General features: G+C 73.3%; 48 protein-coding genes (1 of these 48 running past the window's edge). 29 read left to right on the top strand and 19 right to left on the bottom strand.

Annotation, left to right across the window (positions count from 1 at the left end):
• Positions 1-1,813, top strand: the 3' portion of a protein-coding gene (locus tag ACIRRU_RS23060; protein WP_403683439.1) for an ATP-binding protein. Its footprint begins 1,127 nt before the window's first position; only the last 1,813 of its 2,940 coding nucleotides appear in the window; the start codon falls outside the window, past its left edge; its stop codon occupies positions 1,811-1,813.
• 96 nt (positions 1,814-1,909) lie between these two features.
• On the opposite strand, the gene ACIRRU_RS23055 is transcribed toward ACIRRU_RS23060, so the two are convergent.
• On the bottom strand, positions 1,910-2,821 hold the full coding sequence (locus tag ACIRRU_RS23055) for a polysaccharide deacetylase family protein (protein WP_403683437.1): 912 nt from the start codon (positions 2,819-2,821) through the stop codon (positions 1,910-1,912).
• Between the two features lie 141 nt (positions 2,822-2,962).
• Here ACIRRU_RS23055 and ACIRRU_RS23050 point away from each other — a divergent pair, with 141 nt between their 5' ends.
• Positions 2,963-3,316: an STAS domain-containing protein gene (locus ACIRRU_RS23050; protein ID WP_403683436.1), complete on the top strand. Its 354-nt coding sequence runs from the start codon at positions 2,963-2,965 to the stop codon at positions 3,314-3,316.
• Between the two features lie 133 nt (positions 3,317-3,449).
• On the opposite strand, the gene ACIRRU_RS23045 is transcribed toward ACIRRU_RS23050, so the two are convergent.
• The 3 genes from ACIRRU_RS23045 to zapE form a co-directional block, all read right to left on the bottom strand.
• Complete coding sequence (locus tag ACIRRU_RS23045) at positions 3,450-4,823, bottom strand: alkaline phosphatase PhoX (RefSeq protein ID WP_403683434.1); 1,374 nt, start codon at positions 4,821-4,823, stop codon at positions 3,450-3,452.
• A gap of 252 nt (positions 4,824-5,075) precedes the next feature.
• Positions 5,076-5,501, bottom strand: coding sequence for an OsmC family protein (locus ACIRRU_RS23040; protein WP_403683432.1), 426 nt, complete (start codon positions 5,499-5,501; stop codon positions 5,076-5,078).
• Positions 5,502-5,593: 92 nt separating this feature from the next.
• Entirely contained in the window at positions 5,594-6,688 is a 1,095-nt protein-coding gene (zapE, locus tag ACIRRU_RS23035) for a cell division protein ZapE (RefSeq protein ID WP_403683431.1), read from the bottom strand.
• Between the two features lie 37 nt (positions 6,689-6,725).
• Here zapE and ACIRRU_RS23030 point away from each other — a divergent pair, with 37 nt between their 5' ends.
• The 3 genes from ACIRRU_RS23030 to murC all read left to right on the top strand — a co-directional run bounded on the left by ACIRRU_RS23030 (position 6,726) and on the right by murC (position 9,690).
• On the top strand, positions 6,726-7,598 hold the full coding sequence (locus ACIRRU_RS23030; protein ID WP_403683429.1) for a pyrimidine reductase family protein: 873 nt from the start codon (positions 6,726-6,728) through the stop codon (positions 7,596-7,598).
• A 162-nt stretch (positions 7,599-7,760) separates the two neighbouring features.
• Positions 7,761-8,213, top strand: a complete 453-nt coding sequence (locus ACIRRU_RS23025) for an indole-3-glycerol phosphate synthase (protein ID WP_403683475.1) — start codon at positions 7,761-7,763, stop codon at positions 8,211-8,213.
• 76 nt (positions 8,214-8,289) lie between these two features.
• The gene (gene murC, locus ACIRRU_RS23020; protein ID WP_403683428.1) at positions 8,290-9,690 is read left to right on the top strand and encodes a UDP-N-acetylmuramate--L-alanine ligase; all 1,401 of its coding nucleotides are present in this window, start codon (positions 8,290-8,292) and stop codon (positions 9,688-9,690) included.
• Positions 9,691-9,772: 82 nt separating this feature from the next.
• Here murC and ACIRRU_RS23015 read toward each other — a convergent pair whose 3' ends face one another.
• Positions 9,773-10,069 carry a hypothetical protein gene (locus ACIRRU_RS23015; protein WP_403683427.1) on the bottom strand — a complete coding sequence of 99 codons (297 nt, stop codon included), beginning with the start codon at positions 10,067-10,069 and terminating at the stop codon, positions 9,773-9,775.
• A 121-nt stretch (positions 10,070-10,190) separates the two neighbouring features.
• Between ACIRRU_RS23015 and ACIRRU_RS23010 the strand changes: the two genes are divergently transcribed.
• Both ACIRRU_RS23010 and ACIRRU_RS23005 read left to right on the top strand, forming a co-directional pair.
• Entirely contained in the window at positions 10,191-10,364 is a 174-nt protein-coding gene (locus ACIRRU_RS23010; RefSeq protein ID WP_363201401.1) for a hypothetical protein, read from the top strand.
• Positions 10,365-10,487: 123 nt separating this feature from the next.
• The gene (locus tag ACIRRU_RS23005) at positions 10,488-10,838 is read left to right on the top strand and encodes a PRC-barrel domain-containing protein (RefSeq protein WP_403683426.1); all 351 of its coding nucleotides are present in this window, start codon (positions 10,488-10,490) and stop codon (positions 10,836-10,838) included.
• A 208-nt stretch (positions 10,839-11,046) separates the two neighbouring features.
• Here ACIRRU_RS23005 and ACIRRU_RS23000 read toward each other — a convergent pair whose 3' ends face one another.
• Positions 11,047-11,721 carry an AIM24 family protein gene (locus ACIRRU_RS23000; protein ID WP_403683424.1) on the bottom strand — a complete coding sequence of 225 codons (675 nt, stop codon included), beginning with the start codon at positions 11,719-11,721 and terminating at the stop codon, positions 11,047-11,049.
• Positions 11,722-12,063: 342 nt separating this feature from the next.
• A complete protein-coding gene (locus tag ACIRRU_RS22995; RefSeq protein WP_403683422.1) occupies positions 12,064-12,396 on the bottom strand; it encodes an SCO4225 family membrane protein in 333 nt (110 codons plus the stop codon).
• A 319-nt stretch (positions 12,397-12,715) separates the two neighbouring features.
• Between ACIRRU_RS22995 and msrB the strand changes: the two genes are divergently transcribed.
• Positions 12,716-13,123 carry a peptide-methionine (R)-S-oxide reductase MsrB gene (gene msrB / locus ACIRRU_RS22990; protein ID WP_403683420.1) on the top strand — a complete coding sequence of 136 codons (408 nt, stop codon included), beginning with the start codon at positions 12,716-12,718 and terminating at the stop codon, positions 13,121-13,123.
• 216 nt (positions 13,124-13,339) lie between these two features.
• On the opposite strand, the gene ACIRRU_RS22985 is transcribed toward msrB, so the two are convergent.
• Together ACIRRU_RS22985 and ACIRRU_RS22980 are read right to left on the bottom strand one after the other, a co-directional pair.
• Positions 13,340-13,990 (bottom strand): SIMPL domain-containing protein, encoded by a 651-nt coding sequence (locus ACIRRU_RS22985; RefSeq protein WP_403683418.1) that lies wholly within the window; start codon positions 13,988-13,990, stop codon positions 13,340-13,342.
• 58 nt (positions 13,991-14,048) lie between these two features.
• Complete coding sequence (locus ACIRRU_RS22980) at positions 14,049-14,510, bottom strand: hypothetical protein (RefSeq protein ID WP_363201408.1); 462 nt, start codon at positions 14,508-14,510, stop codon at positions 14,049-14,051.
• Positions 14,511-14,739: 229 nt separating this feature from the next.
• Here ACIRRU_RS22980 and ACIRRU_RS22975 point away from each other — a divergent pair, with 229 nt between their 5' ends.
• Entirely contained in the window at positions 14,740-14,961 is a 222-nt protein-coding gene (locus tag ACIRRU_RS22975) for a hypothetical protein (RefSeq protein ID WP_403683416.1), read from the top strand.
• 7 nt (positions 14,962-14,968) lie between these two features.
• On the opposite strand, the gene ACIRRU_RS22970 is transcribed toward ACIRRU_RS22975, so the two are convergent.
• Positions 14,969-15,214 (bottom strand): DUF397 domain-containing protein, encoded by a 246-nt coding sequence (locus tag ACIRRU_RS22970; RefSeq protein WP_403683415.1) that lies wholly within the window; start codon positions 15,212-15,214, stop codon positions 14,969-14,971.
• Entirely contained in the window at positions 15,211-16,089 is an 879-nt protein-coding gene (locus tag ACIRRU_RS22965; RefSeq protein WP_403683413.1) for a Scr1 family TA system antitoxin-like transcriptional regulator, read from the bottom strand. The genes ACIRRU_RS22970 and ACIRRU_RS22965 overlap by 4 nt, the downstream gene beginning before the upstream one ends.
• Positions 16,090-16,242: 153 nt before the next feature.
• Here ACIRRU_RS22965 and ACIRRU_RS22960 point away from each other — a divergent pair, with 153 nt between their 5' ends.
• Positions 16,243-16,704: an ATP-binding protein gene (locus ACIRRU_RS22960; RefSeq protein ID WP_403683412.1), complete on the top strand. Its 462-nt coding sequence runs from the start codon at positions 16,243-16,245 to the stop codon at positions 16,702-16,704.
• Between the two features lie 253 nt (positions 16,705-16,957).
• Here ACIRRU_RS22960 and ACIRRU_RS22955 read toward each other — a convergent pair whose 3' ends face one another.
• Positions 16,958-17,356 (bottom strand): hypothetical protein, encoded by a 399-nt coding sequence (locus ACIRRU_RS22955; protein WP_403683410.1) that lies wholly within the window; start codon positions 17,354-17,356, stop codon positions 16,958-16,960.
• A gap of 9 nt (positions 17,357-17,365) precedes the next feature.
• A complete protein-coding gene (locus tag ACIRRU_RS22950; protein ID WP_403683473.1) occupies positions 17,366-20,881 on the bottom strand; it encodes an ALF repeat-containing protein in 3,516 nt (1,171 codons plus the stop codon).
• A gap of 525 nt (positions 20,882-21,406) precedes the next feature.
• Here ACIRRU_RS22950 and ACIRRU_RS22945 point away from each other — a divergent pair.
• Positions 21,407-21,931 carry a hypothetical protein gene (locus tag ACIRRU_RS22945; protein WP_403683409.1) on the top strand — a complete coding sequence of 175 codons (525 nt, stop codon included), beginning with the start codon at positions 21,407-21,409 and terminating at the stop codon, positions 21,929-21,931.
• Between the two features lie 89 nt (positions 21,932-22,020).
• On the opposite strand, the gene ACIRRU_RS22940 is transcribed toward ACIRRU_RS22945, so the two are convergent.
• Positions 22,021-24,576 carry a GTPase-associated protein 1-related protein gene (locus ACIRRU_RS22940; RefSeq protein ID WP_403683407.1) on the bottom strand — a complete coding sequence of 852 codons (2,556 nt, stop codon included), beginning with the start codon at positions 24,574-24,576 and terminating at the stop codon, positions 22,021-22,023.
• 637 nt (positions 24,577-25,213) lie between these two features.
• Between ACIRRU_RS22940 and ACIRRU_RS22935 the strand changes: the two genes are divergently transcribed.
• From ACIRRU_RS22935 to ACIRRU_RS22910, 6 genes are all read left to right on the top strand, one after another.
• Complete coding sequence (locus ACIRRU_RS22935) at positions 25,214-26,011, top strand: hypothetical protein (protein ID WP_403683406.1); 798 nt, start codon at positions 25,214-25,216, stop codon at positions 26,009-26,011.
• 9 nt (positions 26,012-26,020) lie between these two features.
• Positions 26,021-28,309, top strand: coding sequence for a bifunctional serine/threonine-protein kinase/ABC transporter substrate-binding protein (locus ACIRRU_RS22930; RefSeq protein WP_403683404.1), 2,289 nt, complete (start codon positions 26,021-26,023; stop codon positions 28,307-28,309).
• Position 28,310: 1 nt separating this feature from the next.
• Entirely contained in the window at positions 28,311-30,812 is a 2,502-nt protein-coding gene (locus ACIRRU_RS22925; RefSeq protein ID WP_403683403.1) for an ABC transporter substrate-binding protein, read from the top strand.
• A gap of 343 nt (positions 30,813-31,155) precedes the next feature.
• On the top strand, positions 31,156-32,184 hold the full coding sequence (gene tdh, locus ACIRRU_RS22920; RefSeq protein WP_363201418.1) for an L-threonine 3-dehydrogenase: 1,029 nt from the start codon (positions 31,156-31,158) through the stop codon (positions 32,182-32,184).
• 38 nt (positions 32,185-32,222) lie between these two features.
• Positions 32,223-33,425, top strand: coding sequence for a glycine C-acetyltransferase (locus tag ACIRRU_RS22915; protein ID WP_403683401.1), 1,203 nt, complete (start codon positions 32,223-32,225; stop codon positions 33,423-33,425).
• A 47-nt stretch (positions 33,426-33,472) separates the two neighbouring features.
• Complete coding sequence (locus tag ACIRRU_RS22910) at positions 33,473-34,396, top strand: LysR family transcriptional regulator (RefSeq protein ID WP_403683399.1); 924 nt, start codon at positions 33,473-33,475, stop codon at positions 34,394-34,396.
• A gap of 120 nt (positions 34,397-34,516) precedes the next feature.
• Here ACIRRU_RS22910 and ACIRRU_RS22905 read toward each other — a convergent pair whose 3' ends face one another.
• On the bottom strand, positions 34,517-34,909 hold the full coding sequence (locus ACIRRU_RS22905; RefSeq protein WP_403683398.1) for a VOC family protein: 393 nt from the start codon (positions 34,907-34,909) through the stop codon (positions 34,517-34,519).
• Positions 34,910-35,009: 100 nt separating this feature from the next.
• Between ACIRRU_RS22905 and ACIRRU_RS22900 the strand changes: the two genes are divergently transcribed.
• Together ACIRRU_RS22900 and ACIRRU_RS22895 are read left to right on the top strand one after the other, a co-directional pair.
• Positions 35,010-35,678, top strand: a complete 669-nt coding sequence (locus ACIRRU_RS22900) for a nucleoside/nucleotide kinase family protein (RefSeq protein ID WP_403683396.1) — start codon at positions 35,010-35,012, stop codon at positions 35,676-35,678.
• Between the two features lie 145 nt (positions 35,679-35,823).
• The gene (locus ACIRRU_RS22895; RefSeq protein ID WP_403683395.1) at positions 35,824-36,972 is read left to right on the top strand and encodes a M24 family metallopeptidase; all 1,149 of its coding nucleotides are present in this window, start codon (positions 35,824-35,826) and stop codon (positions 36,970-36,972) included.
• 63 nt (positions 36,973-37,035) lie between these two features.
• On the opposite strand, the gene treZ is transcribed toward ACIRRU_RS22895, so the two are convergent.
• Positions 37,036-38,796: a malto-oligosyltrehalose trehalohydrolase gene (treZ, locus tag ACIRRU_RS22890; RefSeq protein WP_403683393.1), complete on the bottom strand. Its 1,761-nt coding sequence runs from the start codon at positions 38,794-38,796 to the stop codon at positions 37,036-37,038.
• Between the two features lie 222 nt (positions 38,797-39,018).
• Here treZ and ACIRRU_RS22885 point away from each other — a divergent pair, with 222 nt between their 5' ends.
• The 4 genes from ACIRRU_RS22885 (at position 39,019) to ACIRRU_RS22870 (ending at position 43,405) form a co-directional block, all read left to right on the top strand.
• The gene (locus ACIRRU_RS22885; RefSeq protein ID WP_403683392.1) at positions 39,019-40,437 is read left to right on the top strand and encodes a GH1 family beta-glucosidase; all 1,419 of its coding nucleotides are present in this window, start codon (positions 39,019-39,021) and stop codon (positions 40,435-40,437) included.
• Positions 40,438-40,451: 14 nt separating this feature from the next.
• A complete protein-coding gene (locus tag ACIRRU_RS22880) occupies positions 40,452-41,582 on the top strand; it encodes an alpha-L-fucosidase (RefSeq protein ID WP_403683390.1) in 1,131 nt (376 codons plus the stop codon).
• A 106-nt stretch (positions 41,583-41,688) separates the two neighbouring features.
• The gene (locus ACIRRU_RS22875; RefSeq protein ID WP_403683388.1) at positions 41,689-42,258 is read left to right on the top strand and encodes a DUF1707 and FHA domain-containing protein; all 570 of its coding nucleotides are present in this window, start codon (positions 41,689-41,691) and stop codon (positions 42,256-42,258) included.
• Positions 42,259-42,385: 127 nt separating this feature from the next.
• Positions 42,386-43,405 carry a cytochrome P450 gene (locus ACIRRU_RS22870; RefSeq protein WP_403683386.1) on the top strand — a complete coding sequence of 340 codons (1,020 nt, stop codon included), beginning with the start codon at positions 42,386-42,388 and terminating at the stop codon, positions 43,403-43,405.
• A gap of 98 nt (positions 43,406-43,503) precedes the next feature.
• Here ACIRRU_RS22870 and treY read toward each other — a convergent pair whose 3' ends face one another.
• Together treY and glgX are read right to left on the bottom strand one after the other, a co-directional pair.
• A complete protein-coding gene (treY, locus tag ACIRRU_RS22865; RefSeq protein ID WP_403683384.1) occupies positions 43,504-45,882 on the bottom strand; it encodes a malto-oligosyltrehalose synthase in 2,379 nt (792 codons plus the stop codon).
• A 66-nt stretch (positions 45,883-45,948) separates the two neighbouring features.
• Positions 45,949-48,078 (bottom strand): glycogen debranching protein GlgX, encoded by a 2,130-nt coding sequence (gene glgX, locus ACIRRU_RS22860; RefSeq protein ID WP_403683383.1) that lies wholly within the window; start codon positions 48,076-48,078, stop codon positions 45,949-45,951.
• Positions 48,079-48,466: 388 nt separating this feature from the next.
• Between glgX and ACIRRU_RS22855 the strand changes: the two genes are divergently transcribed.
• Both ACIRRU_RS22855 and ACIRRU_RS22850 read left to right on the top strand, forming a co-directional pair.
• Positions 48,467-49,702, top strand: a complete 1,236-nt coding sequence (locus ACIRRU_RS22855; protein ID WP_403683381.1) for an SAV2148 family HEPN domain-containing protein — start codon at positions 48,467-48,469, stop codon at positions 49,700-49,702.
• 95 nt (positions 49,703-49,797) lie between these two features.
• Entirely contained in the window at positions 49,798-50,511 is a 714-nt protein-coding gene (locus ACIRRU_RS22850) for a 3'-5' exonuclease (RefSeq protein ID WP_403683379.1), read from the top strand.
• Positions 50,512-50,602: 91 nt separating this feature from the next.
• Here the strand turns inward: ACIRRU_RS22850 and ACIRRU_RS22845 are convergent, their stop codons facing one another.
• Positions 50,603-51,469 (bottom strand): phosphotransferase enzyme family protein, encoded by an 867-nt coding sequence (locus tag ACIRRU_RS22845; protein WP_403683377.1) that lies wholly within the window; start codon positions 51,467-51,469, stop codon positions 50,603-50,605.
• A 152-nt stretch (positions 51,470-51,621) separates the two neighbouring features.
• On the opposite strand from ACIRRU_RS22845, the gene ACIRRU_RS22840 reads away from it, so the two are divergent.
• The 4 genes from ACIRRU_RS22840 (at position 51,622) to mgt (ending at position 55,962) form a co-directional block, all read left to right on the top strand.
• The gene (locus ACIRRU_RS22840; protein ID WP_403683471.1) at positions 51,622-52,545 is read left to right on the top strand and encodes a carbohydrate ABC transporter permease; all 924 of its coding nucleotides are present in this window, start codon (positions 51,622-51,624) and stop codon (positions 52,543-52,545) included.
• Positions 52,542-53,381: a carbohydrate ABC transporter permease gene (locus ACIRRU_RS22835; RefSeq protein ID WP_403683375.1), complete on the top strand. Its 840-nt coding sequence runs from the start codon at positions 52,542-52,544 to the stop codon at positions 53,379-53,381. Before ACIRRU_RS22840 ends, ACIRRU_RS22835 begins: the two co-directional genes overlap by 4 nt.
• Positions 53,381-54,679 carry an ABC transporter substrate-binding protein gene (locus ACIRRU_RS22830; protein ID WP_403683374.1) on the top strand — a complete coding sequence of 433 codons (1,299 nt, stop codon included), beginning with the start codon at positions 53,381-53,383 and terminating at the stop codon, positions 54,677-54,679. Before ACIRRU_RS22835 ends, ACIRRU_RS22830 begins: the two co-directional genes overlap by 1 nt.
• 77 nt (positions 54,680-54,756) lie before the next feature.
• Entirely contained in the window at positions 54,757-55,962 is a 1,206-nt protein-coding gene (mgt, locus tag ACIRRU_RS22825) for a macrolide-inactivating glycosyltransferase (RefSeq protein WP_403683372.1), read from the top strand.
• Positions 55,963-56,368: the final 406 nt, after the last annotated feature.

Here is a 56,368-nt window from a genome sequence, read left to right as displayed (position 1 = left end):
GGCCCGCCGGGCCGCGTACGAGGCGATCGCCGAACCGGAGCGGCCCGTACTGCACCTGCGTGCGGCCCGCGCCCTGGCCCGGTGCACGAGCCCCCTCCCGCTGGCGGGGATGGCCGGGCACTACCGGCGCGCCGGGCGCGGCGCGGAGGCGGCGCGGTGTCTGGAGGCCGCCGCGGACCGGGCGGTCAAGGGCGGCGACGCGGGTATGGGCGCGGCCCACTGTCTCGACGCCCTGCGCTGCGGCCCCTCGCCCGCCGCCCGCGACCGGATCGCGCTGAAACTGGCCCGCGTCGCCCCGAACGCCCGGCCCGGTCCGGAGGTGCCCGCAGCCCTGCGGCAGGTGCTCGACCAGCACTCGCTCGGCCCCGGACCGAGCGGGGAGATCCGGCTGCTCCTGGGCCTGCTGCTGCGCAACCAGTCCGGCTCCGGGCTGGAGGCGCTGGAGGAGATGGCGCGCGCGGTTCCCGACCTCCTCAGCGTCTCCACCGGACAGGCCGCCCGCGCGCTGGCGATCACCGCGATCCCCTCGCTCAAGGGCTGGCCGGTGGCCGAGCACCGGCGTCTGCTGGCCGAGGCCGAGCGGCTGCTGCCGCAGGTCGAGGAGGAGGACCTGCGCTCGGCCGTGCTGGCCAACCGCGCCACCGCGCTGGCCCTGATGGGCGACCCCTCGGCGTGGGAGGCGGTGGCCGACCTGCCCGCTGCCCTCACCGGTGAGGAGGCGGCCCGGGTGCACGCCAACCTCGCGGGCGCCGCCGTCTCCCTCGGCCACCGCGACCGTGCCCGCGCCTTCCAGGCCCGCGCCTGGCAGGCCGTGCGGACCCACCACGCCCCGTACCTCGAAGCGTTCGTCGAGACCACGGACGTCGTCGCCGCGTTCACGGGGGGCCGGTGGAAGGGGCTCCTGGAGCGGGCCGAGCAGGCCGAGGCGCAGTACCGGAACGTGCCCGACTTCCACGCGGAGGCCCTGCTCGTCTGCGGGCTGCTGCGCCTGCACACCAAAGGGCAGACGGATGTGGCGCGCCGCCTCCTGGAGCAGGCCGTCCACACCACCGCCCTGGACACCGGCGTCGTGCTGACCTCCGCCGCGGCGGCCATGGCCCGGGTCCACCTGGCGGCCGACCGGCCCGCGCAGGCCGTCCAAGCGGTGACGGGGGCGCTGCACCACGTCCGCCGTACCGGCGCGTGGGTCTGGGCCACCGCCCTCGCGCCCCCGGCCGTCGACGCCCTGATCCGGGACGGCCGCCCCGGCGAGGCGCACCGCCTCGTCGCGGAGCTGGCCGAGGGCATCGCCGACCGGGACGCCCCGGCCGCCCGCGCCGCCCTGCTCACCTCCCGGGCCCTGCTCGCCGCGCCGGACGGCCCGCCGGCCGAGGACGGAACCCCCGGCGCGCTGTACGCGGCCGCCGTGGCCGCCTGGACGCGGCTGGAGCGGCCCCACGAAGCGGCGTACGTACGTGAGGCGTGGGGGCTGCGCCTGCTGACCGCCGGGGAGGCGGGCGGGCGCACGGTGGTGCACGAGGCGATCGCGGCCTACCAGGACCTCGGCGCCGTATGGGATGTGCTGCGGTGCCAGCGCGGGCTGCGGGAGCACGGCCAGGTCACCGTCCGCAGGCCCGGCGCACTGGGGTACGGCGACCACCTCTCGCCCCGGGAGAGGGCGGTGGCCCGGCTGGCCTCGCGGGGCCTGTCGAACCGCGAGATCGCGCGCGAACTGGTCCTCTCGCACCGGACGGTCGAGCACCACGTGGCCCGTGCCCTGCGGAAACTGGGCGTGTCCTCCCGTACGGAGATCGGCGCGCTGCTCGAACGCTGATCCCGACGGTGACGCGCCCCCCCGGACGGCCCCCCCCGGGACGCCCCCCCCGGACGCCCCCCCGGACGCCTCCTCTGGACGTCATCTCCGGGGGAATCAGCCCTTCATCAGCTCCGACACCTTCACGAAGCGGTAGCCGCGCTCCCGCAGCTCCGGCACGATCCGCCGTACCGCCGCCTCCGTGGCCGGGGCCGCGCTGCGGGTGCAGTGCATCACCACGAGCGAGCCCGGACGCACCCCGGCCAGGACCTGTTCGGCCACCGCGTCCGCGTCCGTGGCGAAGGCGTCGCCGCTCACCACGTCCCACTGCACCGCCGTCACCCCGGCCGGGGCCAGCGCGCGCAGCGCGGCGTTGTCGTAACAGCCGCCGGGGAAGCGGAAGTACGGCACCACGTTCCGGACCCCCGCCTTCCGGAACGCCGCGAACGCGCGCTCCACATCGCGGGTCATCGCGGCCTTCTCCACCACCGGCAGCCCGTAGCAGGGGGCGCTGAAGGCATGGTGGCTGTAGGAGTGGTTGGCGGTCTCGAAGAGCCGGTCCGTACCGATGGCCTTCGCCTGGGCCGGATACTCCTCGGCCCAGCGCCCGGTCATGAAGACGGTCGAGGGCACCTTCAGCTGCCGTAGCAGGGCGACCAGTCCCGGGTTGTCGAAGCGTTCGCCCGCCGCCGCCCGGGGGCCCTGATCGGCCGTCATGTCCGCGTCGAAGGTGAGCGCCACGACCTTCTCCGTCGACCCCCCGCCCGCCCCGCCCCCGGTCGGCCGCCGCTCGAAGACCGGCGTGCGGCCCGCCGGGCCCGGGGCCATGGTGGGCGGCTTCTCCGGCGCGGCGGCCGGGGTGGACGGCGCGGACGGGATGGAGGAGATCGACGGTGTGGCCGCAGCCGGGGGAGAGGCGGCGGGAAGTGTCCGTGACTCCGAGGAACCCCCGCACCCGGCCAGGGCCACGCCCCCGAGGAGAGCGCCCGCCACCCCCAGCGCGGCTACTTTCTGTGATGATCTGATCATTCACGGAACATAGCGGACACACCGAACGCGGGTGCCGTCGGCACGTCTGCCGTGCCCCCGAAGGCGTGGAAGAGCGGCCGGGTGCCGTAGCGAGGGACCATGGGAGGACAGCGGAGCCCCCGGACCCCGGAGGAAAGCATCATGTCTGCCGACGAACCCCGCCCCACCCCGTCGACCGGCCCGAGCCCGGCCATGGCGGTCGTCGCCGCCGACGGCCGGGCGGCCGCACTGGTCCTCGCCGGGGACATCGGGGCCGGGGCCCTGCGAGACCTGGAGGAGTTCCTCGACGACCCGCGACTGGGCCGGGCCGCCGCCTGGGACCTGGACCTGAGCGGGGTCACCCGCCTCGACCTCGCCTGCGGTTACGCCCTGCTGCGGGCCGTCACCCTGCGGCCGGAGCCGGTCGCCCTCACGGTCCACGGCGCCCGGCGCTCCGTGCAGCGCACGCTGCGCAGCGCCGGGCTCGACGCGGTAGCCGACATCGGCGGCCGCTGACGCTCGGCCGCTGACGCCCGGCCGAGCGTCAGCGGCCGCCGTACGGTGACGCGCGACGAGCCGCCGTCATCCCCGCCGGACCGCGCGCCCCGGACCGCCCTCCCCGGATCTCCCGCCGGGGCCACGGCTCACGTCAGCACCACGGCCCCGTCACCGCGAACGTCGTCCCCGGCGTGTAGCAGTTCACGTACATCGTCGAACCGTCCGGCGAGAAGGTGACCCCCGCGAACTCGCCCCACTCCGGCTCCTCCGGTGTCCCGGTGTTCTGCCGTCCGCGCGCCATCGGGTACACCTCGCCCCGCCGGGTCACCCCCAGCACGTGCTGCGCGCCGCCGCCGTCCTCGCAGACCATCAGCCCGCCGTCGGCGGCCAGGCAGATGTTGTCGGGGGACTCGCCGGGCAGCTGGATGTCGGTGTCCGGGCCGAAGACCACGACCAGGGTCAGCCGCCGCTTCCCCGGTTCGTAGCGCCAGACCTGCCCGTAGTGGTCGGCCGCCGAACCCTCGTCGCGGTGGGCGAAGCTGGAGACGAAGTAGACCGACGAGCCACCCCAGTAACAGCCCTCCAGCTTCTGCGCGTGCGTGATCCCCTTCGGCCCGAAGTCCTGGAGGCGGACCGGTGTCTCCTTCGCCAGCGGATCGGGGACCGGCACCCACTCCACCCGGTCGAAACGGGCCCCCGTCTCCTGGACGACCGACAGGTCCGGCACGCCCGGCACCCGCATCGCCTCCAGCGCACCGCCGGCCCGCAGCGAACCGGTGCCGCCGAGCGGCTTCTCGGGGAGGAAGCGGTAGAAGAGCCCGAACGGCTTGTCGAAGGCGTCCTCCGTCTCGTAGACGATCCCCGACTTCGGGTCCACCGCGATCGCCTCGTGCTGGAAGCGGCCCATCGCGGTCAGCGGGACGGCCCCGGTGCGGCGCGGATCGGCGCCGTCCACCTCGAAGATGAAGCCGTGGTCCTTGGTGTAGCCGTTGGTCCCGGCCTTGTCCTCGGTCTCCTCGCAGGTCAGCCAGGTACGCCACGGAGTTGGGCCGCCCGCGCAGTTCACCGCCGTACCGGCGATGGCGACGCGCTCGCCGAGCACCTTGTTGCGGCCGTCCAGCTCGATGGCCGTACAGCCGCCCTTGCCCTCCGGGTCGTACGTCAGCCCCGGGACCGGCGGTACGGGGATCGCGGCAGCGGGCCGGTTCTCGTGATTGCGGACGAGGTGGACCCGGCCGTTCCGGCCCCGGAACGCGGCCATCCCGTCGTGGTTGCTGGGGACCCGTCCCTCTCCGGAGCGCAGCGGATCGCCCTCCCGGGACAGCACCCGGTAGCGGAATCCTTTCGGCAGATCGAGCAGGCCGTCCGGATCCGGGACGAGGGGGCCGTAGCCGCTGTGCCCGCGGGCGGCGGCGCTGCCCGCGAAGAGTTCACCGAAGGCTCCGGTGAAGGCGACCGCGGCGGCCGCGCCGGTGCCGGCCAGGACGTGTCGTCGGGTGGCGAGGGGGCGGGATGCGGAGGACATGAGGCAACTCCCTGTTGGCGGACAGGTGAAGTGACCCGCACGTGTGTAGCACGCACGGAGGCGCGGGGGAACCATGCGCGCCCCCGCGCCTCACGATGCTGCTGGGACGGCCCAGGACGGACCTGGCCGCCGGGGCCGACCGGACCACCGAACGACGAAGGACCATCCGTGCGGGCGTGCGGTATCCAAGCGTCCCGGTATCCGGGCGTCCCGGCATCCAAGCGTCCCGGTGTCCGGGCGGTCCGTGGCCGGTCAGGCCAGCTTGGCGTCCAGCGTGATCTTCGTCCCCGTCAGCGCCTGGCTGACCGGGCAGTTCGCCTTGGCGTCCTCGGCGGCCTTCACGAAGTCCGCCTCGCTCAGCCCGGGGACCACGCCCTCGACGGTGAGGTGGATGCCGGTGATGCCGGTACCGGGCTGGAAGGTGACCTCGGCCCGCGTCTCCAGCTTGGTGGACGGGGTGCCCGCACCGGCGAGACCGTGCGAGAGCGCCATCGAGAAGCAGCTGGAGTGCGCGGCCGCGATCAGCTCCTCCGGGCTTGTTTTGCCGTTCGCCGCCTCGGAGCGGGCCGGCCAGGAGACGGGGTATTCACCGATGCCGGAGGAGTCGAGCGAGACGACCCCCTCGCCCTCGATCAGGTTGCCTTCCCAGACCGTGTGCGCCTGACGCGTGGTGGCCATGCTGGATCCCTTCGAACGGTGTGCGCGGTTGTACGGGCCTGCGCGGGGTGCGCCCGTCGTGCGCGCCGCCCCGCGGTGTCACGCCCCCGAACCTACTGCGCCACCAGCCCCTTCGCGTCCCGCGCCAGTGCCGTGAGCCGGGAGATCGCCCGGAAGTACTTCTTCCGGTACCCGCCGTTCAGCATCTCTTCGCTGAAGAGCCGGTCGAAGGGCAGCCCCGAGGCGAGCACCGGCACCTCCCGGTCGTACAGCCGGTCCGCCAGCACCACCAGGCGCAGCGCGGTCGACTGGTCGGGCACCGCGCTCACCCCGGTCAGGCAGACCGCGCGGACGTCGTCGGTCAGTGCCCCGTACCGGCTCGGGTGCACCTTCGCCAGGTGGGCCAGCAGCCCGGGGAAGTCGTCGAGCGACGCGCCCGGCGTGGCGTACGCGGCCCGGGTGACCTGCTCGTCGGTGTACGGCGGCGGGGCGTCGGGCAGCCCGCGGTGCCGGTAGTCCTCGCCGTCGATGCGCAGCGGGCGGAAGTGCGCGGAGAGCCCCTGGATCTCGCGCAGGAAGTCGGCGGCGGCGAACCGGCCCTCGCCGAGCTTGCCGGGCAGCGTGTTGGAGGTCGCGGCCAGCGCCACGCCGTGTTCCACCAGGCGGCTGAGCAGCGAGGACACCAGCACGGTGTCGCCCGGGTCGTCCAGCTCGAACTCGTCGATGCACAGCAGCCGGTGGCCGCTCAGCGTCTGGACCGTCTGCTGGAAGCCCAGCGCGCCGACCAGGTTCGTCAGCTCCACGAACGTCCCGAACGCCTTCAGCGACGGCTCGGCGGGCGTGGCGTGCCAGAGGGAGGCCAGCAGATGGGTCTTGCCGACGCCGTAGCCGCCGTCCAGGTAGACCCCGCGCGGTCCGGCGGGGGCCGCGGGCTTCCTGCTCCCGAACCACTTGCGGCGTCCGGAGCCGGTGGTGTGCGCCCCGCCGAGCCCCGCGGCGAAGCCGGAGAGCACCCGTACGGCCTCGCTCTGACTGGGCTGGTTCCGGTCGGGGACGTACGTGTCGAAGCGCACCGAGTCGAAGCGCGGCGGCGGCACCATCTCGGCGACCAGCCGGTCGGCGGGGACGTGCGGCTCGCGGGCGCACAGGGACAGCGGGGCCGCTTCGGCGGGGGGGCTCTGCCCCGGAACTGCGGTGGATGACGACACAACGCTCCACCCTAAGGCCCGTGCCAGACTGCGACCCATGCGAAGCCTGTTCCCTGTGACGGACCTGACAACGACGGCCGCCGCCGCCCCCGGCGAGCAGACCGCCCCCGGCCACGAGCAGACCGCCCCCGACAGCCGCGGGGGGACCGCCCCGGACCGAGAGGGGGCCGCCTGTGGTCGGGAGTGGAGTCTCGACGAGCTGGCGGAGGCGTACGCCTACCCCTCCGGCCTCCCCGCCGGGACCCCCTGGCTGCGCGCCAACATGGTCTCCACGCTCGACGGTGCCGCCCAGCACGACGGCCGCTCGCAGCCCATCTCCTGTGAAGCCGACATGCGGATCTTCGGCACCCTGCGGGCCCTGGCCGACGTGGTGGTCGCCGGGGCCGAGACCGTACGGCAGGAGGGATACCGTCCGGCGCGCGCCCGGAAGGAGTTCGCGGCGCGGCGGGCGGCGGCCGGACAGGGGCCCGCGCCCGTCGTCGCGGTGGTCACCGGCTCGATGGATCTGGACTTCTCGCTGCCGCTGTTCACCGAGCCGCTGGTCCCGACGCTGGTGCTGACCGGCACGGGGGCGCCCGCGGACCGGATCGCGGCCGCCCGGACGGCGGGCGCCGAGGTGGTGGTCGCGGGGGACGGGACCCGGGTGGACCCGGCCCGGGTGGTGCGCGAGCTGGCCGCCCGGGGGCTGACCCGCCAGCTGACCGAGGGCGGGCCCCGGCTGCTGGGGCAGTTCGTGGCGGGCGGCGTACTGGACGAGCTGTGCCTGACGATCTCCCCGATGCTCACGGCGGGTGATGCTCAGCGGATCGCCGGGGGTCCCGGGGTCGCGGTGCCGGAACGTTTTTTCCTGACATCGCTGCTGGAAGAGGCCGGGTTCCTCTTCACTCGGTACCGTCGGACCGACAGTTAACGGAATTTACCGTTCCGCTTAGCTCGGGCTGGGCACACTTACCCCTGCACCCCCGTGGAGGCACGGGGAAGGATGGTTTCAGCAAACGACCGTCGACGGTCGAGCCGGCGGTCGACGAGACGAAGAAGCGGAAAGGCGCCTGTCGTGTTCACAAGCGTTTTGATGATCGAGAAGCCGCTCACTCCGGAGGACGTGGACTTCGTCACCACCCTCCACGGTGAGGAGCGGATCTCGTTCGTCGTTCTGTTGCAGCCGCGCGGCGACCAGGCCGATGTCCTGCTGCGCGCGATCGACGACGTGGCGATGGGGGACCTGAAGGAAGCCGTCCGCGAGGGCGAGGAGCCGGAGGGCAGGGAGGCCCGCGAACCGGCCGAGATCGGACTGGAGTACTCGCTGCGCGCCCTGCGGCAGGCGGGCGCCGAGGCGGTGGGGGAGGTGGTCGAGGACCACCCCCTGGACAAGCTCACGGCCGTGGTCGAGGAGGCGGGCGCCGACGAGGTCATCGTCCTGACCGCCCCGCACTACGTGGAGGAGTTCTTCCACCGCGACTGGGCCTCCCGCGCACGCCACAAGGTCGGCGTCCCGGTGCTCAAGCTCTTCGCGCACAGCGAATAGGCTGAGGGCCGCGCGGTCCGGGCTGGCCCTCGGCCGCTCTCCACTCGAAACCCGAACCGCGACCGCAGGAGCACAGATGGCACCCGGCATTCCCGCCGCCATGGAACGACCGCACTTCATCGGCATCGGCGGCGCCGGAATGTCGGGCATCGCGAAGATCCTCGCCCAGCGGGGCGCGAAGGTGGCGGGCAGCGACGCCAAGGAGTCCGCCACCGCCGAGTCGCTGCGCGCGCTGGGGGCGACCGTACACATCGGGCACGAGGCCCGGCACCTGGCCGAGGACGCGTCCTGCGTGGTCGTCTCCAGCGCCATCCGCGCCGACAACCCGGAGCTGCTCCGGGCGGGCGAGCTGGCGATCCCCGTGGTCCACCGCTCGGACGCCCTGGCCTCCCTGATGAACGGCCTGCGGGCCATCGCGGTGGCGGGCACCCACGGCAAGACCACCACCACCTCGATGCTGGCCGTCGCCCTCTCCTCGCTGAGACTGGCCCCCTCGTACGCCATCGGCGGCGACCTGGAGGGCCCCGGCACCAACGCCACGCACGGCGAAGGGGACATCTTCGTCGCGGAGGCGGACGAGAGCGACCGCAGCTTCCAGAAGTACGACCCCGAGGTCGCGATCGTCCTCAACGTCGAACTGGACCACCACGCGAACTACGCCTCGATGGACGAGATCTACGACTCCTTCGAGACCTTCGTCGGCAAGATCGTCCCCGGCGGCACCCTGGTGATCTCCGCCGACCAGCCCGGGGCGGTCGAGCTGACCCGCCGGGTCCGGGACCTGTCCGACCTCAAGGTCGTCACCTACGGCTCCGCCGAGGACGCCGACGTCCGGGTCCACAAGGTCACCCCGCGCGGCCTGACCAGCGAGGTCACGGTCCTGCTCAACGGGAAGTTCCTCACCTTCACCGTCTCCGTCCCCGGCAGCCACTACGCCCACAACGCGGTCGCCGCCCTCGCCGCCGGGGTCGCCCTCGGCATCCCGGCGCACAACCTGGCCTCGGCCCTCGGCAGCTACACCGGGGTCAAGCGCCGCCTCCAGCTCAAGGGCGAGGCGGGGGGCGTGCAGGTCATCGACTCGTACGCGCACCACCCCACCGAGATGACCGCCGACCTGGAGGCCATGCGCGGCGCGGCGGCCGACGCCCGCATCCTGGTCGTCTTCCAGCCGCACCTCTTCTCCCGCACCCAGGAGCTGGGCACCGAGATGGGCCAGGCCCTCGCCCTCGCGGACGCCTCCGTGGTGCTGGACATCTACCCGGCCCGCGAGGACCCGATCCCGGGCATCACCAGCGCCCTGATCATCGACGCGGCGAAGGCGGCGGGCGCCGACGTCACCGCCGTCCACGACCAGGCCGCGGTCCCGGCCGCCGTCGAGGGGATCGCGAAGCCCGGCGACCTCGTCCTCACCATGGGAGCGGGCGACGTCACCGACCTCGGCCCGCGCATCCTGGACCACCTGTCGAGCGAGCGGTAGCCGGGGCAGGCCCCGGTCCGGGGCCTGCCGGGGCCCGCCCTCCGCGCGGCGGGCGTCGGCCGACCGGGGCTCCGGGGTGGTGCTACCCGGGGATGACCTCGATCGCGTCCGCCCGCACGGTGGCCGCGCCACTCCGGTGGCCGGTGTCGCGGAGCGCTGCGAGGACGTCCTCCCGCGCCTTGAGCTTGGCCTCCCCGTCGTCGGGGGTCTCGACGATGATGGCGAAGGTGATGTCTCCGGCCTCGTTGTGCCGCATGGAGATCCTGCCCCTCTTCCCGCGGGGGTCGTAGGCGGCGAGCGCGTCGTTGAAGTCGCTCAGTTCGCGTTCGCTGGGCTCGTCGGAGAAGTGGACGGGTACGACGGCGAGGTAGTAGGCCATGCGGAAAACGTACTCCCGCCACGAGATGTTTCCCTTCCCGAGGATGGGCGCGTAAGACGGGGGCACGAGGAGGACAAGAGTCCAGTCGCGCACGCGGTGCGCATCTCGGGAGGTGCGGGCGATGAAGCAGAAGACGGTCGTCAAGGCGTTCCCTGCGGGAGCCCCTCGTGGTTCGTGGCCGGCCGAGGAGTTCGCGGCCCGCTTGCGCGCGCAGGGCAAGAGCGTCGAAGTTGTCATGGACCTGAATAGTGATGCGTATCTGGTGGTCGACGCCGACGAGCTGGCCACCTCCTGACCGCACCACATGGCCGCCGAAGACGGATGAGCGGCGCTAACCTCGGGAGAGCCCACCGGTCATGATCCGCGCCGGTCCGGGCACGAGGTGGAGCGTCACTCGTCCGTCAGTGCAAGGAGCGCCATGTTCGAGGCAGAGAATATTCGGGACTGGCGGGGCCACGACGTGGTGGACGCCGGAGGCGACAAGATCGGCTCGCTGGAGTCCGTCTATGTCGACACCACCACCGACCAGCCCGCCTTCGCCGCCGTGACCGTCGGGCTGCTGTCCCGCAAGCGGCTCACGTTCGTCCCCCTGTACAAGGCTGTCGTGGCGCCGTCCTACCTCAAGGTGGCCTACCCGAAGCAGCTGGTGAAGGACGCCCCCTCCATCGGCACCGACGGCGAACTCCTGGCCGAGGAGGAACAGGGCCTGTTCGCCCACTACGACCTGGAGTACGTTCCCGGCCCCGCCCGGCGCCTCGCCAGGCGCTGAGAAGGTCCGGTAAGGCCCCGGCACCCGGTAAAGCCCCGGCACCGAAAAGGCGCCCACGCGTGCCGGGGGCCCATCGCAGGGGAGCCCGGTCCCGGTGGGGGACCGGACTCCCACGGCTGGTCGGGTCGCCCTGCCGGTGCCGGTGTGCCTGCCGCCCTACGGAACACGCGGGGCGGCAGGCACACCAGCACCGGCAGGGGCGGACCGGCTACGAGGCGGCCTGCGGCGGCTTGGGCTCCCCGGGATTGACCACCGCGATCCCGTCTCCCTCCAGCTTCAGCTGAACGGCCTCGCCACTGCCGCCCTTGAACATCGAGCCGACGCTCTGCGAACGGTGCAGGGACGTCCGCAACTGCGGGCTCCACGCGACCGCCGCGTCCGTGTCGATGTACACCGGCGCGTCGGGCGTCACCGGCAGCACGAGCGGGACGCCCGCCGCGGTGAGCGCGAGGCGGCCGGTCCCGCCGAAGGTGCAGTTGAACAGGCCGCCCCCGGCCATCCCGGCACCCTCCACCGTGGTGATGTCGTAGCTCAGCGAGGCGTCGAAACACAGGACGTTCTTGCCGTTGACGGTGAGGCCGTGGTTCTCGTCCACGTCCACGAGGAAACAGTGCGCCGCGTCGGAGGCGAACCACGCCTCGCCCTCGCCGCTGACGGTCATCAGGGCCAGCCCCTCGCCGGTGACCGCGCGCTTGAGGAAGTTGCCCACGCCCTGGCCCTTCCGCTCGAACGACAGCGCTCCGCGCCAGGCCACCATCGTGCCCTGGCGGGCGTACGCCTCGCCCTTCACGGCGTAGCGCACCGCCATGGGGTTCTCCTGCGTCAGACCGGGGGCCTGAGCGGGCTGGATGAAACTCTCGGGGTCGAACAGGTTTCGGCTCATGCGGCACCGCTTACCCCGGGCGTGCGGCATCAGCCCCGGAGCGGCGCACTCCGCTCCCTTGATCGCGCGCTTCCCCCGGACCCACCGCCCGGCACTGGACCCACCGGCTTTTCCCGGGACCCACCGGGCCCACCGGCCGCCACTGGATCCACCGGCTGCCACCGGACCCACCGCTGCGACAGGGCCCACCGGCTGCCACCGGACCCACCGGCCGCCACCGGGCCCACCGGCTGCCACTGGACCTACTGGCCGCCACCGGGCCTATTGGACCGACCGGCCGCCGCCGTCGTCATCGGCGGGCGGGGCCCCTCCACCGGCCCCGACCGCGCGAGCCGCCCGGGTTCAGGTGCTGGTGACGCCGTCCCCGGTGCCGTGGGCGCGACGCCCGGTGGCGTGGCGGTACAGGGCACCGAGCGCGAAGGCCTGGACGACAGCGCCGACCGGGATCGCTATCAGCCCGGCCGGGCCGACGAAGGGGAGCAGCATCGAGGTCGGGGCGGTCAGCAGGATGGCCCAGACCCCGGCGAAGCTGGCGTCTCCGGAGGAGGAGGCGCGCACGGCGTCCACGGCGACCCACAGGCACACCGCGAGCACGACGCCCAGGTATCCCAGAGCCAGCGGGTTCACCAGGTAGTGCCGGAGGGTCTGCGGCAGCGAACGCGGGGTCTTGGTCATGTCGGATCTCCTGGAACGTCGATGTGCCCGGTGCGGGGACGGTTCTGCTGTCGGCCTGAACACTGCCGCCCGCCGGACTCCGCCACATGAGTCGTCGTACTCACGTTCCTATCCGTGCGCCGACCTTGCGCCCCGCACCGTTGCGTCCCCGTGGCCCGGCTGTTGTCGCGGGAATGGGAAACCCCCGTGATCTCGTTCTGGTGAGGGGGAGTGGGCCGGGCTATCCGCCTGGCCCGCGCACCCTGGACCACCTGTCGTGCGACCGGCAGCCGAACGGCGGCCGGTGGGACGACCATCTGTCGAGCTGAGGGAGCAAGCCGTGCCGTACGACGTCGAGAAGCCGGACGAGCAGTGGCGGGCGGAGCTGACCCCCGCCGAGTACGCGGTGCTGCGCCAGGCCGGCACCGAGCCCGCTTTCCGCGGTGAGTACACCGACACCGAGACGGCGGGCGTCTACTCCTGCCGGGCCTGCGGGGCGGAGCTGTTCCGCTCCGACACCAAGTTCGCCTCGCACTGCGGCTGGCCGTCCTTCTACGACCCGAAGGACACCGACGCGGTGGAGCTGATCGAGGACCGCAGCCACGGCATGGTCCGTACCGAGGTCCGCTGCTCCCGCTGCGGCTCGCACCTGGGCCATGTGTTCGCGGGCGAGGGCTACCCGACCCCGACGGACCAGCGCTACTGCATCAACTCGATCTCGCTGACCCTGGCGCCGGACGAGAGCTGACCACACCACCCCGCAGTGCCCCGCCCCGGACGGATCTCCGCCGGGCCGGGGCACCGCGCTGTCACCGCCGTCGCGGCCACGACGGCGGTGACAGCCCACGGTTCCCATGGCCTTCGCGAGCCGTCACCGGCCACCGTGAGCGTCACGAACACGGCGGGCGTCCCCGGGCCTCATCCGGCCTGCCCGGCTCGGCCGGTCGCGCTGCTGGGGCCGGACTCAGCCTTCCGCGATGGAGAAGCCGACCACCACACCGGCCGCGACCGTGATCCTGCCGGGAGTGAGGTCGCCCTCGCCGTCACCCGCGGCGCTCCGGCCGTGCGAGCGGTAGTTGTTCTGCACCTGCTCGGAGTCGACATCCTGGATGTGGACGACCGGACCGAGCCGTACGCCCGCGGCGTCCGCGTACAGCTCCGCCTTCTCGCGGGCGGCGGCCACGGCGGCCCGGCGCGCCTCGGCCCGTAGCTCCTTCTTCGCCCGTACGTCGAACTCCACGCCGTTGACCTCGTTGGCCCCGGCCTCCACCACGTCGACCAGCACCGCCTCCAGTGTGTCCAGGGCGCGCAGCTCGATCACGAACGAGGCGGTGCACTTGTAGCCGACGAACTTGTGCTCGTTGCCCCGGTAGGCGTAGGCCGACTCCAGGTTCAGCCGGGACGCGGACACATGGCGGTCCGCCACGCCGTGGCCGCGCACGACCTCCCGGACCTGGTTGACGTCGCGCCGGGTGACCTCGAAGGCCTCGGCGGCGCTCTGCCGGGTCTGCTGGATGGCCACGCGCAGACGGGCCACATCGGGGGCGGCGTCGACACTCGCCGCGCCGAAGACGGATATGCCCCAGGGGCTCTCGATGGACTGGTCTGTGTTCATGAGGGTCATCCAAGCAGGCGACCCACCCGGCCGGGGGCCGGTTTCTACAGCACCCGCCTCACCCCGAACTGCCAGCCTCCGGCCGCAGCAGCGGGTGGATGACCCCGGGGAACACGGTCGCCTGCACGACCTCCTCGCCGGACCCGCCCCGGACGACGGTCCCGGCGACGCCCCAGGGCCGCCCGGCCAGGTGGACGGTGAGGGTGTACGCGGAGGAGCAGCCGGTGCACTCGTAGCGGTCGGCCCAGGTCTCGACCTCGGTGGTGGAGCCCGGGTAGCGCTTCACGTGCCGGTGGCGGGCGTGGCAGTGGCCGCAGCTCTCGCCCGGCTCGCAGGTCCCGCCGCAGGGACAGGGCACGTCGAGGGAGTCGGCGGGCGTCCAGCGCTGCACGAGGACGGCGTCGCGGGTGGCGGCGGTGTCCTTCATGGCCTTGAGATTGCGGGCGGCGACGTTGTACGACTCGCCGGTCGCGGCCATCCGGTCGCGGATGACGTCCTTGCGTCCGCGGTTGGTCGTCACGGTGGTGCTCCTCCTGGATTCACGCAGCCCGCCAGGAGGCTCACGAGTCGTACGGGTACCTCCTCCTTACGGTACCGGCCCGCCCAGCACGCCCCCGCCTCCCCCGTGCGGCCGAGGCGATGACGGTGTTTACCAGCCACTGGACCCCGACCGGCTGACCGTCCCGGCCCTGGACAGCCACACCGGCAAGGCACCGGATCTCGGCGCTGCGGTGCCGGTGGACCACTGGGTGCTGTTCTCCACCGACGAGGGCCCCGCCGACTGGGGCGCGCCCGTCACGTACTCCAGGGGCATGCGCCACAGCCTGCGCGAATTCCTCCCCGCGGCGGTCATCGGTCGGCACTACGGGGACGGGCAGGCCCTGCCGAACGGGGACTTCACCATCAGCCTCGGTGACCTGCTCGACGTCGACCCCAACCGCATCGAGCGCTTGCGGCCGACCCGGCGGTGACTGCTGCTCAGCTCTGGACGGCGTACGAAAGGAAGCGGGTCCAGGAGGCGGGGGCGAGGGCGAGCTGCGGGCTCTCGTCGAGCTTGGAGTCGCGGACGTGGACGGTGGAGGGGCAGGTCGCGACCTCGACGCAGTCGTCACCGGAGCCGCCGCTGTAACTCGACTTGTGCCACTCCAGGGCGACCTCCACGCAGGAGTCGCCGGATCCGCCGCTGTGGCTGCTCTTGAACCAGGCCAGGTCTGTGGTGCTCATCTCGCTCCTCGCATCTGCCGCATCAGGCTCTGGGAGTCGTCCAACGAGAGAGCCTGTGAACGCATACTGGCACACCGCATCTGGAGCGCGCTGATCACTTTGAGGTCGGAGACGAACTGTCCGTGCTCCTGCCCTTCCAGATAGCCGAACCACTGGTGGTCCGGCGTCTCCAGCAACCGCATCGGCCCGTCCAGCCCCGCGTGGTGATGACGCACCAACGGCATGATCTGGACGTCCACATTGCGCAGCTCGGACAGGTCGAGGATGTGGTCGAGCAGCTCCCGGGTGACCTCCTCGCCGCCCAAGTTCCGGAGGAAAAGATGTTCTTCGAGGATGAAGCTGAAGGAGGTGTTCGGCCGCTCGCGCAGCAGTTGCTGACGTTCCAACCGAGCGGCGAGCTGCGCCTCGATCTGCTCGTCGCCGAGCGGCGGCAACTGGTCGGTGAACAACGTCCGCGCGTACGCGGCCGTCTGCAACAGCCCCGGAATCAAGCGGCACTCGTACGTGTACAGGCTCAGCGCCGACAGCTCCAGCTCCGCCCACTGCCGGAACCAGCTCGCCAGCCCCTTCCGCCGCGTCAGATGCTTTGCCGCCGCCAGGATCACCCCGAACGCGTCCAGGATGCTGTCGGCGCGCTCCGCGAAGTCCGGCGGCGGGAGGCGGCGGCCCTGCTCGATGGAGGCGACGGTCTCGGGGGAGTACCCGACGAGCGGGGCGAACTGTTCCTGCGTCAGCCGCGCCCGTTTGCGGAAGGTCTTGACGACCTCCCCGAACATCTTGAGGCTGTAATGCGGTTCGGGCTCGGGGCTGCGCCCGCTGCCGCTGCCGAAGGTCCCGTAGGCCGGGCTGTCCATGCTGTCCGAGCCGTGCGTCATGTACGGCCACCTCCCCGTGCGCCTGTCCTGGTTCGCGACCCGACCATGCTCACGGAACGTGACTCGTACCGTCTACCCTTCGCGCCCGTACGCTGACGTAGCGTACGGGTTGCTGACCTGGTGGAGTGGGTCCGTGCCCCGGAATCTGGGAGCATGGAAGCACCTACGACGCCCCAACCCCCCGTAACCGTACGTGTGTTCAACCGGCAATTCGTGTCGGAACCACGCGGCGCCCGGCTCGCTCGCCGCGTCGGCCTGCACAAGCTGCACATCTGGGGCATCCCGTACCTCAGTGACGCCTCGGAGTCGGCGGCCCTGATCATCGGAGAGCTGACGGCCAACGCGGTGACCCACGGCCGCGTCGTCGGCCGCAACTTCGAGCTGCGCCTGTCGCACCTGCCAGGCGACCCGGAGGTGCCGGGCCTGCTGCGGATCGAGGTCTCCGACACCCGGGGCGAACGCCGCCCGCCGCGCCCCGGCGAGATCGCGGCTCCCGGGGACGGCAGCGACAGCGGGCGCGGACTGCTGATCGTGGAGGCCCTGGCGGACCGCTGGACGGTGCTCGACCGCAGCCCGGGCAAGACGGTCCGGGCGGAGCTGGACCTGTTGTACTGAGGGTTCCCGACCTGCCTCAAGGGTTCCCGGCTCCGCTACGGGGCGCGCGACTTCGCCGCCTCGCAGGCGTTCTACGAGCAATACCTCGGCCTCGTCCGCTCGCCGCCCGGACGTTCACCTTCGCGGACCCGGACGGCTACCACGTGACGCTGCACGATCGTGCGTCAGAGACCAGTTCTGTACGGCTTCAGCTTCGGGGTGCCCTGTGGATGCGTCGCCGAATTCCCGTTGACGCACCCACAGGGCAATCCTTCTACGACGGGTCGCCCCCGTAGAGGGAGGTCCGAATGCGGTGGTACTGGGCGTACATGGAGGTGAGCGCCCAAGGGTCGTCGCGCACTTCCAGGAATTCAAGGACCAGCGAGAACAGGTGGTCCACGGCCCGTTGTTCCTGCTCCGGCTCCAGGTGCAGATCGTCGAACCCTTGGAATTCGAGCTCCGGCAGCGCTTGGGTGAGTACCCTCCCCACCCAGTGCTGGCTGGACAGCTCCCCCTTACGTACGGCCAACCACTCATGGAACCCGCGAAGCAAGCCGCCGACGCGCGCTTGATTGAATCCCATGATGAACATGGCCGTTGAGTGGTAGGTGCCGTTCAGTCCGTATGCGCTCTGGTTTTCTCGGACGCGTTCAATTATTTCCTTATCGGTCATAGATCCTCTCTAGAACCCGAAGTCGATAGTTTCACCCTTGGTCCACCGGGCCTTGTACACGGCAACGGGTTCTCCTCCGGTGGGCGTCCAGGCATCGTAAACCCTGTTATCGAGTACCACGACGACGTGATAGAACCAACCCGCGTCTATGCCGTGATACTTCGGGAGGATGGCGTCAGTCGCGTCCGGGCCGGGCTTGATCGTTATAATATCGCCCTCTCCGAGACTGGCACGGATCTGCCTTGCGCATGCCTCGCATCCGTAGGAATTGCGGATTTTTTCTACGTCCTTGGGTAGACCTGGGACGTCGTGATCAAAGCACGGTAGGCCAGACGATGCTGCCAGTGCAGTTCGCGTCAGACCCGTGGACTTGCCAGCTCTTTTGCAGCCACGCTTCAACAATTTGAGGCTGTCATACGCCTTTTTCAGCGCCTTGACTTTGGCGCCGACCAAGACTTCCCCGGCAAGGACGGCGCAGCTGGCGAAGTCCTTGTTCTTCAGGCACGCCTCCAGCTGGCCAAGACCGGCGAGTTCCTTCGTGATCTCCATCGACTTGTCCAGCGCGGCACCGATTTCCCTGCCGTTTTCCAGGATCTGGCAGTTGACCGGTGATTGCATGCACCAGCGGGTGTACTCGTACGGATCGCAGGGGATGATTCCCTGCCCGCAGCGGTACAGCTCTCTGGCCCGGCGGCCGTCCTCGTTCTTCTCCTTTTCCTCGACAGCAGCCTTGCGCCGTGCTTCCTCCTCCTGTCGCTTCTTCGTGACCGCGATGGCGAACGCTTCGGTGGACGCCTTCAACGCTTCCGTCGCGTCCTTGCCCGCGGCGATCGCCGACTGCCGGGCCTGATCGGCGGAGTGCCAGGCGCTGGATGCGTGAACCTGGGCCATCTCGGAGGAAAGCGTGGCGTCGGCTGCCGAACTCGCGGCATCGGTCGCGGCGATGTCGGCGCTCTTCGCGGCATTGGCGGCGGTCCTGGCGGATGCGGCCGCCCTGGCCGCGGAGGCTTCAGCGTCCTTGGCGTGCTGCGCCGCCTCGTCCGCGTAACCCTTGGCCTTGTCCGCCGAGGCTTTGGCCTTCTCCGCCCACTCGTTGGCTTCGGTGGCCGCCTTGCGGGCGGTCGCGGCGACCTTCTGCGCTGTCTGCGCGTTCTTCTGTGCGGTGGCAGCGATCTTCGCCGCGTCGGCGATCAGCTTTTGAACCTGCGCCGTGTGGGTGGCGTTGAGGAGGTCCTGACGCTGTTTCTTGTACTGCCCGGTCGCGATGAAGGCGTGGAGGGTCTGCGGGGAGCCCGCCAGAGCGATGCGGGCTGCGGACTGCACTTCCGGTCCGCCGGAGGAGAGCAGTTGTGCTGCTCGTACCCGCTCATCCTGGGTTCGTGCGGTGTGCTGCGTGTTGGTCAGGAAGGCGCTGTACTTCTTCGGGTCGTTCGTCGCGAGAGCCGTCCGGCCGGCTTCGGCCAGGATCGGTCCCGCACCGTCGATGGTCTGGACGATGGCAACGCGCATGTCCGCGGCGCCGGCTTGATACTGACCGTTCTCGATGAACTCGGTCATGGCAGCGGCGTCGCCGTCCAGCGCGGTCTCGGCCGCGTCCCGCACCGCCTTGGTCACGCTTTCCTCGGCGAGGCGCTCCACGTAGGAGCGGTCGTCCTGCTGCTCGGCCGTTCTCCAGCCGTTGCGCAGGTAGTCGATGACCACCTCGTCAGGACCGGCGAGGGCCGCCTCGGCGGCAGCCCTGCCCCACGCCGTGCCGTTCTTCATCACCAGTACGGCCAGCTCACGCCCCTGTGAGGCGACAGCCGCCAGGTCGGCCCCCGGTTCGGCTGCCACGGCGACCAGCCGGTCACGCTCGGCCTCCCGATCCTTCGCCGCCTGCTCGAAGGCGGCGCTCGCGGCGAGCCGGGCCTCTTCGGCGGCCTTGTGGTCGGCTGCCCGCTCGAGGCCCGCGTTGGTCCGGCCGAGGAGTTCCTCCGTCTCCACCTCACGCGCGAGCGTGTATATCTCCTGGGCCTTCACCACCGCACTGCTCGCCGCGTTCGCGGCCACGGTGGCCGCGTTGGCGTGCGTAGTGGATCGCGCGGCTGCCTGCGCCGCGTCGTGCGCCTGGTCGGCTGCCTCGTCAGCGGCCGCTGCCGCGTTGTTCGCGTGGGCAGCGGCTGACCTGGCCGCCACACCTGCCTCGCGCGCTGCCTTCGCCGCCTTGCGGGCCAGATCCCTCGCGGCGGCCGCGGCCCGGTTGGCCTCGGCGGCATGGCGTCTGGCAGCAGCGGCCGCTGCGCGGGCCTCGGCGCCGGCGGCGCTGGCCTGGCCTGCCAGGTTGCCTGCCGTGGTCGCCGCATTGGCCGCGATGTCCGCGTTCGCTCCCGCGCTGATGGCGGAGTCGGCGGCATCAGCGGCCGCTTCCGCCGCGATCACGGCCTGGTCGGAGGCGTCAGCGGCCAGGGCGGCGCCCTTGCCCGCATCACGGGCCTTCTCCGCCGCGGTACGCGCCGCGGCGGCATTGTTCTTGTCGACTGCCGCGTCAGCGGCCGCGTTCCGCGCATTCGACGCCGCCTGCGCGGCGCCGGCCGCAGCGGCCGCAGCCTGAGATGCCGCACGTGCAGCCACGCGCGCCGAATTGTTGGCCGCGTGCGATGCGTTGATCGCAGTCTGTGCCGCACTCGCTGCCTGAGAGGCCGCCTTTGCCGCGCGCCCGGCCGCTCGGGCCGCCGCCGCCGTGTCGTCCTTGGCGGCCTCCGCTTCCCTCGCCGCTGTCAACGCAGCTTGTTTGGCCAGCTCAGCGGCCTTCACCGCCTTGTCCGACTCGGACTTCGCCGCCACCGTTTCCTTCGCGGCCTGCCGCCCCGCTTCCTGTGCCAGCGCGGCCAGTTGAGCGACCGTGGCATGCTCCTGGTCCTTGGCCCGCGCGACGAACTGCCCGACCTCCAGGAACTCCCGGATGTCCTCAGCGGTGCCGTTCAGCGCCAGACGACCGGCGGCCCGTACATTCGTGCCACCCACGCTGAGCACCTGAACGAGCTGCACCCGTTCGTCCTGCTTCCGCTGGGCGAACTGCCCCTCCTTCAGGAACGCGGCGACGTCGTCCGCGGAACCAGCCAGCGCAGCACGACCCGCATCCTGAACAGCGGGCCCTCCGGCACTGATGACCTGCGCGACCTGAACGCGTTCGTCCTGCCTCATCGGTGCTTCCCAGCCCCAGCTGAGGAAGATCTCAAGTTGCTCCCGGGTTCCCGCGAGGGCGGTGCGGGCGGCTGTCAGCAGTTCCGTACCGCCGACACTGGCGATCTGGGCGGCGGATACCCGTTGGTCCTGAAGTTCGATGTCGTCGGCTGCCGTCAGGAACGCCCGCAGTTCGGCGTCGGTACCGGTCAAGGCTGCCTCTGCGGCCGCCTTGACACCGGGGCCGCCCTCGACCCAGTAGTCGACCGCACGGCCACGATCGCTCGGGGTGGCCTCGGCCAGAGCCGCAATCCGCTCAGTGGTCCGCTCAGGCTCCGCAGCCGAGACAGGTGCTGCGCCCAGAAGACCACAGGCGAGGGCCAGGGGCAGGAGGCTCAGTATCAGGGTCCGTAGCGCGCAGAGTATTCGTCTTCGGCGGCCAGGTCTGTTGAATCTTCGGTTCATTATTTCTCCCGATCGTGGCGATATTTGTTTCTGATTTACCGATGCCGGCCCGGTGATCATACGACCCACCGTGCCGACTGCGCTCCGACTATCTAATTTGAGAAGCATGGGGGCAGATTGAGTCTTCTGCTGACCCTTGACCTCGGCTCTCCGGGCGTCCCTGTGGGTGAAATCTTCACAGCTAGGGGCCAGTTATGGACTTTTTTGATGTGGACGCAAAAGGTAATATTTAGTTTCATAATGGTCAATTCGCGCCCGGAATGTCTTGCTGATGTCATCTCTAGATGTGCTAAAAGGTGCATATAAATCATTTGACTCAACGTAAACGAACAGCTACGTTGCACATGATTTTTCACTCTTCCTTCACACTTCTAGGCGGGGGCCTCCGGAAGCGCAGGCGTCATGCCTGAAAGGATTTTCTCGGTGGCTTCTCACATACGTGCATCGTTTATTTCCGGAGCGATAGGCGCATTGGCGGTGGTGGTCGGAGTGCCACTCGCTTTCGCTTCCGAGGCTTCCGTGACCTCCGCGCCGACCGCGGGGGCCGACGTCCCGCCGTCCATGGTCGAGGACTTCGCCTATCCCGGTGCCGCCGACATCCTGGCGACCAAGGGCATCAAGTTGAAGAAGGGCGACGGTCGTATTCTTCTCGTCGACTGCGTGCCGGACGCCGACCAGATCGTGGTCAGAACCGTCGGCGACGCGGAGGTTGGTCGTGCCGACAACTACTGCTTCCGTGCCACTGCCAAGACCGGCTACCTCACCCTTGAGCTGCCCCGAGTCTTCATGATCGAACTGCTGGCCTCGGAACACCCCATCAGTGCTGACCTCACCGCCAACAACCAGACCACGACGGTGGATGTCGAGGCAGGCGGCTTCGCGAGTGTCGGAGAAGGCCAGGTCGGTGGCCCCCGCTCGGTCCTGGTCGAGATCCGTGTAACCGGCTGATCTCCGTACTTCGCGCTCGCCCTCCTACCCCCCCCGGGCGCGGAGCGCCGCCGGGGTGACCCCGCGCCGGACTTACCGCGCCCGCGCCCTCACCCCCGCCGCACCCGGCCCGCGATGCGGCGGCCCAGGCGGCCCAGGGTGCTGGAGCGGTTCCAGTCGCGGAAGGCGTTCGCGCGGCCGGTGCTGCCGGTGCGGCCGACCGTCTCCGCCACCTCGGCCACGGCCTCGGGCGTCATGCCGCGTACGGCCGGGCGCAGCACCTCGTCGAGCAGGGCGTTCGCCGTGGTCGTCCAGGCGCGGCCCGCGTGCGGGTAGGCCGTCCAGACGGTGAAGCAGTCCGCCGCGTAGGCGGGTTGGGTACGCAGGCGGGTGGCTACCGGGGCGGTCCGGGCGGCATGGGCGTAGGCGGCGATCAGGTCGGCGTCGTCGCCGTGGACGAAGGCGTACAGCTCGGCGCCGGGGCGGTCCGGGGCCAGCAGGCGTTCGACCAGGGCGGTGAACGCCCGCTCCCGGAGCGCCGGTTCGATGGGTTCGGCCCGGGTGCACAGGGCGCTGACCTGCTCCGCCCAGCCGGGGTCGGGGCCGCCGGTGCGCAGGTCGCGGCAGAGTTCCAGGAGTTGGAGGGCGGCCCGCTCCCGGTCGCCCGTCCGGTCCGGGAACGCCCGCAGCAGGTCATGGGCGAGCGCCGTGGCCTCATCCACGTCCGCCGGGGCGGCGAGAGCCGCGTCGACCAGCCGCGACCAGGTGCCCGCCGTGCGGTGCGCGTCCGACGTGGCCGCCTCCAGCAGCAGCCGGGCCTCCTCCACCGTCGGGGCCCGGTCCTCCCAGACCAGGCCCACCGCCGTACGCAGCACCAGGGGCTCGGCGAAGGGGGAGAGACCGGCCGCCCGCAGCACCCGGTGCCACACCGCGGCCCGGTCGCCGCCCAGCGTCGCCATCGCCCCCGGCACCTCGGCGCACATCCGCAGATGCGGCAGCGTCTGCGTCCCCGTGAACGGCAGCGCGACCCGCTCCAGGAACCGGGCCACCGCCCCGGGGGACTCCGGCGCGATCCGGTCCAGCGCGCCGAGCAGCGCCGTCCGTACGTCGAACTGCTCGTCCAGCAGCTCCAGGAGAGCCGGGGCGAAGCCGGGAGTCCCCGCGCCGGGCCGCTCCCTGCCATCCCTCCCGGCACCCTCCGCACGGTGCCCCTCCGCTCTCGCGCCGGACCTCTCCGGCCCCGCACCGGGCTCCTCCAGCCTCGCACCGGGCCGCGTCGCCTCGGCTCCAGGGTCCGCCGCCTCCGTCAGCAGCGTCCGGGCCAGGCGGTCCACGGTGTCCGGGACCAGGTCCGCGATCTCCACCCCCAACAGCTTCGCCACCCGCAGCAGTTGCAGGGTCCGGCCCACCGGGACGGGCCCACCCGCGCCGCTCCCCAGCTCCCCGAGGATTTCCGGCGCCAGCGTCTGCGTGAGTGCCTGCCCGTCCGGGCCGGTGAACGCCTCCCGGCGCGGCAGCTCCAGCGAACCGTTCCCGCCCCGCGCCGCCTCCGTCACCAGCATCGCGGCCAGCGGCGCGGTGACCGGCGCGGGGCACCGCCCGTCCAGCGCACCGAACAGCCGCCCCACCGCGTCGAACTCGGAGCCCGTACGGTCATCGACCCCGGGTCCGGTCAGCGCCTCCACCAGCTGGGCGGTCCGCTTCGCGTCCAGCGCGTAGGGCCGCTCCGCCGTCCACCGGGCCGCCGCCGCCCGCTCCTCGGGGCCGAGCGCGACCCCGGCGCACAGCGCCGTCACGGCCAGCGGACCGGCGGCGAACGGGCCCCCGGGCAGCTCCCGGGCCTCCTCGAACAGGCCCGGCACCCGGCTCCGCCACACCCGCGCCGCCGTCCGGGCCCAGGCGTCCGGGACCTCGTCCACCGGCGGCCGGTCCGCGCACACGTGGACGCGCAGTCCCGCCTCCCTGGCCGCCGCCGCATCCTCGGGCAGCACCCCCACCACCCGCAGCGCCGACCCCGCCGGCCGCCGCGTGTACGTGGTGAACGTCAGCCGCTCCACGTTCTCCCTCGGCAGCGCCACCGCCGCCAGCCCCAGCCAGCGCGCCACATCCGCACCGCGCTTCTCCACCAGCACCACCGGCCCGCCGTCCGGCTCCTCCTCGCCCGCCCGGCGCAGGTCGGCCAGGACCGCCGCCAGCCACGGGCCGCGCGAGACCGCGAAGTCGTCGAGCCCCTCCCGTACCGGTGCGGGACCCGGTGGCAGCGCGGAGACCGGGTCGGACAGCGCACCGCCCGCCGGGGTCGCCGTGGCCCAGTGCGGCGACCGCCACGCCTCCACCGGCAGCCGGTCACCGGGCAGCGGTACGCCGACGGGTATGTGGACCGCGTGCGCGTGGAGCCGCACGGCGGCCCTGCCCTCGCCGCGCGCCGGGGCCGTACGGCCGACCAGGCGGCTGCCGTCGGAGAGGACGGCGTACGTGAACGCCTGCGGCAGCGCGTGGAGTTCGGCGGGGCTGTGCGACGCCCCCTCGGGCAGCTCGTAGCCGACCAGCGGTTCGATCTCCGCCAGCAGCGCCGCCGACACCCCGGGGCCGACCGCCGTGAACCGGCCCGCCGCCCCCTCGTCCCCCGGCGCGTCCAAGGTGTGGTGTATCTGTGCAAGGCTCATCTGTCGGCCCTCTTCGTCCTGCCGCGCCCGGTCCCCGTCCGCCCACCCGTACGACCGGGTCGGGGGGAGAAGCCCACGGTCGCGGGGGCGACGTTATCAAGGACCGCGCGAGGGTCTGATTCCTGCCATCGGTGCACCGTCCGCCGCCCACCGGGCCTGCCGCCGAACCCGGCTGACGGAGCGTCCGCCGCACCCCGGCATCGGCGTCACGAGCGGCACCACGCCGTCAGGGCCAGTTCGACCGGCACGCGGCGACCCAGGTCCGACGGGCGCCCCGTCACCGAGGCCGGGCCGGGGCCGCACGTCCCGGGCCTGGTCGGCGCGGGGCATCTCAGGCGCGGCACCGGACCCCCGCCAGCCCGGCATGATCAGCGAGACACCCCCTAAGGGCTGTCCCGTCATCCCCGGCGGGCGCGCGACGACAGCTACGGCACCTCGCCGCGTTGTCGGAACGCCCGAATACATCCAGTATTCGGACGTCCCTCCGCCTTGCGATGCACCGCATCTGAGGCCGCACGCTGATCCACCAGGGATTATGGGACAGCCCTTAGGATCGATACGGCGTCGAACAGAGACGGGGGAGCACGCTGTGAACGGTCGGGTGCCTTCTAGAAGAGTCCGCCTCGGCCTTCCCCTGGTGGCCCTGACCCTTCTGCTCACCGCGTGCACGGGGGCCACAGGCGACGCGGAGAGCGATGGCGCCTCCGGGACGGAGAACCGCGACGCCCCACAGGGGTCCGGCCCCAGCAGCGGCGCCGACTCCGGGAACGCCCCGTCCGCCGATGCCCCGAACAGGATCGACCCCGACCCCGCCCGGCTCCCGAAAACCCGGGCGGCGGCCCTCGACCTCATCGGACGCGTCATCGCCGGACCCGACAGCTTCGGCCCCGGAGTGGTCGCACGGACCCCGTACGAGAGCGGCCCGGCGACCTGGCCCGTGCTCGGGGCGGACTGCGTCTGGCGGCAGCAACCGCCCGGCGGCCAGGTCCTCGCCACGGTCACCCGCTCCTTCGAAGTGCCCGCCGAGGCGGGCAAGGGACCGCTGCGGCTCGCCGCCGTCGTCACCGTCCACCGCACCCGCCAGGACGCGGCCCGGGAGATGGCCGAGTCGATCGAGGAGTCCATGCGCTGCCCCACCCAGCAGCTCCGCGAGGGGGAGCGGATCGGCTCCCTCGTCGCGGGGGCGCTCCTCGGCGGAGAGGCCAACCAGACCAACTCCGAGGACCTGCTCAGTGAGACGGGGGAGTACCGCAGCGCCGAACTGGGCGGGCCGCACCCCTACGCCTGGCAGCAGGCGCAGATCCTCCAGGCCACCGTCGCCGTGACCGGCAAGGGGGCGAAGGGCCGCACCGCGCGCGAGGTCGACGCCCTGATCACCGAGGCGCAGGCCGCCATGCTGGTCCGCCTCGAAGACGCCGTCGAGAAGCAGAGCTGAGGCCGCGCGATGGATGAACTGCGACCCGGTGACCCCGCCCGGATCGGCGGCCACCGGCTCCTGGGCCGCCTCGGCGCGGGCGGCATGGGCGTCGTCTACCTCGCCCGCACCGACGCCGGAGCACTCGCCGCCCTCAAGGTCATCCTCCCCGAGTACGCCGGGGACGAGGATTTCCGCACCCGCTTCCGCCGCGAGACCGAGGCCGCCCGACGGGTGGACAGCCCCTGGGCGGTGTCCGTCACCGGGGCGGACACCGAGGCCGAACAGCCCTGGCTGGCAACGGAGTTCGTGCCCGGACCGGCACTCTCCGAGCTGATCGCCCTGCGCGGTCCGCTGCCTGTGCGCAGCGTGCTGGTCCTCGGACGGCTGCTCGCCCGCGCGCTGGCGGCCGTGCACGCCGCCGGACTCGTCCACCGCGACGTGAAACCGGGCAACGTCCTCCTGACGGCCGACGGGCCCCGGCTGATCGACTTCGGGATCGCCCGCGCCGCCGACGCCACCGCCCTCACCACCACCGGACTCGTCGTCGGCACCCCCGGCTTCCTCCCGCCCGAGCAGGCGTCCGGCGACGGCACCGGACCCGCCGGCGACGTCTTCTCGCTCGGCTGTCTCCTCGCCTACGCGGCCACCGGACGGCCGCCCTTCGGCAGCGGTGCGGTCGACGCGCTCCTCTACCGCACCGTGCACGACGCCCCCGACCTGGACGGCATCGACGACGCCGCACTGCGCGGCCTGCTGGAGAGGTGCCTCGCCAAGGACCCGGCGACGCGCCCCACCGCCACCGCACTCGACGCGCTGATCGCGACGAAGGCCCCGACCGGGGCGGGTGAGGCCGCGTCCGCCGGTGCCGGTGAACGAGTGCCTGCCGGGGCGGGTGAGGCCACGTCTGCCAGGGCCGGTGAGCGGGTGTCTGCCGGAGCGGGCGCGGCGTGGTTGCCCGAGGATGTCGTCCGGATCATCGCGGACCGCTCCGCCGCCCTGCTCGCCCTGCCCGGCATCGACGCCACCGTCGCCGACACCCCCGCCCCGCCGCCGCCGCCCGCCCCCGGCCGACGCAGATTCCTGCTGTACGCGGCGGGCGGCGCGGCCCTCCTCGGAGCGGGCGCCTTCGCCGCCGTACGGCTCACCGGGGACCGCGCCGAGGACCGCGGAGGGACCGACGGCGCACCCGGCGGACACCGCTGGATCATCGGTGTGCACGCCGATCTGACCGGACCTCAGGAGGTGGCCGGAAGGGCCCAGGAGCGCGGGGTGCGGCTCGCCGTCGACCGCGTCAACTCCCTTGCGGACCAGCCCTTCCGGCTCGCCGTCAAGGTCCTCGACGACCAGGGGGACACCGAGCGGTCCGCCCGGGTGGCCGAGGAGTTCGCCCGCGACCCGGAGGTCCTCGCGGTGATCGGCCCCACCGGCGACGCGACCACCGGGGCGGCGCTCGCCGCGTACGACGAGGCGGTGCTGCCCGTCCTGACGGTCTCCGCCCTCCAGATCGCCTTCCCCGCCCGGACCAACGGCTCCTTCTTCCAGGCCGCCCCCTCCTACGCGGCCCTCTCCCTCCCCGTGGTCCAGCGCCTGCTGCGCCCCGGCGTCGAGCGGCTGGGAGTCCTGATCGACCGGGCCGGCGGGCAGTCCGCCTATCAGGCGGGCTACACCGCGAACCTGATGGCCTCCAGCATCGCCACCGGCGCCACCCACCCGCGCGTGGTGCCCGCCGGGACGACCGAACTCGCCCCGGTCGTGGCCGACTTCCTCGACCAGCGGTGCGACGCGCTCTTCTACGCCGGGGACCCGGCCGGGGCGGCCCGTACCGCCCGTGCGCTGGCCGCCGCCGACTTCACGGGCCCGCGCCTGGCCCAGCACACCGCCATGACGGCCGAGTTCCTGGCGGAGGCCGGTCCGGCCGCCGAAGGGTGGGAGTTCATCGCCCCGTTCACCGCCGCGAGCGCTCCGGCCGCCGCCGCGTTCGTGGCCGCCCACCGCAAGCGCTTCAACAGCCAGCCCGCACCCTGGGCCGCCGAGGCGTACGACGTGACCGGGCTCGTCGCCCGCGAACTGGCCGCTCTGGCCGACACGGCCACCGAAGCGGCCTCCGGGACGCCGGGTCCGTCGCCCTCCGGGGACGGCCGCCCCACCCGCTCCGCGCTCACCGCCGCGCTCGCCGCGGCCCGCTACGACGGTGTCTCCCGCCCCTACGCGTTCGACGGGGAGCGGCAGCAACTGGCCGGCCGGGACGCCCATCTGTACCAGGTGGAGGACGGCCGGTACCGCTACCTCGGCCCGGTCCCGAAGCCGCAGAGCTGACATGGGGCCCCTCACCTCCGACGACCCGCGCACCGTCGGCCCCTACCGGACGCTGGCCCGGCTCGGCGCGGGCGGCATGGGCGTGGTCCACCTGGCGCGTTCGGTGGGCGGGGCGCTCGTCGCCGTCAAGGTGATCCGCGCCGGGTACGCCGCCGACCCCGCCTTCCGGGCCCGTTTCCGCCGCGAGGCCGAGGCCGCCGCCCGGGTCACCGGACCCTGGACCGTGCCGGTGCTCGGCGCGGACACCGAGGCCCGCGAACCGTGGCTGGCGACCGCCTACGTCCCCGGCCCCGCGCTGGGCGAGACGGTCGCCGACGGCGGGCCGCTGCCGCCCGGCACCGTGGCGGCCCTGGGCCGCCGACTGGCCGAGGCGCTCGCCGCGGTGCACTCCGCCGGGCTGATCCACCGCGACGTGAAACCCGCCAACGTGCTCCTCGCCCTCGACGGCCCCCGCCTCATCGACTTCGGCATCGCCCGCCCCGAGGGCGCGAGCGCGCTGACCGCCACCGGTGCGGTGCTCGGCACCCCCGGCTACCTCGCCCCCGAACAGGCGTCGGCGGGACCCGTCGGACCGGCGTGCGACGTGTTCTCGCTCGGCTGCGTCCTGGTGTACGCGGCGACGGGCCGCCGCCCGTTCGGCGAGGGCGGCGGGGCGGGCGCCCTGTTCCGCACGCTCCACGAGGACCCGGATCTGACCGGCGTACCGCCCGCCCTGCTCCCCACGATCACCGCCTGCCTGGCCAAGGCCCCGTCCGCCCGGCCCTCCGCGCGCCAGGTCGCGCGGGCGCTGGGAGCGGCGGGCCGCGGCGGTGCGCCGGGGGAGCGGGCACCCCGCGACCCGCGCGAGGCGTGGGGGCCGTTCGGAGCCCCGGACCAGGCGCCGCACCCGGACGTGGACTCCGCGCCGGGCCCAGCCCGGGTGCTGGACCCGGACCGGGACTCCGTGTCGGACCAGGCGCCGGATCCGGACGTGGACTCCGTGTCGGACCCGGCCCAGGTGCTGGACCCGGACCTGGACCACGCGCCGGATCCGGACCTGGACTCCGTGTCGGACCCGGGCCCAGACCACGCGCCGTCTCCGACGACTCCGGACTCGGCCCCGGCGACTCCGTGGGACCCGCCGCCGGGGCTCGCCGCGCTGATCGCCGAGCGGTCCGCCGCCGCCCTCGCCTGGCCCGACCCCGACCCCGGCCCTGACCTGGACCCCGGCCCCGGCTCTGCCCCTGGCCTCCCGCCGCCGACCGCCGTGTCCGCTTCGGCCGGGGGCCGGGCCGCCGCGACCGGGCCCACCCGGCGCGGGCTGCTGGGCGCCGGGGCGGCCGGGGCCGTGCTCCTGGTCGGCGGGTCCACCGCCGCGTGGCTCGCGGGGCGGCGGGATCGGGCGGGTGGCGGGACCGCCACGGGGTCCGGCGAGCCGCCCACGTACACGGTCGGACTCCACGCCGACCTGAGCGGGCCCGGCCGGACCGCGGGCCTGGCCCACCGGCGCGGTGCCGAACTCGCCGTCGCCGACCACAACGCCCGCGACGACCCGCCGTTCCGGCTCGCCCTGCGCGCCGAGGACGACGAGGGGGACCCACGCCGGGCGCTCGCGACGGCGGACCGGCTGGGGGCGGACCCCGGGCTCGTCGCGGTCCTCGGGCCGACCGGTGACGTCCTGCGGGAGGACGTCGTCACCCGGTACGGCCGGGCGCGGCTCGCCGTGGTCGTCGTCGCCGCGGGGTCCGTCACGGTGGAGACCGGCACGGGCCTCCACCTGTGCGTCACCCGACCTCTCGACCGCGTGCTCGCCACCGGCCTGCTCGGCTACCTCGCCCGCTCCCGCCCCGCCGAACGCCTCCTCCTCGTCCAGGACGCCGCCGACCCGGTGTTCGGCGCCGAGGTCGGCGGCACCTTCCGCGACGCCACCCCGAGCGGTGCCACCCTCCTGGAGCACCCGCTGCCCGAGGGCGACACGGGTTACGGCGAGGCAGCCCGCGAGGCCCTGACCGCGCGGGCCGACGCCGTCGTGTTCGCGGGCGGCGACGCCTCCCGGGCCGCCGGGCTTGCCATCGCCCTGACGGAGGCGGGGTTCACCGGCAGCCGCGTCGCCGCCGGACCCGCCCTCGGGCCCGCCTTCCTCACCGGGGCGGGCCCGGCCGCCGAGGGGTGGGTCTTCGCGGAGGCGTACACCGACCCCACAGCCCTCTCCTCCGCCCGCGCGTTCACCGCCGCCCACCGCGAACGCTACGGCGCCCCGCCCGCCACCTGGGCCGCCGAGGCGTACGACGCGGTCGGGCTCATCGCCCGCGCCGCCGCGGCCACCAGCGCCTCCGGCGAGGTGCGCAGCGGCATGGCCCACCGGCTCGTCCGGACCGGGCACCGGGGGGTCGCCCGCTCCCTCGCCTTCGACTCCTCGACCCGCCGGGTGCGGTACGAGAGCGGGATCTTCCTCTACCGGATCGAGGACGGCCGCCCCCGCTTCCTGGGGCCCTACGGGGAGGTCCGGGGAGAAGACGCCTGACCGCGACCCGGGGCCCGGGACGGAGCCCGGGTCGGAGCCGGGGAAGGAGCCGGGGCGGCAGCGGTCGGTGATGCCAGGGCCAGGCCTGAAGATCTTCTGCGGGCGCGCTTAAGAAATCCTCGATGGACCCGGGCCCCGTCGTGCGGCAGATTTCTCCGTGACGGCCGAGGATGGCGCGTGGCGCCGTACGCGTGAAGCCGTGCCACGGACGCCGTACACCGTCACCCGCCTCGCCGTATCCCACCGCACGCCCGCTCACGGGCATCCCGGAAGACCACCCCGCCGAGACCACCTCGGGCCCGGGGCATCCATCACCCGCTCACCACGTCAGGGAGCCACAGCCGTGAAGGCACTCGTCAAGCAGAAGGCCGAGCCGGGACTGTGGCTGATGGACGTGCCGGAGCCGGAGTACGGCCCCACCGACGTCCTGATCAAGGTCCTGCGCACCGGCATCTGCGGCACCGACCTGCACATCCGCGCCTACGACGGCTGGGCCCAGCAGGCGGTCACCACCCCGCTGATCCTCGGCCACGAGTTCGTCGGTGAGGTCGCCGCGACCGGCTCCGACGTCGCGGACGTCGCGGTCGGCGACCTGGTCAGCGGCGAGGGCCACCTCGTCTGCGGCAAGTGCCGCAACTGTCTCGCGGGCCGCCGCCACCTGTGCCGCTCCACGATCGGCCTGGGCGTCGGCAGGGACGGGGCGTTCGCGGAGTACGTGGTCCTGCCCGCCTCCAACGTGTGGGTGCACCGGGTCCCCGTCGACCTCGACATCGCCGCGATCTTCGACCCGTTCGGCAACGCCGTGCACACCGCGCTGTCCTTCCCGCTGGTCGGTGAGGACGTGCTGATCACCGGCGCGGGCCCGATCGGCATCATGGCCGCCGCCGTCGCCAAGCACGCGGGCGCCCGCAACGTCGTCATCACCGACGTCAGCGAGGCCCGGCTCGCGCTCGCCCGCGAGGTCGGCGTCAGCCTCGCCCTCAACGTCGCCGAGGGCACCATCGCCGACGGGCAGCAGAAGCTCGGCCTGCGCGAGGGCTTCGACATCGGCCTGGAGATGTCCGGCCGCCCCGAGGCGATGCGCGAGATGGTCGCGAACATGACGCACGGCGGCCGGATCGCGATGCTCGGCCTGCCCGCCGAGGAGTTCGCCGTCGACTGGGCCCGGATCGTCACCTCGATGATCACGATCAAGGGGATCTACGGCCGCGAGATGTTCGAGACCTGGTACGCCATGTCCGTCCTGCTGGAGGGCGGACTCGACCTCGCCCCCGTGATCACCGGCCGGTACGGCTTCCGCGACTTCGAGGCCGCCTTCGACGACGCCGCGAGCGGCCTCGGCGGCAAGGTCATCCTCGACTGGACCGCCTGAGCACCGCCCGCCCGACCGCATCCCCTTAAGGAACCCGCATGTTCGACTCCGTACGCGACGATCTGCGCACCACCCTCGACGAGATCCGCGCCGCCGGGCTGTACAAGCCCGAGCGCGTGATCGGCACCCCGCAGTCCGCGACCGTCGAGGTCACCTCCGGCGGCCGCCCCGGCGAGGTCCTCAACTTCTGCGCCAACAACTACCTCGGTCTCGCCGACCACCCCGAGATCGTCGCCGCCGCCCACCAGGCGCTGGACCGCTGGGGCTACGGCATGGCCTCGGTCCGCTTCATCTGCGGCACCCAGGAGGTCCACAAGGAGCTGGAGCAGCGGCTGTCGGCCTTCCTCGGCCAGGAGGACACGATCCTCTACTCCTCCTGCTTCGACGCCAACGGCGGTGTCTTCGAGACCCTGCTCGGCCCCGAGGACGCGGTGATCTCCGACGCCCTCAACCACGCCTCCATCATCGACGGCATCCGCCTCTCCAAGGCGCGGCGCCTCCGCTACGCCAACCGCGACCTCGCCGACCTGGAGAAGCAGCTCAAGGAGGCGTCCGGCGCCCGCCGCCGTCTCGTCGTCACCGACGGCGTCTTCTCGATGGACGGCTACGTCGCCCCGCTCAGGGAGATCTGCGACCTGGCCGACCGCTACGACGCGATGGTCATGGTCGACGACTCGCACGCCGTCGGCTTCGTCGGCCCCGGCGGCCGCGGCACTCCCGAGCTGCACGGCGTCATGGACCGGGTCGACATCATCACCGGCACCCTCGGCAAGGCGCTCGGCGGCGCCTCCGGCGGCTACGTCGCCGCCCGCGCCGAGATCGTCGCGCTGCTGCGCCAGCGCTCGCGCCCGTACCTCTTCTCCAACACCCTCGCCCCGGTCATCGCCGCCGCCTCCCTCAAGGTCATCGACCTGCTGGAGTCGGCCGGGGAGCTGCGCGACCGGCTCAACGCCAACACCGAGCTGTTCCGCACCCGGATGACCGCGGAGGGCTTCGACGTCCTGCCCGGTGACCACGCCATCGCCCCCGTCATGATCGGGGACGCGGCGAAGGCGGGCCGGTTGGCGGAGCTGCTCCTGGAGCGCGGTGTGTACGTGATCGGCTTCTCGTACCCCGTCGTCCCGCAGGGCGCGGCCCGCATCCGGGTCCAGCTCTCGGCCGCCCACTCCACCGCCGACGTCAACCGCGCGGTGGACGCTTTCGTCGACGCGCGGGCCGCCCTGGAGGCGGAGGCGGCCTGACCGCTCACCGGGTCGGTGGCTCCGCCACCGCCTGGGACAATGGGCACATGATCGATGCGCGGCGGCTGCGAATCCTCCGTGCGGTGGCCGACCACCGCACCGTGACCGCGGCCGCCGCCGCCCTGTACCTGACGCCCTCCGCCGTCTCCCAGCAGCTCGCCGCCCTGGAGCAGGAGACCGGCCACCGCCTCGTCGAGCGCGGCGCGCGCGGCGCCCGGCTCACCGCCGCCGGGGAGATCCTGCTCACCCACGCCAACGTGGTCCTGGCCCAGCTGGAGCGGGCCGAGGCGGAGCTGGCGGACTACGGCGCGGGAGTCGCCGGTACGGTCACGGTCGCCGCGTTCGCCACCGGCATCGGCCTCGTCCTCGCCCCCGCCCTCACCGAGCTGGCCCGCACCGCGCCCGGTATCCGCGTCAAGGTCCAGGACGCGGAGGGCGACGCGAGCGTGCCGATGGTGCTGGACCGGCAGGTCGACGTGGCGGTGGCCGTCGAGTACCGGGGTGCGCCCGCCGAGGACGACCGCCGCCTCACCCGCGTCCCGCTCTACTCGGAGCCGTTCGACGCCGTGCTGCCGGTCGGCCACCGCCTCGCCGACCGGCCCCAGGTGGCCGTCGCCGACCTGGCGAAGGACCCGTGGATCGGGCCGTACCCGGGCAACCCCTGCCATGAGGTGGTGGTCCTGGCCTGCGAGTCCGCCGGGTTCGAACCCCGCCTGGAGCACTCGTCGGACGACTTCCGGGCGGTGGTGGCTCTGGCCGGGGCGGACGCCGGGGTGGCCCTGGTGCCCCGGTCCGCGCTGCGCGGGACGGAGCGGACGGGGGTGGTCGTCCGCCCGGTGGAGGGCAGCGCCCCCACCCGCCGCGTCTTCGCGGCCGTACGCCAGGGAGCCGAGGGCCACCCGCTGATCCGGCCGGTGCTGGACGCGATGGAGGCGGTGGCCGGACGCGAGGCGAAGCGCACGCGGACCTGAGGGGCCTCGGCCGGGACCCCCGGCCGGGTGCGCGGCAGCTCAGGCGGCGGGCCGGTGGGCCGGGGTCAGGCGACCGGCTCGGCTGTGACCGACAGGCGGCGGGCCGGTGGGCGCGGCAGCTCAGGCGGCGGGCTGGAGCAGGTCCCACCGGTTGCCGTACAGGTCCTCGAAGACCGCGACCGAGCCGTACGTCTCGTGCCGGGGCTCCTCCAGGAAGCGCACCCCGGCCGCGAGCATCCGGGCGTGGTCGGCCGCGAAGTCCTCGGTGTGCAGGAAGAAGCCGACCCGGCCGCCCGTCTGCGCCCCGACCGCCGCCGCCTGAGCCGCGTCCTTCGCGCGGGCCAGCAGCAGCCCCGTACCCTCCGCCGCGCCGCGCGGGCGCACCACCACCCAGCGGGTGCCGTCGCCCCGGTCGGTGTCCTCCGCCAGGGTGAAGCCGAGCGCGTCGCGGTAGAAGGCGACGGCCTCGTCGTAGTCGCGGACGACCAGGGTGACCAGGGCGATGTGGGACATGGCGGGGAGCCTCCCGGGAGGACGACGGAGTACGGCACGGATGGTTGCGGTTATACGTAACACTAACGCTCCTGGCCTCCGGCCCCGCACAATGCCCCGCATGGACCTCGTGGACGCGACGAACCCCGGTGGCCTCGCCGCCCTGACCGACCGGGCCCGCGCCCTCGCGGAGAGCGGACAGCGGCGCGTCCTCGGGATCGCGGGGCCGCCCGGAGCGGGCAAGTCCACCCTGGCCGGACGGCTCGTCGCCGCGCTGCACGGGTGCGCCGCCCTCGTCCCGATGGACGGCTTCCACCTGGCCGCCGCCGAACTCGACCGGCTCGGCCGCGCCGAGCGCAAGGGCGCGCCCGACACCTTCGACGCGGCCGGGTACGCGGCCCTGCTGCGGCGGCTGCGCGATCCGGACCCGGTGCACCCGGTCTACGCACCCGCCTTCGACCGGACCCTGGAGGAGCCGGTCGCCGGGTCCCTGCCCGTCCCGCCGGACATCCCGCTGGTCGTCACCGAGGGCAACTACCTGCTGCTCGACGACGGGCCCTGGGCGCCGGTGCGCGGGCTGCTGGACGAGGCGTGGTTCCTGGACCTCTCTCCGGAGGTCCGTGTGCACCGGCTCGTCGAGCGCCATGTCCGGTTCGGCAAGCCCCGGCCGTACGCCCGCGCGTGGGTCGCGCGCTCCGACGAGGCGAACGCCCGGCTGGTGGAGCGGGACCGCGAGCGGGCCGACCTCGTCGTGCGGATGCCGGCGAGAACGGTGCCGGACCCGGGCTGACGGCTTCCGCGGGAAGCCGGTCGCGTGCCGCCCGTCGGGCGGGCAGGATGCTGTGTGCCCGTTCGGCGCGGTCCGGAGCGGGTCCGGGGCACCCCGGACCCTCCCGGACCGCGTGCTCTGCGTGTCGTGTCGCCAGGAGGTCCAGATGTCCAGCCCGAGCCCGTCCACGCGGCGGTCCGCCCCGCCCGCGCCCTTCACCGCCGAGGACTACCGGGCCCGGATGGCGCGGGCCGCCGAGTCCGCCGCCGGGGCCGGGCTGGCCGGGGTGATCGTCGCGCCCGGACCCGACCTCGTCCACCTCACCGGCTACCGGCCCGTGAGCACCGAACGCCTCACGCTCCTCGTCCTGCGGGCCGGGCAGGAGCCGGTGCTGGTGGTGCCGACGCTGGAGGCGCCCGACGCGGCGGCGGCCACCGGGGCGTCCGCTCTCACGCTGCGGGACTGGACCGACGGCACGGACCCGTACGGGGTGACCGCCCCGCTGCTGGCGGCCGAGGGCCGCTTCGGGGTGAGCGACAACACCTGGGCCATGCATCTCCTGGGCCTCCAGAAGGAGTTGCCCGGCACCTCCTACACCGCGCTCACCGAGGCCCTTCCGATGCTCCGCGCGGTGAAGGACGCGGCCGAGCTGGAACGGCTCGCCGCCGCCGGGGCCGCCGCCGACGCCACGTACGAGGAGATCCTCAAGACGCGGTTCTCCGGGCGCCGGGAGATCGACGTGGCCACCGATCTCGCCGCACTGCTCACGGAGTTCGGGCACTCCCAGGTCGACTTCACCGTCGTCGGGTCCGGTCCCAACGGGGCCAACCCGCACCACGAGGCGGGGGCGCGGACCATCGAGCGCGGGGACATGGTCGTCCTCGACTTCGGCGGGCTCCAGCACGGCTACGGCTCCGACACCTCCCGCACGGTCCATGTCGGCGAACCCACCGCCGAGGAGCAGCGGGTCCACGACATCGTCCGCGAGGCCCAGCGGGCGGGCTGCGCCGCCGTCCGGCCCGGGGTCGCCTGCCAGGAGATCGACCGGGCCGCCCGCGCGGTGATCACCGAGTCCGGCTACGGCGACCGGTTCATCCACCGCACCGGCCACGGCATCGGCGTCACCACCCACGAGCCGCCGTACATGATCGAGGGCGAGGGGCAGCCGCTCGTCCCCGGCATGTGCTTCTCCGTGGAGCCCGGCATCTACCTGCCCGGCCGGTTCGGCGTCCGCATCGAGGACATCGTGGCCGTCACCGAGGACGGCGGGCGGCGGCTGAACACCACCGCCCGCGAGCTCGCCGTCGTGGAGTAGCGGCGCGCGTACGGGAGTTCACCGGAGAACGCATCCCCGGACGGTCGACTCCCGTACCGGCGTTCAGTCGTCGGCCAGCACCACGCACGACTCCGGCGGCAGGTGCAGCACCCCGTCCGAACCCGGCGCCTCCACCGGCTCCCAGGCCGCCAGCACCCGCCCGCCGGAGCGGCGGTGCCGTCCGAGACCGAGGGGGATCTCCGCCGGCCGGTCCGCCAGGTTGACCACGATCCGCAGGTCGCCCCTGCGGTAGGCGAACCAGCGGGCGTCCTCGTCGAAGGCCACCTTCACCGAGGCCAGGTCGGGGTCGTGCAGGTCGGGCAACGTCCGCCGCAGCGCGATCAGTTCGCGGTACCAGGCGAGCAGCCGCGCGTGCGGTTCGCGCTCCGGCTCCGCCCAGTCCAGACAGGAGCGGTCCCGGGTCGCCGGGTCCTGCGGGTCGGGGATCTCCTCCTCCGCCCAGCCGTGCGCGCCGAACTCCCGCCGCCTGCCGTTGCGCACCGCCTCCGCCAGCTCCGGATCCGTGTGGTCGGTGAAGAACTGCCAGGGGGTGCCCGCCCCCCACTCCTCGCCCATGAACAGCATCGGGGTGAACGGCCCGGTCAGCACCAGGGCCGCCGCGCACGCCTGGAGGCCGGGGGAGAGGGCCGCGGCGAGCCGGTCGCCCAGGGCCCGGTTGCCGATCTGGTCGTGCGTCTGCGCGTAGCCCACGAAGCGGTGCGCCGGGGTGCGGGAGACGTCGACCGGGCGGCCGTGGGTGCGCTCCCGGAAGCTGGACCACGTCCCGTCGTGGAAGAACGCCGAGGTCACCGTCTTCGCGAGGGCGCCGAGCGGGGCGTGGGCGAAGTCGGCGTAGTAGCCCTGGGACTCACCGGTGAGCGCGGTGTGCAGGGCGTGGTGGAAGTCGTCGTTCCACTGGGCGTGCAGCCCGAGGCCGCCCGCCGGGCGCGGGGTGGTGGTGCGCGGGTCGCACAGGTCGGACTCGGCGATCAGCCCGAGCGGCCGTCCCAGCTCGGCCGCCAGCGCGTCGACCGCCGCCGACAGCTCCTCCAGGAACGTCAGCGCCCGGGTGTCGGCCAGCGCGTGCACCGCGTCCAGCCGCAGCCCGTCCAGCCGGTAGTCCCGCAGCCAGGCCAGCGCGCTGCCCAGCAGGTACGCCCGCACCTCGTCCGAGCCCGGGGCGTCCAGGTTGACCGCCGAGCCCCACGGGGTGTGGTGGGTGTCGGTGAAGTACGGGCCGAAGGCGGGCAGGTAGTTGCCGGAGGGGCCCAGGTGGTTGTGGACGACGTCCAGGACCACCCCGAGACCCAGCTCGTGCGCCGAGTCGACAAAGCGCTTCATCCCCTCCGGGCCGCCGTACGGCTCGTGCACCGCCCACAGCGAGACGCCCTCGTACCCCCAGCCGTTGACGCCGGGGAACGGGCAGACCGGCATCAGCGACACATGGGTGACACCCAGCTCCGCCAGATGGCCCAGCCGGGCCGCCGCCGCGTCGAACGTGCCCTCCGGGGTGTACGTCCCCACGTGCAGCTCGTAGAGGACCGCCCGGGTCAGCTGCCGCCCCGCCCAGCCGTCGCGCCAGGCGTACGCCTCCTGGTCGACGACCGCGCTCGGGCCGTCGGGCCCGTCCGGCTGCCGCCGCGAACGCGGGTCGGGCAGCAGCGGCCCGTCGTCCAGCCGGAAGCCGTACCGCGCCCCGTCCGCCGCCTCCGCCTCGGCGCCCCACCACCCCGCCCGGCGCGGATCGCGCTCCATCGGGGTCCTGACGTCCGCCGCCTCCAGCACGACCGAGTCCGCCTCGGGGGCCCACACCTCGAACTGCATCCACCACTCCTCGTCCCGGGTCGGCTCTCGTGACTCCGGCCCTCTGGAACGAGCCCGGCACCGGCCGTATGGTCTGGTCCTGATCATTGCCCGCCGGGCGGGACGCTCATACAGATCCGGCGCATACGTACGTACGAGTTCCGCTTCCGGGACCCGCCCCGGGCCCCGTCGGCGGGGCCCGCACCGAAGGCCCGCTCCCACGGACGGCTGCTGGAGGCCGAGATGACCGTACCGCTGTTCCCGCCCGGTTTCCTGTGGGGCGCGTCCGCCTCCGCCTTCCAGACCGAGGGGGCGGTGGACGCGGACGGCAAGGGACCCTCCGGTTGGGACGCCTTCGCCGCCCTCCCCGGCCGGATCAAGGACGGCACCGACACCACCCGGGGCACCGGCTTCCACGCCCGCTACCGCGAGGACGTCGCCCTGCTCGCCGGACTCGGCGCCGACGCCTTCCGGTTCTCCGTCAGCTGGCCCCGGGTGGTCCCCGGCGGCAGCGGAGCCGTCAACGCAGCCGGGCTCGACTTCTACGACCGGCTCGTCGACGAACTGTGCGCGCACGGCGTCGCCCCCGCCCCGACCCTCTACCACTGGGACACCCCGCTGGCCCTGGAGGAGGCGGGCGGCTGGCTGGAGCGGGACACCGCCCACCGCTTCGCCGAGTACGCGGGCGTCGTCGCAGAACGCCTCGCCGACCGGGTCCCGCTGTGGCTCACCGTCAACGAACCCGCCGAGGTGACGATGCTCGGCTACGCCCTCGGCGAGCACGCCCCCGGCCGCACGCTCCTCTTCGACGCGCTGCCCGCCGCCCACCACCAGCTCCTTGCCCACGGCCTCGCCGTCCGCGCCCTGCGCGCGGCGGGAGCGGAGACCATCGGCGCGGCTCTCTCCCACGCCCCGGTGTGGACGGCCGGGGACACCGACGAGGACCGCTTCGGCGCGGAGCTGTACGACACGCTCACCAACTGGCTGTTCGCCGACCCGGTCCTCACCGGGCGCTACCCGGACGACAACCTCGCCGACCTGATGCCGGGACCGGTCGCCGAGGACCTGAAGGTCATCTCCACCCCGCTCGACCGGTACGGCGTCAACTACTACAGCCCCACGCTCGTCGGAGCACCAGGCCCGGACGCCCCGCGCGGCTTCTCCGGCTTCGCGATACCCGCCGGACTCCCCTTCGGCATCAGGGAGATCGAGGGTTACGAGAAGACCGGCTTCGGCTGGCCCGTGGTCCCCGAGGGACTGACCGACATCCTCACCCGGCTGCACAGCCGCTACGGCGACAGGCTGCCCCCAATCCTCATCACCGAGAACGGCTGCTCACTGGCCGAGCCGCACGCCGACGACCGCCGCATCGCCTACCTGGAAAGCCATCTCACCGCCCTGCGCGCGGCGATGGCCGCCGGGGCCGACGTCCGCGGCTACTTCACCTGGTCGCTCACCGACAACATCGAGTGGACGGAGGGAGCCTCGCAGCGGTTCGGCCTGGTCCACATCGACTACGAGACGCTGACCCGGACGCCCAAACGGTCCTACGCCTGGTACCGCGACCTGATCCGCGCGCAGAAGCGGCAGCCGCCGCGGCGGCAGGGGCGGCCGAACCGGAATCCGGCCGTCGAAGGGGCTTACGCGACGCCCCCGGAGTGATCAATACTCCCGGCATGGTCGCTTCATGGTGGTCCCAGGCACAGCTGGGGATCTTCGTTCACTGGACACCCGCCTCGGTCCCCGGCTGGGCCCCGCCCCACGTCCCCGCCGCCGAACTCCCGGCCGCCGGACGGCGCGCGCCGCTCGGCTGGACCTCCTACGCCGAGTGGTACGAGAACGCGCTGCGCTTCCCCGGCTCCCCGGTCGCCGCCCACCACCGCGCCACCTACGGCACGCGCCCCTACACCGGCTTCGCCCGCGACTTCGAGGACGGGCTCGCCACCTGGGACCCGGCCGCCTGGGCCCGCGCCTTCCGCAGGGCGGGCGCCGGATACGCGGTCCTGGTCACCAAGCACCACGACGGGTTCTGCCTCTGGCCCTCCGAGACCCGCAACCCGCACCGCGCGGGCTGGCACACCACCCGCGACGTGGTCGGCGAATTCGCCGAAGCCGTACGGGCCGAGGGCCTGCGCTTCGGCGTCTACTACTCCGGCGGGCTCGACTGGACCTTCGACGACCGGCCCATCGGCACCGCCGCCGACATGTTCTCCGCCGTCCCGCGCGGTGACTACCCCCGCTACGCCGACGCGCAGCTGCGGGAGCTGATCCGCCGCTACCACCCCGACATCCTCTGGAACGACATCGCCTGGCCCGCCTCCGCCGCCGAGATCCGGTCCCTGGTCGACTTCTACCGCTTCACCGTCCCGCACGGCGTCGTCAACGACCGCCTGCTCCCCTACGCCCCGTACTGGCGGGGGCTCGCCCTGCCCGGCGCGAAAACGCTGTTCAACTGGTGGGACCGCCGGACCGTCGCCCAGGGGGCGGGCTTCGTCCCGCGCACCCCGCCCGTCTTCGACTTCCGCACCCCGGAGTACGCCCGCTACGAGGGCTTTGACCCGTACGAGATCACCCGGGGCGTCGACCACAGCTTCGGCTACAACCGCGCCTCCGGCCCGGACGCCTTCATCGACCGGCCTACCCTGACCTCGCTGGTCCGCGACACGGCCGCCGACGGCGGGAACGTCCTGCTCAACGTGGGACCGCGCGGCGAGGACGCGACGATCCCCGCCGAGCAGCTGCTGCGGCTGGACTGGCTGGCCGAGGACACCGACGCGCTCGCTGCGGACGGCGGCGCGCCCCGGTGAGACCCGGGCCCCCGCACCCGTCACGGGGGTGCGGCGCCCCGGGGCCAACGGGCGGGAACCAGGCGGCTTCTGGACACCCCGGGGCCCCGCGGCTGACAATCGTCCCGTGACCTTCTCCTTCGAGCCCCACACGCATACCGCACGGCTCTCGGACGCCCAGCGCGACCGTGCCGTCAGCGTGCTCCGCGAGGGTGCCGCACAGGGCAAGCTGTCGCACGACACGTTCATGCGGCGCATGGAACTGGCCCTGGTCGCCCGCCGCCCCGAGGAGCTGGCCGCCCTCACCGGCGACCTGGAGTCCGGCACCAGCCGCTGGTCCCAGGGGCTCGTCCGCGCGGTGGGCGGGATCTCCGCCTTCCCCGGCAGGCTGCGCCGCGCCTGGCAGACCGAGCGGCTGCCCAGGCTGCTGCTGCCGGCCCCGGGCCCCCACCCGCTGCTCGTCGGCCGCGACCCGGCCAACGGGCTGCGCCTCAACCACGAGACCGTGTCCCGGCTGCACGCCGAGCTGACCGCGCGGAACGGCCGCTGGGTGCTGCGCGACCTCGGCTCGACCAACGGCACCTGGGTCAACGGCCAGCGGCTCGTCGGCTCCCTCCCGGTCCGCGACGGCGACCAGGTCAGCTTCGGCCGGATGAGCTTCCGCCTCACCGACCCGGCCCTGAGCCCGCCGGCCTGACCGCCCGCCCCTGCCGCCCGGGGCCCTCACCCGAACGGGCGCCCGCCGACTGCGGGGCGCCGCCGCCGGTGGTCCGCTGGAGACACGCGCGCCGGACGTCGGCGCACCGAGCTCCAGGGGGCGTGGGATGCCGGCCGACCGCTCCGAGGCCCTGCCCGCCGCCCGTCGCCCGCACCGGCGCACGGGCGGCCGTCCCGGTCTGCTGACGCCGGGGGCCTCCACCGACCCGCACCGGCTGCGCCTGTACCGCGCGCTGCGCACCGACCACCCGCTGGGCTACGACCCGGGCCTGGCGGCCTGGGTGCTGAGCCGGTACACGGACGTGGCCGCGGCCCTCACCGACCCCCGGTTCACCGGCTACCCGCACGACGCGTCCCCGCGCGGCCGGGGCCCCGCACCGCTCGGGGTCTGCCGGGGCACCGCGGGCTGCGCCCCGCCGTCCGACGGCGGCGGCACCCCGGACCCGGGCACCGCCGCGGCCGTCGAGCGCGCCGCGTACGTCCTGGCCCGCCGGATAGCCGGGCGCGACGGGGCGGACCTGGTCGCCGAGTTCTGCCGGTGGCTGCCCGCGGGAGCGGCGGCGGTGGCGGTCCGCCGGTCGCACCCGGCCCCGGGCGCCCTCTCCCGGCACCGGCGGCCCGCCGAGGCGGCCGGGGAGTGCGCCGGGCACACCGCGCTCCGGGAGAAGGCGCTCGCCTCGTTCCTCGCGAACATGCTGGACGACCCCGACCTGCTGGCCGCCGCACGCGACGGGGCCCGGGAACTGCTGGTACGGGCCTGGGCCGAGACGCTGCGCCGCGACCCGCCCGTTCAGATCGTGCTGCGCCGCACCCGCACCGAGGTGAGCCTCAGCGGCGGCACGCTGCCCGCCGGGGCGCCCGTCGCCTGCTTGATCGGCGCGGCGGGACGCGACCCGGCCCGGTTCGCCGCCCCGGACCGGTTCGACCCGCTGCGCGCCGACGCCGACCCGCTGCTCACCGGCCCGGTGGGCTGCCCCGCCGCCGTGCTGGGCCGCCTGGAGGCCGCGTACGGGCTGCGCGCCCTGCTCACGGCGATGCCGGACATCCGCTGGGCCGACGGCTTCCGCCCGGTGGCGGGCGGACTCCTCACCAGAGGCCCGCGCGCCCTGCTCGTCCGCGCCCGCTGACCGCTCCCGCCCGGCCGCCCCGGCGCGGGATCCGGTGCGCGGTGTCCGGTGCGCCGCCCCGCACCGGACACCGTCTCCGGTCCTGCCGCGGCCCGCCGCTACCCGTCGCGCCCCACCCGGCGCAGCAGCGCCACCGGCCGCTCCGCGAACAGTTCGCCCGCCGCCACCGGCCCGCCCGCGAACTCCCGGCCCGGGGAGGCCGACAGCACGTCCCGCCAGGGGCCCCCGTCCGGCAGCTCCACCACCGTGTCCCGCCAGCCGCCCGCGTCCGCCAGCCGCAGGGACAGCCGGGTCACCGCCGTGACCACCTCGCCCGAGCGGCAGAACGCCACCGCGTGCTCCGCCGCCGCGCCCCGGGCGGCCAGCGGCGTGTACGTCCCCGACTCGCCGAACGCCTCGGGCGCCTCGCGTCGCAGCTTCAGCGCCGCCACCGTCAGCGCCTGCTTCTCGTCCCCGGCCTCCGGCCGCCGGAACGGGCTCCGGTTGTCCGGGTCTACCAGCGCCAGATACTCGCCCTCCGTGCCCTGGTACAGGTCTGGCACCCCGGGCATCGTCAGCTGCACCAGCGCCGCCCCCAGCACCTGGGCCCGGATGTGCGGGGCGAGCGCGTCGGCGAACTCCCGTACCAGCAGCCGCGCCGGGCCCGAAGCGCCGCCGGGACCGGCGGTGACGAACTCCGACACCGCCCGCTCGTACGCCGGGTCCGGCTCCGTCCAGCTGGTGAACAGACCCGCCTCGCGCACCGCCTTCAGCAGCGCCGGTTCCAGCCGCCCGGCCAGTTCCCCGGCGGGCAGCTCCGCGCAGCCGAACGCCGTCTGCCAGGCCGCCCACGCCAGCTGCGGGTCCGGGGCGGCGGGGGTGGTGGCCGCCGTCAGCTCCGCCATCAGGGCCGCCCACCGGCCGGGGCACTGGGACAGCACCGCGATCCGGGCGCGGACGTCCGCGCTGCGCTTGGTGTCATGGGTGGTCAGGACCGTGCCGGTGGCGGGCCAGTCGCGGGCGATCCGGGCGGCGAATGCGTGGAACTCCTGCGGCGGTACGGCGGGCCGCCCCGGTTCCCCGCCCACCTCGGTGGCCGAGAGCAGGGACACGTACCGGTAGAACGCGGTGTCCTCCTCCGACTTGGCGTGCAGCGCGGACGCCGTCTGCGCGAACCGGGCGCTGAACGCCGCCTGTTCCTCCCCGCCGCCGAGCCGCCCGAGCGCCAGGTCCCGCACCACGTCGACGGCCGCGGCCTCCTCCGGAACGGAGAACACCGCCTTCGCCTCCCGTACCGCCTCGTCGGTCAGGGTGTCCTCGGCGATCCGGGTCGGCGGCTCGCCCGCCGTGACGTACGGGCGGTAGACCGGAATCCGTACCAGCAGCTCCCGGACGGCCGTCCCCAGCGCCCACGGGGCGTGGTCGCGCAGGGCGGGGTCCTGGGCACAGACGGCCGTCGCCAGCCGGGTCAGCCAGGCCGTCTCGGCGGCCAGTTCGTGGCTCGCCACCCGGTACGCGGCGCGGCGGACCGTCGCCGCCCAGTCGCCGCCCCGGTCGCCGGGCGGGCCCGCGAACTCCCGGTAGCGATCCAGCAGCTCCGCCGTCCCGGCCGGGTCGGTGAACAGCCCGTCGATCCGGTGCAGCGCGTCGTAGCCGGTGGTGCCCGCCACCGCCCAGTCGGCGGGCAGGCGCTCGTCGCCGGTCAGGATCTTCTCCACCACCGTCCAGCGCCCCCCGGTCGCCTCGTCGAGGCGCTTCAGATAGGCGGCGGGGGCGGCGAGGCCGTCCGGGTGGTCGATGCGCAGCCCGTCCAGCACCCCGTCGCTGAGCAGCTCCAGGACCTTGGCGTGGGTGGCGTCGAAGACCTCGGGGTGCTCCACCCGGACCCCGATCAGCTCGGAGACGGTGAAGAAGCGGCGGTAGTTCAGCTCGGTGCGGGCCAGCCGCCACCAGCCGAGCCGGTAGTGCTGGGCGTCCAGCAGCTCCGGCAGCGGCAGGTCCGCGGTGCCGGCCCGCAGCGGGAACTCCAGGTCGTGGTAGCGCAGCACCTCGCCGTCGACCGCGAGGTGCTCCAGCTCCTCGCCGAGCGGCCCGGCCAGCACCGGCAGCAGCACCTTCGCACCGCCCGCCGCCCAGTCGATGTCGAACCAGCGGGCGAAGGGGGAGGAGGGCCCCTCGCGCAGCACCTCCCACAGCTGGCGGTTGTGGCGGGGCGCGGCGGCCATGTGGTTGGGCACGATGTCCAGGACCAGGCCCAGACCGTGCTCCCGGGCCGCCGAGGCGAGCGACCGCAGCCCCTCCTCGCCGCCCAGTTCGGCCCGGACCCGGCTGTGGTCGACCACGTCGTAGCCGTGCGGGGAGCCGGGGACCGCCTCCAGGACGGGCGAGAGATGGAGATGGGAGACACCGAGCGCGGCCAGGTACGGCACGGCCTTCTCGGCGGCGGCGAACGGGAACTCGGGCTGGATCTGAAGCCGGTACGTGGCGGAGGGCGTCATGGACTCCTACGTACCCCGCCCGGGGCGATGTGTGTCACCCCGGGCGGTACGCTCACCCCGCCGCCCTCAGGCGGGGCGCTTCAGCACGGTCAGACTGCGTCCGATCAGGGTCACCTGTTCGCCCTCGGCCACCTTCGGCCCGGTGCCGGGCGGCACCCCGTCCGGGCGCGCGGTGTCCACGACGACCTGCCACTGCTCCCCGTGGTCCACGGGGACGGCGAACTCCAGGGTCTCGGCGCTCGCGTTGAACATCAGCAGGAACGAGTCGTCGGAGATCCGCTCCCCGCGCGGCCCCGGCTCGGAGATCGCGTGGCCGTTGAGGAACACGGTCAGCGCCTTGGCGTGGGCCGCCTGCCAGTCCTGCTGGGTCATCTCCTCCCCGTCGGGCGTGAACCACGCGATGTCCGACAGCTCGTCGTGGGTGCCCTCCACCGGCCGCCCGTGGAAGAACCGGCGACGCCGGAACACCGGGTGGTCGCGGCGCAGCCACACCATGGCCCGGGTGAACTCCAGCAGGGTGGACGCCGGGGCGTCGGCCGGTTCCTTCGGATCGGGCCAGTGCACCCAGGCCAGCTCGTTGTCCTGGCAGTAGGCGTTGTTGTTGCCCTTCTGCGTACGGGCGAACTCGTCGCCGTGGCTCAGCATCGGCACGCCCTGCGACAGCATCAGCGTGGCGACGAAGTTGCGCATCTGGCGGGCCCGCAGCTCCAGCACCTCGGGGTCGTCGGTCTCGCCCTCCACCCCGCAGTTCCAGGAGCGGTTGTGGCTCTCGCCGTCCCGGTTCTCCTCCCCGTTGGCCTCGTTGCGCTTCTCGTTGTACGAGACCATGTCGTGCAGCGTGAAGCCGTCGTGGCAGGTGGTGAAGTTGATCGAGGCGAGCGGGCGGCGGCCGTCGTCCTGGTAGAGGTCGGAGGAGCCGGTGAGCCGCCCGGCGAACTCCGCCAGGGTGCGCGGCTCGCCCCGCCACAGGTCGCGGACCGTGTCGCGGTACTTGCCGTTCCACTCGGTCCACAGCGGCGGGAAGTTGCCCACCTGGTAGCCGCCCTCGCCGACGTCCCAGGGCTCGGCGATCAGCTTCACCTGGCTGACCACCGGGTCCTGCTGGACCAGGTCGAAGAACGAGGACAGCCGGTCCACCTCGTGGAACTGGCGCGCCAGGGTGGCGGCCAGGTCGAAGCGGAAGCCGTCCACGTGCATCTCGGTCACCCAGTACCGCAGCGAGTCCATGATCATCTGGAGGACGTGCGGGGACCGCATGAGCAGGGAGTTCCCGGTGCCCGTGGTGTCCATGTAGTAGCGCTGGTCGTCGGTCAGGCGGTAGTAGGAGGCGTTGTCGAGCCCGCGGAAGGAGAGCGTGGGGCCCAGGTGGTTGCCCTCGGCGGTGTGGTTGTAGACGACGTCGAGGATGACCTCGATGCCCGCCTCGTGGAGGGCCTTCACCGCCTGCTTGAACTCCAGCACCTGCTCGCCGCGCTCGCCCCAGGAGGCGTAGGCGTTGTGCGGGGCGAAGAAGCCGATGGTGTTGTAGCCCCAGTAGTTGGCGAGCCCCATGTCGGCCAGCCGGTGGTCCTGGACGAACTGGTGGACGGGCATCAGCTCGATCGCGGTGACGCCCAGCTCGGTGAGGTGGGCGATCACCTCGGGATGCGCGAGCCCCGCGTAGGTGCCGCGCAGCTCGGGCGGCAGCCCCGGGTGCAGCATCGTCAGGCCCTTCACATGGGCCTCGTAGATGACGGTGCGGTGGTAGTCCGTCCGCGGCAGGCGGTCGTCGCCCCAGTCGAAGTACGGGTTGACCACCACCGAGCTCATGGTGTGCGGGGCCGAGTCGAGGTCGTTGCGGGCGTCCGGCTTGCCGAACGGGTAGCCGTACACCTCCTGGCCCCACTCGATCTTTCCGGCCACCGCGCGGGCGTAGGGGTCCATCAGCAGCTTCGCGGAGTTGGTGCGCTGCCCGTTCTGCGGTTCGTAGGGTCCGTGCGCCCTGAAGCCGTACCGCTGCCCCGGCATGATCCCGGGGAGGTAGGCGTGACGCACGAAGGCGTCGGTCTCACGGAGTTCCACCGCCGTTTCTGAACCGTCGTCGTGCAACAGGCACAACTCGATCCGGTGGGCGGCCTCCGAGAAGACCGCGAAGTTGGTTCCGGCGCCGTCGTATGTGGCGCCGAGGGGATAAGCGTGTCCCGGCCAGACCTGCATGATGAGAACTCTTCCATTTCTGATCCGGGTTCGGCGGCTTTCCGCGGTCCTTCACTCCCCGCATATTCCCCGAAAACGCGGAGCTCACCTAGGACGTCACGCGGCACGCCCGGTCCGGCCGCCCGCGCGGGCCGCCGCGGTCAACTTCGGACACCCCGGTCGCGCCCCGGACGCGCTTACGGACACCCGGCCCGCCGGGCGTCCGGTCCCCGGGCCGGGGCGGGGTCCTAATCGCTATGAATCAGCTCACTCCACCCGATCTCGCCGCCGGGAACGGGCCTCTCCTGTGCGGGAGTTGGGAAAGTGGACCCCCATCGGGCTGCATCGGATCACGCTCCCGGAGTACCCTTCCTTGATCGTCGGGTGGGGAGTGGAAGGCGGTATGAGGGTGAGCTCGGGAGGGTTCGAGCTGCCCCCGGGTGACGCAGGTCACGAGGGGGAGGCGACCGATGCCCCGCCCGGGGCGGTGTCCCTCGCGCAGCCTCTGGAGATAGGCGCCGAGCTGGAGTGGGGTCCGCAGGCCTGGGCCGAGGTGCGCACCCGCGCCCAGCGGGCCGGGCGGGCCTACATCTGGCTCAATCTGGTCGAGCAGCGGCTGCGGGCCGTGGTCGCCGCGGTCCTCCGGCCGATCTACGAGCCGGTGCACGGCGAGGACTGGGTGGTCGCCGCCGCCGGACCCGCCGGACAGGAGTGGGTGCAGCGCGCCGTCGCCGTACGGGAGGTCTCCCGCCGTAAGGGCTATCTGCTGGACCCGGCCGACGACAACGTCCTCAGCTTCCTCACGCTGCCGCAGCTGCGCGAGCTGATGGTCCAGCACTGGCCCTGCTTCGAGCCGTACTTCGACGACCGGCGCGATGTCGAGCTGGCCCTGGACGAGCTGGAGGTCGCGCGCAACGTCGTCTCCCGCAACCGCGCCCTGAACGAGGCGGTCCTCGCCCAGGCGGAGCGCGCCTCCGCCCGCCTGCTGGACATCCTCGGCAGCGGGGCGGCCGTGCCGTCGGCCGACCGGCTGCCGGTGGACGCGGTGGAGGAGCTGGTCGGCGACCGGTACGCGGATGTGGTCTCCGTCCACCCCGACCGGGTCCGCCTCCAGCGCCAGCTGCCCGCCGAGGACCTGTTCGGCGGGGCCCGGCGGCTGGACGCCATCGGGATAGGGCTCAACCTGCTCGTGCAGAACTTCTCCGGCCGCCGGCTCGTCCGGCTCGCCGAGTCCGGCTGCCGGGTCCGGCTGCTGTTCATCAACCCGGCCAGCAGCGCGGTCCGCCGCCGGGAGCGGGAACTGGGCCTGAAGAAGGGCGAGCTGAGCCGGTCGGTGGAGATGAACATCCTCCACATGCGCCGGGTCCGCTCCCGGCTCCGCGACCCCGGCGCCTTCGAGATCCAGGTCTTCGACGAGACCCCCCGCTTCACCGCGTACCTGGTGGACGGGGACGGGCCGGACGCGCTCGGCGTCGTCCAGCCCTACCTGCGCCGCGCCCGGGGCATGGAGGCGCCCGTCCTGGTGCTGCGCGGCGGCGGCCGGCGCACGGTGGTACGGGCCGGGCAGGACACCGAGCACGGTCTCTTCCAGACCTACCGCGAGGAGTTCGAGTCGGTCTGGACCGATTCGCGCCCGGTCTCCTGACGGACTGTGAGGCGCGGGCTCCCCCGGGGCGGTGTCAGTGGCCCGTGGGAAGGTGGTCGTTCACCGGGGGAGCGCACCACGAAGGAGGTATCCGGATGAGCTGGCACCGGGGAACACTGGTCGGATTCGACCTGGAGACGACGGGGACCGACGTCGAGACCGACCGGATCGTCACCGCCGCCCTCGTCCGGCTGGAGCCGGACGGCACGGTCGCCGGGCAGCGGACCTGGCTGCTCGACCCGGGCGTGGTGATACCGGAGCAGGCGTCCGCGATCCACGGCATCGGCACCGACCACGCCCGCAGGCACGGCACCCGGGCGGCGTCGGCCGTCGAGGAGATCGCCCGCGCGGTCGCCGACGTGCTGCGCTCCGACGTCCCGCTGGTGGTGATGAACGCCCGCTACGACCTCTCGCTGCTGGACCGCGAATGCCGCCGCTACGGACTGCCGTCGGTGGAGGACCGCACCGGCGGGGGTCCGGCGCCGGTCATCGATCCCCTGGTGATCGACAAGCACGTCGACAAGTACCGCAAGGGCAAGCGGGCCCTCCAGGCGCTCTGCGACCACTACGGGGTGACGCTGGACGGAGCCCACGACGCGACGGCGGACGCCGTGGCCGCCGTGCGCGTGGTGCGGCGGATGGGGGAGCGGTACGGCCCGGTCGGCGCCCTGCCCCCGGCCGAGCTGCACGCCCTCCAGGTCCGGGCGGCCGCCGAGCAGTCCGCCTCGCTCCAGGCCTATCTCCGCCGCACCGCCGACCCGGCGGCCGTGGTCGAGGCGTCCTGGCCGGTGATACCCCGCGGGCGGTGAGGCGGGGCCTGTGGACGGCGCGGGACGGCGCCCCACCGGCAACGGACCACGTCCGGAACGGGAGGGACACGTCTGGAGCGGAGGCCCATGTCTAGAAGGGATACCACCGCACCCCCGGATCGCCGTCCCGCAGTGACGCGACCCGGCTGCGGAACTCGGCCAGAGCCTTCGGGCTGCCCGGGGCGTGCTGGGCGACCCAGGCGCAGCTGGCCGTCTCGCGGGCGCCCCGCAGCACCGCGCATCCGTCCCACTCCCGGACGTCCCAGCCGTAGGCGGCGGTGAAGGCGTCGTACGCCGCGGGGTCCAGGCCGTAGCGGTCGCGGGACAGGGCGAGGACGACCAGGTCGTGTTCGCGCAGATCGGCGGAGAACGTTTCCAGGTCGATCAGGACCGGACCGTCGGGCCCGACGTGCACGTTGCGCGGGAGCGCGTCGCCGTGGACCGGGCCGGGCGGCAGGTGGGGGACCAGTGCGGCGGACGCCGCCGCGAAGCCGTCGCGGCGCTCGCGGAGGTAGTCGGCGTCGGCCGGGTCGATGGTGTCGCCCGCCAGGGTGAGCCAGCGTTCCACGCCGCCGAGCAGTTCGCGGCGCGGGAGCGTGAAGTCCTCCGGGGCGGGCAGCGCGTGCACCAAGGTCAGCAGCGGGGCGAGATCGCGGGGCTCGGTGGGGCGTACGGGCGCGGGCAGCCGGTGCCACAGCGTCACCGGGTGGCCCCCGGCCAGGCGCGGGGCGCGCTCGGCGGCGCGGACCGCCGGTACACCGGACGCGGCGAGCCAGTCGGCGAGGGCCACCTCCCGTTCGGCCCGCTCCCACAGCTCGGGGTGGCCGGTGGCGTCCCGCCCGACCTTGATCACCAGGTCGCCGTCGGCGAACACCGCGTTCTCCCCGAGCGCCAGCAGGTCCGCCGTGCCGGGGAGACCGGCGGCGGTGAGCACCTCGCGCGCAAGCTTCTCGTCCATGGGTGCGATTTTCGCATCCCCGCAGGCCACCTTGACGAACCGACGGCCCGTCAGCACGATGGCGGAGGCCTCCGGCCGGTGGTGAGGCGGGAGGGCGGCCGTCCCGGCGCCCCAGTGACAGCAGAGACAGAGAGGTCTCCTCCGTGACATCGGTGACCGCGGCGAAGGAGCCGGGGCGCCCGGGACACCCGGAACGGCGGGCGTTCGGCGACCGGGCCGCCTGGTTCCTGGTGCTGCCCGCCCTCCTGCCCATCCTGGTCCTCAGCGTGGGGCCGCTCCTCTACGGCATCGCGCTCGCCTTCACCGACGCGCAGTCCGGCCGCACCCGCTCCACCCAGTGGGTCGGGGCGCTGAACTTCCAGGACCTGCTGCACGACACCCTGTTCTGGGACTCCTTCCGGATCGGCCTGGTCTGGGCGGTCGGCGTCACCGTCCCGCAGTTCTTCCTGGCCCTCGGCCTCGCGCTGCTGCTCAACCAGGACCTCCGGCTGCGCTGGCTGGCCCGCGCGCTGGCGATCGTCCCCTGGGCGATGCCCGAGGTGGTCGTCGGCATCATGTGGCGGCTCGTCTACAACCCCGACGCGGGCATCCTCAACGAGACCCTGCGCGACCTCGGCCTCGGTGATGGACGCGACTGGCTGACCGGCCTGGCGACCGCCCTGCCCGCGGTGATCCTCGTCGGCGTCTGGGCGGGCATGCCGCAGACCACGGTGGCCCTGCTCGCCGGACTCCAGAACACCCCGCGCGAGCTCCACGAGGCGGCGGCCCTGGACGGGGCGGGCGCCTGGCGCCGGTTCCGTACGGTCACCTGGCCCGCGATCAAGCCCATCGCCCTGGCCATCAGCGCCCTCAACCTGATCTGGAACCTCAACTCCTTCGCCCTGGTCTACGTCCTGACCAGCGGCGGGCCCGGCGGCCGGACCCGGCTGCCCATGCTCTTCGCGTACGAGGAGGCCTTCCGCTACGGGCAGTTCGGCTACGCCGCCGCGATGGGGTGTGTGCTGGTCGCGGTGGTCTCCGTGCTCCTCGCCCTCTATCTCGTCGGCCGGATCAACGGAGGTGGCCGGGAGCGATGAGTCTTCCCACCAGCAGGGCCGCGCGCACCGGCCAGTACCTCGCGCTCCTGGCGTATCTGGTCTTCCTCGCCTTCCCCTTCCTCTGGCTGCTCTCCACCGCCTTCAAGCCCGCCCGGGAGCTGGGCTCCCTGCACCCCACCTGGGTGCCCGAGCGGCCCACCCTGGACAACTTCCGGCAGGCCTTCGACGAGCAGCCGCTGCTGGAGGCGGCCGCCAACTCGCTGATCGTCGCCGTCTCCGCCGCGCTGATCGCGGTGGTCATCGCGACGCCGATGGCCTACGTGATGGCCCGCCACCGGGGCAGACTCGCCACCGCCGCGACCGGCTGGGTCGTCGTCAGCCAGGCGTTCCCGTTCGTCCTGGTGATCATCCCGCTCTTCCTGATCCTGAAGAACCTGCATCTGATCAACACCCTGTGGGGGCTGATCCTGGTCTACGTCGTCTGGTCGCTGCCCTTCGCCCTGTGGATGCTCGCCGGGTACGTGCGCGCCGTCCCCACCGAACTGGAGGAGGCCGCCGCCGTGGACGGCGCGGGCCGGGTCCGTACGCTCGTCTCGGTGGTCGCCCCGCTCCTCGCTCCGGGCATCGTCGCCACCTCGCTGTTCGCGTTCATCACCGCGTGGAACGAGTTCTTCTTCGCGCTCGTCCTGCTCAAGACCCCGGAGAAGCAGACCTTGCCGGTCGTCCTCACCCACTTCCTCGGCGCGGAGGGCGTGGCCGACCTCGGCCCCCTCGCGGCCGCCGCGTTCCTCGCCACGCTGCCCTCCCTCGTCCTCTTCGCCGTCATCCAGCGGCGGATCACCGGCGGGATGACGGCCGGGGCGGTGAGGGGCTGATGCCCGCCCCGTCCCGCCGGGCCGCCGCGGTCGCCGCCGTCCTCGCCCTGCTGCTCACCGGCTGCTCCGGCGGGCGGGACGACGGCCGGGACGCGGACGGCACGATCCGGCTCAGGTTCCAGTCGCTGGCCTGGCAGAAGGAGTCCGTCGACGCCAACCGGCAGCTGGTGAAGGAGTGGAACGCGGCCCACCCCGGCGTCCAGGTCGAGTACGTCCAGGGCAGCTGGGACAGCGTCCACGACCAGCTGCTCACCTCCTTCGAGGGCGGCGAGGCGCCCGACATCATCCACGACGCCTCCGACGACCTGGCGGACTTCGCGTACGGCGGCTACCTCACCGACCTGCGCCCGCTGCTCACCGACCGGCTCACGGCGGACATCCCCGAACGGTCCTGGCGCACCACCACCTTCGGGGACGGCGTCTACGGGGTGCCGTTCCTCCAGGAGCCCCGGGTCCTGATCGCCAACACGAAGCTGCTGAAGGCCTCCGGCGTCCGCATCCCGACCCCGGAGAGCCCCTGGAGCTGGGCGGAGTTCCGCCGGGTCGCGAAGGAGCTGACCGGCGAGGACCGCTACGGGGTCGCCTGGCCGCTCAAGGAGCCGGTCTCCGTCACCCTCAACCTGGGCCTGTCCGGCGGCGGCCGGCTCTTCCACCGGGACGGCGAGGGCAAGGCGGTCCTGCGCTTCGAGGCGGGCGACCGGGTGGTCCCCGGCACCATCCACGACCAGGTCAACACCGACGGCAGCGCCGCCCGCAGCGCCCTGGGCATGGGCGGGTCCGACGCCCTCCCCGGCTTCTTCGGCGGCAAGTACGCGATGGTCCCGCTCGGGTTCTCCTACCGCCAGCAGATCATCCAGCAGGCGCCCGAAGGCTTCGAGTGGACGGTCCTGCCGACCCCGCAGGGAGCGGGCGGCCCGGCCCAGGGGGTGAGCCCGCAGACGCTGTCGGTCGCCGAGGACAGCCCGCACAAGAAGGAGGCGGTCGCCTTCATCGACTTCTTCCTGCGGACGCCCAACCTGGTGCGGCTGGCCCGGGGGGACTGGATGCTGCCCACCGGAACCCAGGCGCTCGCCGACCCCGCGCTGCGCACCCGCGAGCACGGCTGGGACGTCGGCGCCGCGCTCGCCCGCGGGCTGCGCCCGGCCTCCGCCCAGACCGTACGCGGCTATCCCGAGTGGAAGGACAAGGTGGCCACCCCGGCGCTCCAGGAGTACTACAGCGGCGCGATCGGCCGCGACGAGCTGGGGAGGCGGCTGGTCGAGGACGGGAACCGGGTACTGGCCCGCTACCAGCGCTGAACCGGAAGCCCGTCCGCACCGGCGGCCGGGGATCCAACAGGTTGCACGAGACGTCTCGTCTCGTTTACGGTGACGGCATGACGGAAATCCCGCGTGCCCACATCGCCATGTTCTCCATCGCCGCGCACGGACACGTGAACCCGAGCCTCGACGTCATCCGCGAACTCGTCGACCGCGGGCACCGGGTCAGCTACGCGATCCCGGCCTCCTTCGCCGAGAAGGTCGCCGCCACCGGCGCCGAGCCCGTGATCTACCCCTCCACCCTGCCGACCGAGGAGGACCCCGAGGCCTGGGGCACCGAGCCGATCGACGCCTTCGAACCCTTCCTCGCCGACGCGATACAGGCGCTCCCGCGGCTGGCCGCGGCGTTCGCGGGCGACGAACCCGACCTCGTCCTGCACGACATCACCTCTTATCCCGCCCGGGTCCTCGCCCACCGCTGGGGCGTCCCCGCCGTCTCCCTCTGGCCCAACCTGGTGCCCTGGGAGGGGTACGAACAGGAGGTCGGCGAGCCGATGACCGCCGAGCTGAAGCGGACCGAGCGGGGCCGGGCGTACTACGCGCGCTTCGCGGGCTGGCTCGCCGAGAACGGCCTCGGCCATGTCTCCAGCGACGACTTCGTCGCCCGCCCGCGCCGCGGCCTCGTCCTGATCCCCGAGGCGCTCCAGCCCAACGCCGACCGGGTGAACCGCGAGATGTACACCTTCGTCGGGGCCTGCCAGGGCGACCGCGCCGACCAGGGGGAGTGGCGGCGGCCCGCCGGCGCGGAGAGGGTGCTGCTGGTGTCGCTGGGCTCCTCGTTCACCAAGCAGCCCGCCTTCTACCGGGAGTGCGTGACGGCCTTCGGGGGCCGGCCCGGCTGGCACGTGGTGCTCCAGACCGGCGCCCACGTCGACCCCGCCGAACTCGGCGACCCGCCCGGCAACGTCGAGGTGCACTCCTGGGTGCCGCAGCTGTCCGTGCTGCGCCAGGCGGACGCCTTCATCACCCACGCCGGTGCGGGCGGCAGCCAGGAGGGGCTCGCCACCGGCACCCCGATGGTCGCGGTCCCGCAGGCCGTCGACCAGTTCGGCAACGCCGACATGCTCCAGTCGCTCGGCGTGGCCCGGCACCTGCCGATGGCGGACGCCGACGCCGAGAGTCTCGCCGGAGCGGTGCTCGCCCTGGTGGACGATCCGGAGGTGGCCGCCCGCTGCGCGCACCTGCGCGAGCGGCTGGCGCGCGAAGGCGGCACCCCGCGCGCCGCCGACCTCGTCGAGGCCGAACTGCGCTTGTCACGCTGAGCGGTTCCGCCGTCCTGCCGTCGGCCACCCCCGCGTTCCGCCCCGCCCCGGCGCCCCGCCCGGCGGGGCGTTCTTGTTTCCGTTCCGTGAAGCCGCCGCCGTGCGCGGTCCGGTCGGCGCATCTGCACGCACGTCCTCACGCATTCACAGCCGGACGCCGGGTTTCACCTCCGCCGCACACACCTTCACGTACCTTCACGGGTCTTCACGCCGGGTCAGGCCCGCCTCGGGCGACTGTCGTTCGGCCGGTGAGGTGCGGTGCGTGACCCGTCACGACCACTCTGAGCAGGGATTTCCCGGAGACGAGGACGGGCGGCGTCGGGGCCCGGCCGGTCGGCCCGCCGGGCGTGTCGGCCCACCGGCCCCGTACCGGCCGACCGCGGGCCGATGTGTCGTCAGGAAGGCG

The sequence above is a fragment of the Streptomyces sp. NPDC101181 genome, from assembly GCF_044767975.1.
Lineage (GTDB): Bacteria > Actinomycetota > Actinomycetes > Streptomycetales > Streptomycetaceae > Streptomyces.
Note: the sequence above shows the minus strand (reverse complement) of the source record. Positions and strands in the feature narration are given on the sequence as shown.

Excerpts from the sequence above, each read along its gene's own strand:
- ACIRRU_RS23015 (WP_403683427.1), bottom strand. The coding sequence starts at position 10,069 with ATGGCCTACTACCTCGCCGTCGTACCCGTCCACTTCTCCGACGAGCCC.
- ACIRRU_RS23025 (WP_403683475.1), top strand. The coding sequence starts at position 7,761 with ATGATCGAGAAGCCGCTCACTCCGGAGGACGTGGACTTCGTCACCACC.
- ACIRRU_RS22955 (WP_403683410.1), bottom strand. The coding sequence starts at position 17,356 with ATGACCGATAAGGAAATAATTGAACGCGTCCGAGAAAACCAGAGCGCA.
- ACIRRU_RS22830 (WP_403683374.1), top strand. The coding sequence starts at position 53,381 with ATGCCCGCCCCGTCCCGCCGGGCCGCCGCGGTCGCCGCCGTCCTCGCC.
- ACIRRU_RS23005 (WP_403683426.1), top strand. The coding sequence starts at position 10,488 with ATGTTCGAGGCAGAGAATATTCGGGACTGGCGGGGCCACGACGTGGTG.
- ACIRRU_RS23010 (WP_363201401.1), top strand. The coding sequence starts at position 10,191 with ATGAAGCAGAAGACGGTCGTCAAGGCGTTCCCTGCGGGAGCCCCTCGT.
- murC (WP_403683428.1), top strand. The coding sequence starts at position 8,290 with ATGGCACCCGGCATTCCCGCCGCCATGGAACGACCGCACTTCATCGGC.
- ACIRRU_RS23000 (WP_403683424.1), bottom strand. The coding sequence starts at position 11,721 with ATGAGCCGAAACCTGTTCGACCCCGAGAGTTTCATCCAGCCCGCTCAG.
- ACIRRU_RS22850 (WP_403683379.1), top strand. The coding sequence starts at position 49,798 with ATGAGCTGGCACCGGGGAACACTGGTCGGATTCGACCTGGAGACGACG.
- ACIRRU_RS22900 (WP_403683396.1), top strand. The coding sequence starts at position 35,010 with ATGGACCTCGTGGACGCGACGAACCCCGGTGGCCTCGCCGCCCTGACC.
- ACIRRU_RS22930 (WP_403683404.1), top strand. The coding sequence starts at position 26,021 with ATGGATGAACTGCGACCCGGTGACCCCGCCCGGATCGGCGGCCACCGG.
- ACIRRU_RS22910 (WP_403683399.1), top strand. The coding sequence starts at position 33,473 with ATGATCGATGCGCGGCGGCTGCGAATCCTCCGTGCGGTGGCCGACCAC.
- ACIRRU_RS22940 (WP_403683407.1), bottom strand. The coding sequence starts at position 24,576 with ATGAGCCTTGCACAGATACACCACACCTTGGACGCGCCGGGGGACGAG.
- ACIRRU_RS22885 (WP_403683392.1), top strand. The coding sequence starts at position 39,019 with ATGACCGTACCGCTGTTCCCGCCCGGTTTCCTGTGGGGCGCGTCCGCC.
- mgt (WP_403683372.1), top strand. The coding sequence starts at position 54,757 with ATGACGGAAATCCCGCGTGCCCACATCGCCATGTTCTCCATCGCCGCG.
- ACIRRU_RS22925 (WP_403683403.1), top strand. The coding sequence starts at position 28,311 with ATGGGGCCCCTCACCTCCGACGACCCGCGCACCGTCGGCCCCTACCGG.
- ACIRRU_RS22870 (WP_403683386.1), top strand. The coding sequence starts at position 42,386 with ATGCCGGCCGACCGCTCCGAGGCCCTGCCCGCCGCCCGTCGCCCGCAC.
- ACIRRU_RS22835 (WP_403683375.1), top strand. The coding sequence starts at position 52,542 with ATGAGTCTTCCCACCAGCAGGGCCGCGCGCACCGGCCAGTACCTCGCG.
- ACIRRU_RS22880 (WP_403683390.1), top strand. The coding sequence starts at position 40,452 with ATGGTCGCTTCATGGTGGTCCCAGGCACAGCTGGGGATCTTCGTTCAC.
- ACIRRU_RS22985 (WP_403683418.1), bottom strand. The coding sequence starts at position 13,990 with ATGAACACAGACCAGTCCATCGAGAGCCCCTGGGGCATATCCGTCTTC.
- ACIRRU_RS23030 (WP_403683429.1), top strand. The coding sequence starts at position 6,726 with ATGCGAAGCCTGTTCCCTGTGACGGACCTGACAACGACGGCCGCCGCC.
- ACIRRU_RS23045 (WP_403683434.1), bottom strand. The coding sequence starts at position 4,823 with ATGTCCTCCGCATCCCGCCCCCTCGCCACCCGACGACACGTCCTGGCC.
- treZ (WP_403683393.1), bottom strand. The coding sequence starts at position 38,796 with ATGCAGTTCGAGGTGTGGGCCCCCGAGGCGGACTCGGTCGTGCTGGAG.
- ACIRRU_RS23050 (WP_403683436.1), top strand. The coding sequence starts at position 2,963 with ATGTCTGCCGACGAACCCCGCCCCACCCCGTCGACCGGCCCGAGCCCG.
- ACIRRU_RS22960 (WP_403683412.1), top strand. The coding sequence starts at position 16,243 with ATGGAAGCACCTACGACGCCCCAACCCCCCGTAACCGTACGTGTGTTC.
- treY (WP_403683384.1), bottom strand. The coding sequence starts at position 45,882 with ATGACGCCCTCCGCCACGTACCGGCTTCAGATCCAGCCCGAGTTCCCG.
- ACIRRU_RS22995 (WP_403683422.1), bottom strand. The coding sequence starts at position 12,396 with ATGACCAAGACCCCGCGTTCGCTGCCGCAGACCCTCCGGCACTACCTG.
- ACIRRU_RS22845 (WP_403683377.1), bottom strand. The coding sequence starts at position 51,469 with ATGGACGAGAAGCTTGCGCGCGAGGTGCTCACCGCCGCCGGTCTCCCC.
- ACIRRU_RS22970 (WP_403683415.1), bottom strand. The coding sequence starts at position 15,214 with ATGAGCACCACAGACCTGGCCTGGTTCAAGAGCAGCCACAGCGGCGGA.
- ACIRRU_RS22965 (WP_403683413.1), bottom strand. The coding sequence starts at position 16,089 with ATGACGCACGGCTCGGACAGCATGGACAGCCCGGCCTACGGGACCTTC.
- glgX (WP_403683383.1), bottom strand. The coding sequence starts at position 48,078 with ATGCAGGTCTGGCCGGGACACGCTTATCCCCTCGGCGCCACATACGAC.
- ACIRRU_RS22895 (WP_403683395.1), top strand. The coding sequence starts at position 35,824 with ATGTCCAGCCCGAGCCCGTCCACGCGGCGGTCCGCCCCGCCCGCGCCC.
- ACIRRU_RS23055 (WP_403683437.1), bottom strand. The coding sequence starts at position 2,821 with ATGATCAGATCATCACAGAAAGTAGCCGCGCTGGGGGTGGCGGGCGCT.
- ACIRRU_RS23040 (WP_403683432.1), bottom strand. The coding sequence starts at position 5,501 with ATGGCCACCACGCGTCAGGCGCACACGGTCTGGGAAGGCAACCTGATC.
- ACIRRU_RS22915 (WP_403683401.1), top strand. The coding sequence starts at position 32,223 with ATGTTCGACTCCGTACGCGACGATCTGCGCACCACCCTCGACGAGATC.
- ACIRRU_RS22905 (WP_403683398.1), bottom strand. The coding sequence starts at position 34,909 with ATGTCCCACATCGCCCTGGTCACCCTGGTCGTCCGCGACTACGACGAG.